The organism is Geodermatophilus sp. SYSU D00663, from assembly GCF_054050655.1.
In genome coordinates this window covers 57,672-113,313 of the sequence record NZ_JBJGZT010000001.1, presented here as the reverse complement: position 1 = coordinate 113,313, position 55,642 = coordinate 57,672, and the positions used below count along the sequence as shown (strand labels likewise).

Sequence of the window (55,642 nt, the reverse complement as noted above, 5' to 3'; positions counted from 1 at the left end):
CCCCGCGGCCCCAGAGCAGCGCCTCGACGACCGACCCGCGCACCGACACCCACTCGGCCTCGACGCCCTCGGGCACCCGGTCGTGGTCGAGCCCGGGCGCCACCTTCACCACCGCCCGCGGCACCCGGTCGAGCAGCGTGGCGACCGTCGACCACGGCGGGGACCAGCGGTCAGGGTCGAGCAGCCGTCGCCCGCCGCCCCGCCGGGCGGGGTCGAGGACGGCGGCGCCGCAGCCGGCCACCTCCCCACCGCGGGCGGCGTCCACCAGGTCGACGACGTCGCCGGCGACCACCCACACGTCGTCGTCCACCCCGAGTGCCGCGGCGTTGGCGGCGGTCAGCTCCCGGGCCACCGGGTCGCGGTCGACGGCGAGCACCCGCGCACCGGCCCGGGCCAGCGCGACCGTGTCGGTCCCGGCCGCGCAGCCGAGGTCGGCGGCGGAGTCGGTGCCGTCGGCGAGCAGCCGGGCGGCGCGGCGGGCGGCCAGCTCGGGACGGCCGGCCTGCTCAAGGGTGTCGGCGGTGAGGAACAGCCGGTCGGCGTCGGCGCCGAACACCGGGCGGGCCCGGGCGCGCAGCCGGGCCAGCTCCCAGGCCGGGCCGGCCAGCTCCGGGCCGACCTCGGCGCGCAGCCGGGCCACGCCCGCGAGCACGTCGGCCCCCTCCGCCAGCAGGGCCGCCGCCCGCGCGGTCGCCGCGGTCCCCTCCGGCGTGCGCAGGAGGGCGACCGGGCCGGCGTCGTCGGGCACGGCGTCCAGCCTCCCGCAGGGCGGCGTCGCCCGACCCGGCGACCCGGTTGAGGGGCTGGCACTCTCGTGGGTAGAGTGCCAACCGACACGGGCAGGCGCCTGATCCCCGCGACGGCAGGCCCGGCCCCCGTGCCACAGCATGAGAGACCACCCGCCGTTCGATCCCGAAGGGGGCGTCACCTCGTGACGACCGCTACCAAGGTCAACATCAAGCCGCTCGAGGACCGCGTCGTCGTCCAGGCCAACGAGGCCGAGACCACCACCGCCTCCGGCCTGGTCATCCCGGACACCGCCAAGGAGAAGCCGCAGGAGGGCACGGTCATCGCCGTGGGCCCCGGCCGCATCGACGACAACGGCAACCGCGTGCCGCTCGACGTCAACGTCGGCGACGTCGTCATCTACTCGAAGTACGGCGGCACCGAGGTCAAGTACGCCGGCGAGGAGTACCTGGTGCTCTCCGCTCGCGACCTGCTCGCCGTCGTGGAGAAGTGACGACACTTCCCCGCTCAGCCTGAAGCGACCGCCCCGGCGACCCGAATGACCGGGTCCCGGGGCGGTCGCCGTCTCACCCCGTAGCGATCTGATCGGAAGGGCCCCATGGCCAAGATCATCAAGTTCAACGAGGATGCCCGCCGCGCGCTCGAGCGCGGCGTGGACAAGCTCGCCGACGCCGTCAAGGTGACCCTCGGCCCGCGCGGGCGCAACGTCGTCCTCGACAAGAAGTTCGGCGCCCCGACCATCACCAACGACGGCGTCACCATCGCCCGCGAGGTCGAGCTCGAGGACCCGTACGAGAACCTCGGCGCCCAGCTGGCCAAGAACGTCGCCACCAAGACCAACGACGTCGCCGGTGACGGCACCACCACCGCGACCGTGCTGGCGCAGGCCCTGGTCAAGGAGGGCATGCGCAACGTCGCCGCCGGCGCCAACCCGATGGGCCTCGGCCGCGGCATGCGCGCCGCCGTCGACGCCGTGTGGGGCGCTCTCGACGAGGTGGCCACCCCGGTCGAGGAGCAGGACGCCATCGCCGGCGTCGCGACCATCTCGGCGCAGGACGCCGAGGTCGGCCGCCTGATCGGCGAGGCCATGGAGAAGGTCGGCAAGGACGGCGTCATCACCGTCGAGGAGAGCAACACCCTCTCCACCGACCTCGACGTCACCGAGGGCGTGCAGTTCGACAAGGGCTACCTCTCGCCCTACTTCGTCACCGACCAGGAGGCGATGGAGGCCGTCCTCGACGACGTCCTCGTGCTGCTGGTCCAGGGCAAGGTCAGCGCGCTGGCCGACCTGCTGCCGCTGCTGGAGAAGGTGCTCGGCAACGGGGCCCGCCCGCTGCTGATCGTCGCCGAGGACGTCGAGGGCGAGGCGCTGTCCACCCTCGTCGTCAACTCGATCCGCAAGACGATCAAGGTCGTCGCGGTCAAGTCGCCCTACTTCGGCGACCGTCGCAAGGCGTTCATGACCGACCTCGCCGTCGTCACCGGCGGCCAGGTGGTCAGCGAGGACGTCGGCCTCAAGCTCGACCAGGTCGGCCTCGAGGTGCTCGGCACCGCCCGCCGCGTCACCGTCACCAAGGACACGACGACGATCGTCGACGGCGGCGGCACGGCCGGCGCGATCTCCGACCGGGTCGCCCAGATCCGCCGCGAGATCGAGGCCACCGACTCCGACTGGGACCGCGAGAAGCTGCAGGAGCGGCTGGCCAAGCTGGCCGGCGGCATCGGCGTCATCCGGGTCGGCGCGGCCACCGAGGTCGAGCTCAAGGAGCGCAAGCACCGCATCGAGGACGCCATCGCCGCCACCAAGGCCGCGGTCGAGGAGGGCGTCGTCCCCGGTGGTGGCTCGGCGCTCGTGCACGCCGCCGCCGCGATCGACGCGCTGGACCTCACCGGTGACGAGCTGACCGGCGCCCGTGCCGTGAAGCGCGCCCTGGAGGCCCCGCTGGCCCGCATCGCCGACAACGCCGGCTTCGAGGGCCGCGTCGTCGTCAGCAAGGTCCGCGACCTCGGCGTGGGCCAGGGCTTCAACGCCGCCACCGGCGAGTACGGCGACCTGGCCGCCCAGGGCGTCATCGACCCGGTCAAGGTCACCAAGGCCGCGCTGGGCAACGCCGCGTCGATCGCCGCGATGGTGCTCACCACCGACTCCGCCGTCGTCGAGGCGCCGGAGGAGGAGGACGAGCACGCGGGGGCCGGGCACCACACCCACGGCCACTCGCACGGCCACGGCCACAGCCACTGAACGGTGCGGGCCCCGGGCGACGTCCCGGGGCCCGCACAGCACGAGAGGGCCGGTCCAGCGTCTGCTGGACCGGCCCTCTCGTTCGCGAGTGCCGGGTGCGGCCCCCTGCAGGGTCCCGCCGCGAGCCTGCGAGTGGTGGGGAGGGGGGTCCTCCCTCTAGACCCCCGCGGCGACGGCGGCGGGCTCCGCGGCGATCAGCCGGGCCCGCTCCTCCTCGCTCATGCCGCCCCAGACGCCGTAGGGCTCACGGACGCTCAGGGCGTGCTTGAGGCAGGCCTCGACGACGGGGCACTTCGCGCACACGGCCTTGGCCGCGGCCTGGCGACGGGCCCGGGCGGGACCGCGCTCGCCGTCGGGGTGGAAGAACAGCGCGGTGCTCTCGCCACGGCAGGCGCCGTGCAACTGCCAGTCCCACACCTCGGCAACGGGCGTCGGGAGACGGCGGATGTCGGCCATGTCGGTCCTCCTCGGCTCGGTGCGAGCCGGAGGGGGCGGTCCGGTCGCACGGGAGCCGGTGCCCGAGGGGTCCCGGGGTCAAACACAGGGGGATCGGACATTTTCCCGGTCCGCGTCTCCCCCCGCAGGGTGATCACGGGTGTCGTGTCCCGTTCCCGCCGGTCATGGTCGTTCCAGGCCGTAGCCGTTCCGGGTCGTGGGGACCCGGGTGCCCTCCACGGCCGGGGGAGACGAGGAGAACCACGTGATCGACGACAGGATGCGCGGTCCGGGCCACGGGGCCACGACCGTGTGGGTGTACGACGAGCGCCGTCGTGTCCGCGACGACGTCGCCGCGCGCCTGGTGGCCCTGCCGTTCGTGGGCCGGGTCGAGGTCGTCGGGGACGCCGCCGCCCTCGTCCAGCGCCTGGCCACCCGCCAGCCCGACGTGCTGCTGGTCGGCACGCAGCGCGCGGTGGACACCGGCCTGACCGTCGCCACGCAGGTCATCCGCACCCACCCCACCGTCCCGGTGCTCGTGCTCGGCGCGCCCGACGACGCCGAGACGGTGCGCGCCGCGGTCGCCGTCGGGGCCCGCGGGTACCTCCGCTGGGACGCCAGCGCCCTGGAGATGGGCCTCGGCCTGTCCCGCGTCGGCCTGCGCGCCGACGGCCGCCCGCCGCAGCCGGCGCCCGCCCCGGTGCCGCTGAACTCCGTCGGCGCCCCCGTGCCGGCCTGGGCGACGCCGCTCAACGGCGCCGGGCCGCGGGTGGTGAGCACCCCCGTCCGCGAGGCCGCGCCGGCGGTCACGCTGTCGATGCGCGAGATGCAGGTGCTCACCGGGATGAGCCAGGGCAAGAGCAACGCCCAGATCGGCCGGGAGCTCTACCTGTCCGAGGACACCATCAAGACCCACGCCCGCCGGCTGTTCCGCAAGCTCGGCGCGAAGGACCGCGCCGAGGCCGTGGCCACCGGCTTCCGCCGCGGCATGATGAGCTGATCCGCACGAGAACGCAGCGAGGGGCCCCTCCGGCATCCGGAGGGGCCCCTCGCTGCGTCCTCGCCTAGTCGTCCCTGGCGTGGCGGCCGGTACCGCCGGAGCCGGGCTCCTCGCGCTCGGCCATCGCGGCCACCCCGTCGGCGTAGCCGCTGGCGTAGTCCCAGCTGACGTAGTCGTCGGGGTCGGGGTCGAACGGCGGCTCGTGCCGGCCGGTCTGCCCCTCCTCGAGGAGCTGGCGCAGGTTGGCCTGCATCAGCGCCCAGTCGACGTGGTGCTCCTCGTCGCAGTCCGGGCAGTCGACGACGATGCCCTTGATCCCCGTCGGCTCGAGCAGGGTGCGGAACACCTCGAGCTCGGCCAGGTCGTCGAGGACGCCGGCCCGTTCCTCCATCGACAGCGGTGGCGGGTCCGACGGCGAGTCGAAGTCGGGCCCCGGGGCGTCGTCGAAGGGACTCACGGGTGCCTCCTCCCTCGTGCTGGCGGCGCGGGCGTCCCGGCCCGGACGCGCGGGCTCGCCCGTCCGGGGCACCACGGTAGCCGCCCGCGCCGACGGTTCCCACGCCCAGCGCCCGGCGGCGTCCCGGGCGCTGGAGCGCCCGGCCTACGATCGGGAGTGGTTCCCGCGCGCCCGGCCGGGGGCGAAGCCGACGGAGAGGGTGGCGGCACCATGCAGCCCGACGAACGGATCCCCGAGCTGCCGGCGAAGTTCGCCCCGCTCGGCCTGACCTACGACGACGTCCTGCTCATCCCCGGGGAGTCCGACGTCGTCCCCGCCGAGGTCGACACCAGCAGCCGCCTCACCCGGGGCGTCCGGCTGGCCGTGCCGCTGGTCTCCAGCGCGATGGACACCGTCACCGAGGCCCGCATGGCGATCGCCATGGCGCGCGTCGGCGGCGTGGGCGTGCTGCACCGCAACCTCGCCGCCGAGGAGCAGGCGGGCCAGGTCGACCTGGTCAAGCGCTCCGAGGCCGGCATGGTCACCAACCCGGTCACCTGCTCGCCGGACAACACCCTCGCCGAGGTCGACGCCCTGTCGGCCCGCTACCGCATCTCCGGCGCGCCCGTCGTCGACGACGAGGGCGTGCTGGTCGGCATCGTCACCAACCGCGACATGCGCTTCGAGACCGACCAGAACCGGCTCGTGCGCGACGTCATGACGAAGATGCCGCTGGTCACCGCCCCGGTCGGCGTCGACCCCGACACCGCGCTGCGGCTGCTGTCCCAGCACAAGATCGAGAAGCTGCCGATCGTCGACGAGTCCGGCCGGCTGCGCGGCCTGATCACCGTCAAGGACTTCGTCAAGCGCGACCAGTACCCGAACGCCACCAAGGACGCCGACGGCCGGCTCGTCGTCGCCGCGGCGGTCGGCGTGGGCGAGGACGCCTACAAGCGGGCCGGCCTGCTGGTCGACGCCGGGGTCGACGTGGTCGTCGTCGACACCGCGCACGGCCACCAGCGCGCCGTCCTCGACATGGTCGCCCGGGTCCGGCAGGACTTCGGCGGCGACGGCGGCGTCCAGGTGGTCGGCGGGAACGTCGCCACCCGCGCCGGCGCGCAGGCGCTGGTCGACGCCGGCGCGGACGCGGTCAAGGTCGGCGTCGGCCCCGGCTCGATCTGCACCACCCGCGTGGTCGCGGGCGTCGGCGTCCCGCAGATCACCGCCATCTACGAGGCGAGCCTCGCCTGCAGGCCGGCCGGCGTCCCGGTCATCGCCGACGGCGGCCTGCAGTACTCCGGGGACATCGCCAAGGCGCTGGTCGCCGGCGCCGACACCGTCATGATCGGCGGGCTGTTCGCCGGGGTCGAGGAGGCCCCGGGCGAGCTGGTGTTCATGAACGGCAAGCAGTTCAAGACCTACCGCGGCATGGGGTCCCTCGGCGCCATGCAGAAGCGCGGCAACCAGTCCTACAGCCGCGACCGCTACTTCGCCGACGACGTCCTCTCCGACGACAAGCTCGTCCCCGAGGGCATCGAGGGCCAGGTGCCCTACCGCGGGGCGCTGGCGACCGTGGCCCACCAGCTCGTCGGCGGCCTGCGCGCGTCGATGGGCTACGCCGGTGCCGGCACCGTCGCCGACCTGCAGGACCGCGGGCAGCTGACCCGGATCACCTCGGCCGGTCTCGTGGAGAGCCACCCCCACGACATCCAGATGACCGTCGAGGCGCCGAACTACCGGGGGCGGTGACCGTGCCCGCCCGCGACACCGTCGAGATCGGCCTCAACCGCTTCGCCCGCCGCGGCTACGACCTGGACGAGGTCTCGATCGTCCCGTCCCGCCGCACCCGCGACGTCGACGACGTCTCCACGGCCTGGCAGATCGACGCCTTCCGGTTCGACATCCCGCTGGTCACCAGCCCGAGCGACGCCGTCGTCAGCCCGGCGACGGCGATCGCCGTCGGCCGGGCCGGCGGCCTCGGCGTGCTCAACGCCGAGGGGCTGTGGACCCGCTACGACGACCCGCTGCCGGTCTACCGGCAGCTGCGCGAGGCGGGTGCGGAGGCGCCGCCGCCGGTGTCGCTGCTGCAGCAGGTCTACTGCGAGCCGGTCAAGCCGGACCTGATCACCGCCCGGATCAAGGAGATGCGCGACGCCGGCGTGACGACGGCGGTGCGCGTCTCGCCGCAGCACACCGAGCAGCTCGCGCCCGCGGTGCTCGCCGCCGGCGTCGACCTGCTGGTCATCCAGGGCACGATCGTCTCCGCCGAGCACGTGACCACCCAGGGCGCGGCGCTCAACCTCAAGTCGTTCATCGCCGACCTCGACGTCCCGGTGATCGTCGGCGGCGCGGCGAACTACCAGACGGCGCTGCACCTCATGCGCACCGGCGCGGCCGGGGTGGTCGTCGGCGTCGGCGCCGACAGCTTCTCCACCGGCGACGCCGTCATGGGCATCCGGGTGCCGCTGGCCAGCGCGATCGCCGACGCCGCGGCCGCCCGCCGCGACTACCTCGACGAGACCGGCGGCCGGTACGTGCACGTCATCGCCAACGGCCGGATCGAGACCAGCGGCGCGATCGCGCGGGCGCTGGCCTGCGGCGCGGACGCCGTGCAGGTCGGCGAGCCGCTGCGGGCGGCGAAGGAGGCCCCCGGCGGCGGCGTCTGGTGGGACTCGGTGGCCGCGCACCCGCGGCTGCCGCGCGGCGGCACCTCGGCGCCGATCCCGTCGGCCGGGTCGCTCGAGCAGGTGCTGCTCGGCCCCGCCGAGACGTCCGACGGCCGGACCAACCTGTTCGGCGCGCTGCGCCGCACGATGGCCAAGACCGGCTACCGCGACCTCAAGGAGTTCCAGCGGGTGGACCTGGTGATCGGCGGTCGACCCGACTGATGGACTTCCCCACCGTCCTGGTCGTCGACTTCGGCGCGCAGTACGCCCAGCTCATCGCCCGGCGCATCCGCGAGGCCGGCGTCTACTCCGAGATCGTCCCGTCCTCGGTGCCCGTCGAGGAGATCCTCGAGCGGGAGCCGGCGGCGATCGTGCTCTCCGGCGGGCCCTCCAGCGTCTACGCCGAGGGCGCGCCGCAGGTCGACCCGGCGCTGTTCGAGGGCGGGGTGCCCGCCTTCGGCATCTGCTACGGCTTCCAGGCCATGGCGCAGACGCTCGGCGGCACCGTCGCGCACACCGGCGACCGCGAGTACGGCGGCACCCCGCTGACGGTCACCACGCAAGGCCGGCTGTTCGGCGACCTGCCGGTGGAGCAGTCGGTGTGGATGAGCCACGGCGACGCCGTCAGCGCGCCGCCGCCCGGCTTCACCGTCACCGCCACCTCCACCGGCGCGCCGGTGGCGGCGTTCGAGGACGTCGACCGGCGGCTGGCCGGGGTGCAGTTCCACCCCGAGGTGCGGCACACCGCGCACGGCCAGACGGTGCTCGAGCACTTCCTGTTCGACATCGCCGGGCTCGAGCGCAGCTGGACGATGAGCAACGTCGTCGACGAGCAGGTGGCCGCCATCCGGGCGCAGATCGGTGACCGGCGGGCGCTGTGCGCGCTGTCGGGTGGCGTCGACTCCGCCGTGGCCGCCGCGCTCGTGCAGCGGGCCATCGGCGACCGGCTCACCTGCGTGTACGTCGACCACGGCCTCATGCGGCAGGGCGAGACCGAGCAGATCGAGCGCGACTTCGCCGAGGTCACCGGCGCCGACCTGCGGGTGGTCGACGCCAGCGGGCAGTTCCTCTCCGCGCTGGCCGGCGTCAGCGACCCGGAGGAGAAGCGGAAGATCATCGGCCGCGAGTTCATCCGGGTGTTCGAGCAGGCGGCCACCGACGTCGTCGCCGACGCGCAGGCGCACGGCGAGACCGTCGACTTCCTCGTGCAGGGCACGCTCTACCCCGACGTCGTGGAGTCCGGCGGCGGCACCGGCACGGCCAACATCAAGAGCCACCACAACGTCGGCGGGCTGCCCGAGGACCTGCAGTTCACCCTCGTCGAGCCGCTGCGGACGCTGTTCAAGGACGAGGTGCGCGAGGTGGGCCGGCAGCTCGGCCTGCCCGACCGGCTCGTGCAGCGCCAGCCGTTCCCCGGCCCGGGGCTGGGCATCCGCATCGTCGGCGAGGTGACCCGGGACCGGCTCGACGTGCTGCGGCGGGCCGACGCGATCGCCCGCGAGGAGCTCAGCGCGGCGAAGCTGGACTCCGAGATCTGGCAGTGCCCGGTGGTGCTGCTGGCCGACGTCCGCTCGGTCGGCGTCCAGGGCGACGGGCGCACGTACGGCCACCCGGTGGTGCTGCGCCCGGTGTCCAGCGAGGACGCCATGACCGCCGACTGGACCCGGCTGCCCTACGACGTGCTCGCCCGGATCTCCACCCGCATCACCAACGAGGTGTCCGAGGTCAACCGCGTCGTCCTCGACGTGACGAGCAAGCCGCCGGGCACCATCGAGTGGGAGTGACGGTCACCTGACGGAGTGCGCGTCGGGTGGGGGAGTGCCGTAGACGGCGGCGTCCCGCTCGGGGGCGGGTTCGGTGGTCAGGGCGGCGGCCTCGATGCGGTCCCAGCGGAACCAGCGCGGCGCGTCCCGCTCCCGGCACCAGCCCACGAGGTACCAGCGGTCGCCGGTGCGGGCCAGCAGGTGCGGCTCCACCCGCCGCCGGGACGCCGTCCCCGCCCGGTCCCGGTAGGTGATCGCGACGACGCGGCGCCGGGCCAGCGCCTCCTCCACCACCGGCGCCGGGTCCGGCCGCCGGGCCGACGGTGCCCGCACCCACACCCGGCCGCCGAGCCGCTCCACCTCCGCCCGGGCCTGCGGACCGAGGACGTCGAGCACCTTCTCCAGCGCCGCGCGGCCGTCCGCGGCGAACGGCGCGTCCGCCGCGCCGGCCAGGGCGACGGCGACCGCCACCGCCTGCGCCGGCGTCAGGTTCACCGGCGGGAGCGTGGCCGCGGCGTCGAGCACGTAGCCGCCGCCGGGACCCGAGGTCGCCCAGATCGGGACGCCGGCCTGCTGCAGCGCGCTCACGTCCCGCTTGACCGTGCGGGTGGACACCTCCAGCCACGCCGCCAGCCGCCGCGCCGTCCGCCCGCGCGGCCCGGCACGGCGCAGCTCCTCGGTGAGCGCGTGCAACCGGTCGGTGCGGTTCACGGCGCGGATCCTCGCAGGAGTCGGTGACAGGACGGTGTCACCGAGGACCCGCCACCGTGGGTCCGTGACGACCATCGCGCTCTTCCACTCCGTCCTCGGCGTCCGGCCCGGGATCACCGACGCCGCGGACCGGCTGCGGGCCGCCGGCCACGAGGTCCGCGTCGTCGACCAGTACGACGGGCGGGTCTTCGACGACTACGCCGAGGCCGGCGCGTACGTCGAGACGGTGGGCTTCCCGGCCCTCATGGCCCGCGCGGTCGACGCCGTCCGGGACCTGCCCGACGGGTTCGTGGCCGCCGGCTTCTCCAACGGCGCGGGGATGGCCGAGCACGTGGCCACACAGCGCCGGTGCGGCGGCGTCCTGCTGGTCTCCGGGGCACTGCCGATGGCGGTCCTCGGGGCGCCGGGCTGGCCGGCCGGGCTGCCCGCGCAGCTGCACCGGACCACGGACGACCCGAAGCGCTCCGCGGAGTGGGACGAGGCGTTCGCCGCGGACGTCGCCGCGGCCCGCGCGCCCCTCGAGGTCTTCCGCTACCCGGGGGAGGGGCACCTGTTCACCGACCCGTCGCTGCCGGCGGAGCACGACCCGGAGGCCACCGACCTGTTCTGGACCCGGGCGCTGGCCTTCGTCGACCGGGTCACCGGCTGACACGCGCGGACACGGCGAGGGCCCGGGGAGCTCCTCGCTCCCCGGGCCCCCGGAACGGCCGCCCCGTGTCGTCAGCCGCGCCTGCGGCGCGCCCTCCGCAGCTCGCTCACCATCAGCGCCACGCCCACGCCGACCAGCAGCAGCCACAGCAGCCCGCCGTCGGCGAGGAAGCCCAGCGGCACGGTCACCCCGGCGAGGAAGACCAGGGCCAGGACGACGAATGCGACGCCCGGGACCAGCGCGACCAGGTCCACCCGCCGCTTCGGGGCGGGGGCCTCGACCGGGAGGGCGCTGGTGTGCTGCCAGTCGGCGGCCAGCGCGCGCTCCTGCCAGCCGGTGGGGGTGGTGGGGAACTCGCTGTAGTCAGGCACGGGACACCTCCAGGTCGCCGACCCCGTGGTCGATGGTCAGGACGAACTCGGGCCGGCTGTCGCCGCCCGGTGCGCGGAAGTAGCCGTCCTCGTCCTCCTGGTCGAACAGCTCGGCGTCGCCGATGCCGTTCTCGACGTCGACCTGCACGTCGGCGTCGTCGGGGACGGTGACATCGAGGTCGCCGACGCCGTGCTCGATGCGCACCTCGACCGGCTCGTCGACGTCGTCGACGTCGATGCGGGAGAGGTCGACGTCCATGTCGCCGGCGCCCAGGCTGTAGACGGGGCGCACGTCCTCGACGGTCGCCGGGTGGTAGTCGCGGTCGCCCACGCCGCCGCCGGGCCCGACGCGGTCGTCGGAGTCCCACGCGGGGACGGACGAGGTGAACAGCAGCGCCAGGGTGAGCACGGAGCCCAGCGCGACCAGCCCGCCGCGCGGCGTGCGGCCGCGGGTCAGCGCCGAGACGACCAGTCCGAGGCCGACGACGAGCAGCGCGCCGGCGAGGAAGCCGCGGGGGCCGAGGTCGAGGTCGGTGTAGCGGGTCACCAGGACCATCAGGCCGACGACGATGAGCAGCCCCGCGACGGTCATCCCGGCGACGGGGGAGCGGGGCGCCGGCGGCTCGGCGGGCGCCCCGTCGACGCCGGCCCGGCGCGGGCCGCGCGGCATGAGCAGCCAGAGCAGCGCGTAGACGAGGACGCCGGTGCCGCCGGCGAGCGTCAGGGCGACGAAGCCGACGCGCCACAGCAGCGCGTCGACGCCGCTGTACTCGGCGAGGCCGCCCGCGACGCCGCCGAGCACCTTGTCGGTGCGGCTGCGCCGGAGCGTGGGGCGTGGTGCGGGCGGGGGATCGAAGGGTGGGGCGGGAGGAGGGGAGGCGGCGGTCATGGCACAGAGCGTGCCGAGCGGGCGCCCGCCGCGACATCGGGGAAGGCCCCCATCCGACCCTGGTCCTGCCCGTCCGGGGGCTTCCCGGTACCGGGGGAGGTGCGCGCGGTGCGACGATCGGTGCCGTGACGAGGACGGCGCCCAGCACGGGCGGGCCGCCGGTCGGCGCCCCGCCGGCCGGGCCCGTCGGCGTGCCCACGCAGACCCCGCTGACCACCGGGACCCCGCCGGCTCCCGCGGGCGCCACCGCCGTGGCGACCCGCCCGGCGGAGACCCGGCCGCCGCTCGTGCGCCCGCGGCAGGGCCGGATGCTCGCCGGCGTCGCGGCGGGGACGGCGGCGCACCTGCGCACCGATCCGCTGGTCGTCCGCGCGGCGTTCGTCGCGCTGGCGGTGACCGGCATCGGCGTCATCGCCTACGCGCTGCTGTGGTTCTTCGTGCCGCTGGGCGAGGTCGCCCCCGGCACGGCGCCGCGGCCCAGCCGCCGGCAGACCGTCGGCCTGGTCTTCTTCGGCCTCGGCGCGATGGTGCTGGTCACCAACCTGGCGACGTGGGGGAACAACGACCTCATCGCCCCGCTGCTGCTGGTCGGCGGCGGGCTCGCCGTCATCTGGCGGCAGCTGGACACCGACCGCACGCTGACCCGGCCCGGCGTCCGCTGGGTGCTCGCCGGCGGCGCGGCGCTCGCCGCCATCGGCCTGGTCCTGCTGCTCGCGACGACGGGTCAGCTGGCCGCGGCGCGCAACGGCTTCGTGGCCACCCTGGTCATCCTGGTCGGCGTCGTGCTGGCCACCGCGCCGTTCTGGCGGCGGCTGCTGGACTCCCGCGAGTCCGAGCGCACCGCCCGCATCCGCTCCGAGGAACGGGCCGCCGTCGCCGCGCACCTGCACGACTCGGTGCTGCAGACCCTCGCGCTCATCCAGCGGAACTCCGGTGACCAGCAGGCCGTCGCGCGGCTGGCCCGCAGCCAGGAGCGGGAGCTGCGCAGCTGGCTGTACGAGCCGGCGTCCTCGCCCGGCGGCGGCACCTGGTCCGCGCTGGTCTCGGAGATGGTCGCCGAGGTGGAGGGCGACCACGCGCTCACCGTGGACCCGGTCGTCGTCGGCGACGCCCCGGTCGACGACGCGCTCGCGGCGCTGGGCGCGGCCACCCGCGAGGCGCTGCTCAACGCCGCCAAGCACGCCGGCGTGACCTCCGCCGACCTCTACACCGAGGTGGGCGCGCAGTCGGTGTCGGTGTTCGTCCGCGACCGCGGCGCCGGCTTCGACCCGTCCGCCGTCCCGGCCGACCGACGCGGGCTGCGCGACTCGGTGTCCGGCCGGCTCACCCGCCTGGGCGGGACGGCGACGGTGCGCTCGGCGCCCGGCGAGGGCACCGAGGTCGAGCTCGTGCTGCCCCGCGAGGCCGCCGCGTGAGCGTCCCCCGCGTCTTCGTCGTCGACGACCACGCCATGGTCCGCGCCGGCGTGCGCGCCGAGCTCGGCGGCGCCGTCACCGTGGTCGGCGAGGCGTCCGACGTCGACTCCGCCGTCGCCGGCATCCGCGCCACCGTCCCCGACGTCGTGCTGCTCGACGTGCACATGCCCGGCGGTGGGGGCCGCACCGTGCTGGAGACGCTGCGCGCCGAGCTGCCCGACGTGCGCTGGCTGGCGCTGTCGGTGTCCGACGCCGCCGAGGACGTCATCGCGGTCATCCGCGCCGGCGCCCGCGGCTACGTCACCAAGACCATCTCCGGGCCGGACCTGGTGTCGGCGGTGCAGCGGGTGGCCGAGGGCGACGTCGTGTTCAGCCCCCGGCTGGCCGGCTTCGTGCTCGACGCCTTCGCCGCGAGCGCGCCGTCGGCCGCGCCCGCCGAGGACCCGGCGACCGACCCCGGCCTGGACCTGCTCAGCGCCCGCGAGCGCGAGGTCATGCAGCTGCTGGCGCGCGGCTACACCTACCGGGAGATCGGCTCGCGGCTGTTCATCTCGGTGAAGACGGTGGAGTCCCACGCGTCCAACGTGCTGCGCAAGCTGCAGCTGTCCAACCGCAACGAGCTCACCCGGTGGGCGGCGACCAACAGGTTGCTGTGACCCGCGAGGTCACGCCGTGTGGACGACGTGGAAGGCCTCGGCCAGGCGGCCGTCGGGCAGGCCGAAGCGGCGGGCGGTCTGCGCCATCCAGCCCGTGACGAAGGACTCGAGGTCGTGGATGTGGCTGACCTGCGTCACGTGGCTCTTGAGCGCGGCGAACTTGAGCTCGACGACGTCGGTCACGTCGACGGCGTGGTCGGCCCGCGGGCTGGCGCCCAGCCACACCTCCTCCACCGTCCACGCCTCCAGGCCCTCGTCGGCCAGGAGCTCCGGGAAGGCGAACGGGTTGCGGGCGTCGGGGTAGACCGCGCGCAGCGTCGACTCGCCCACGGTCATGTGGTCGGGGTGACTGGCGCCGACCCGCTCGTACCAGCGCTCCGGGGAGCTGGTGAGCACCCGCTGCGGGCGCACCTGCCGGATGACCCGGCTGATGTCCCGGCGCAGGTCGAGCGTCAGCTCCAGCCGGCCGTCCGGGTAGCCGAGGAAGCGCACGTCGGTGACGCCGACGGCGGCGGCCGCGGCGCGCTGCTCCTCCCGCCGCAGCGGGCCCATCCGGTCGCGCGGGGTCTCGTCGAAGCCGCCCGCGTCGCCGTCGGTGACGATGCAGTAGACGACCTCGGTGCCGGCCGCGGTCCAGGTCGCCACGGTGCCCGCGCTGCCGAAGTCGACGTCGTCGGGGTGGGCGAGCACGCACAGGACGCGCTCGACGTGCTCGGCGGGCTTCCGGGGCGGGACGGCGGTCACCGCCGGAGCCTAAGTGACGGGCCTCCTCGCCCCCCACGCCTCGCAGGCTCGGCGCCGGCCCCTGTGAGGAGGCCGTTCCCGCACCTCACCTCCGCAGGCCCGCCAGCTTGTCGGGGTTGAGCACCACGAGGACCTGCTGGACCAGGCCGTCGGTGACGACCAGCGAGACCGCGGCGAGGGGCTCCCCGCCGGTCCACGCCGCCACCCCGGGCCGGCCGTTGACCTCGGTCAGCACCATCCGCAGTCCCGGCACCGACACCCCTCCGGGGATGACGGCGGCGAGGAAGCGGGCCACCTTGTCCGCGCCGGTGATCGGCCGCAGCGCCGCCTTCGCCCGGCCGCCGGCGTCGGTCAGCAGGACCGCGTCCGGGGCGAGCGCGGCCAGCAGCGCGTCGACGTCGCCGCCCGCGCACGCGGCGAGGAACCGCTCGGTGACCTCGCGGTGGGTCGCCCGGTCGGCGTCGAACCGCGGGCGGCGGGCGGACACGTGCTCCCGCGCCCGGTGGCCGAGCTGCCGGACCGCCGCCTCGGAGCGGCCGAGGACGGCGGCCACCTCCGCGGCCGGCAGCCCGAACACCTCGCGCAGGACGAACACCGCCCGCTCGGCGGGGGACAGGCTCTCCAGGACGACGAGCAGCGCCAGCGACACCTCCTCGCCGAGCACCGCCTCGTCGGCCGGGTCCGCGGCCTCGTCGGTGAGCAGCGGCTCGGGCAGCCACGGGCCGACGTAGGCCTCCCGGCGCGCGCGGGCGGAGTCCAGCCGGTCCAGCGCCAGCCGGGTGGTGACCCGGACCAGGTAGGCGCGCGGGTCGGCCACGTCGTCGCGGTCGGCCGCCGACCAGCGCAGCCAGGCGTCCTGGACGACGTCCTCGGCGTCGGCCACGCTGCCGAGCATCTGGTAGGCGACGGTGAACAGCAGCCGCCGGTGCGCGTCGAACGCCGGCAGCGGGCCGGTCACGCGGGAGCCGGGAGCTCGCAGCGGTCCCGGAAGCCCTGGCTGGTCAGGCCCAGGGCGCTGTTGGCCCGCGCCCGGCTGTTCTCCACGGCGACCATCATCGTGAGCTCGACCAGGGCGGCGTCGTCCAGGTCGCGGCGCAGCGCGGCGACCATCTCGTCGGTGACGCCCATCGGCGTGGTGCTCATCGCCTCGGCGTACTCGACGACGCGCCGCTCGAGGTCGGTGAGCGCGTCGCTGTCCCGCCAGGCGGGGACGGCGCGCAGCTTGGCCGGGTCCACGCCCTCGTGCGCGGTCCCGACCCAGTAGCCGAAGTCGACGCACCACGAGCAGCCGACGGTCACCGCCGCCGACATGACCGCGAGTGACTTGAGCGTCGGGTCCAGCCGGTCCCACTTCGCGAGGGACTGCTCGTGGCGCAGGTAGGTGAGCAGCAGGCGGGGGTGGTGCCCGAACGCCGCGGCGGGGTCCAGCGTCGCGCCGAAGCGGCGGCGCGAGTACCGGTCGACGAGGCGGGTGAGCAGCGTGCGCGGCGGGTCGAGCGGGATGCGGGCGGTGCGGGTCTCGGTCACGGCCTCGTCCTCTCCGGTGGGGTGTCCATGGAGACGACGCAGTCGCCCGGAACGTGACAGGGCGGCCCTCGCAGGGCCCGCCGCGAGCGTGCGAGCGGTGGGGGGCGAGGGGGTCCGTCGTCTAGACGCGGCCGCGGCCCTGGCGCAGCAGCAGCATCCCGAGCGCGGCGCCGTCCGGGCCGAGGGCGGTGCGGAAGCGGTCGATCACCTGCTGCTCCCGGGACAGCGACAGCCGGGTGCCGCCGGTGGCGCGGCGCAGCTCACCGATCTCCTGCGAGACGGCGAGCCGCCGCTGCACCAGCGCGATCAGCTCGGCGTCGCAGGCGTCGATCTCGCCGCGCAGCTCGGCGATGCGGGTGTCGGCGTCGGTGGGCGGCAGGGTGGCGGTCATCGGGTTCCTCCGGGGCGGGGAGCGGCCGTCGGACCCCGGGGAACGAGAAACGCCCCGGGCTCCTCGGGCCCGGGGCGTTCGTTGCGGCGGCTGCTCAGCCGGCGGCGACGGACACCGGAACCCGGTGCCCGTAGTAAAAGCCGACGGTGGCGATCAGCACGTCGCCGAGTGTGCCACAGCACGCCCGGCGGTCACGAGGGCGTCCGTCGCGGGACGGGTCCGTCGTCGGTCCGAACTACAGTGGTGTGGCTATGAGCAGCGTGCAGCAGGCCCTCCCCGGAACCGCCGCGCTCCAGCGTTCCGCTCCCGGCTCGGCCGGCCGGGAACTGGACCGCATGCTGGCCGGACTCAACGGTCCCCAGCGTCAGGCCGTCGTCCACGAGGGCGGCCCGCTGCTCATCGTGGCCGGTGCCGGGTCGGGCAAGACCCGCGTGCTCACCCACCGCATCGCCTACCTGCTCGGGGCCCGCGGGGTGCAGCCGGGCGAGGTCCTCGCGATCACCTTCACCAACAAGGCCGCCGGCGAGATGAAGGAGCGCGTCGCGCACCTCGTCGGGCCGCGCGCCCGGGCGATGTGGGTGTCCACCTTCCACTCGATGTGCGTGCGGATCCTGCGCGCCGAGTCGGCGAAGCTCGGCCTGAAGTCGTCGTTCACGATCTACGACCAGGGCGACTCGGTCCGCCTGATGACGATGGTCGCCCGCGACCTCGACCTCGACGCCAAGCGCTACCCCGGGCGCAGCCTCGCCGCCCAGGTGTCGAACCTGAAGAACGAGCTGGTGGACGAGGAGTCCTTCAGCCCCGAGACGGCGCCGGAGAAGGTGCTCAAGGAGGCCTACACGCTCTACCAGCGGCGGCTGCGCGAGGCGCACGCGCTGGACTTCGACGACCTGATCATGACGACGGTCAACCTGCTGCAGGCCTTCCCCGACGTCGCCGAGCACTACCGCCGCCGGTTCCGGCACGTGCTGGTCGACGAGTACCAGGACACCAACCACGCGCAGTACGTGCTGGTCCGCGAGCTGGTCGGCACGGGCGAGGGGCCGGTCCCGCCGGCCGAGCTGTGCGTCGTCGGCGACGCCGACCAGTCGATCTACGCCTTCCGCGGCGCCACGATCCGCAACATCGACGAGTTCGAGCGCGACTACCCCGACGCGACGACGATCCTGCTCGAGCAGAACTACCGCTCCACCCAGCGGATCCTCAAGGCGGCCAACACCGTCATCGCCAAGAACACCGGCCGCCGTCCCAAGAACCTGTGGACCGACGCCGGCGACGGCGAGCTGATCGAGGGCTACGTCGCCGAGAACGAGCACGACGAGGCCGCCTGGGTCGCCGAGCAGATCGACGCGCTGGTCGACGCCGGCACGGTCCGGCCCGCGGACATCGCCGTCTTCTACCGGACCAACAACGCCTCCCGCGTGTTCGAGGAGGTGTTCATCCGCGTCGGCATGCCCTACAAGGTCGTCGGCGGGGTGCGCTTCTACGAGCGCAAGGAGGTCCGCGACGCGCTGGCCTACCTCCGGGTGGTCGCCAACCCGGCCGACGTCGTCAGCCTCCGCCGGGTGATCAACACGCCCAAGCGCGGCATCGGCGACAAGGCCGAGTCCTGCATCGAGCAGTTTGCCGACCGCGAGCGGATCGCGTTCCCGTCGGCGCTGCGCCGCTGCCCGGAGATCACCACGCTGGCGCCGCGGTCGCTCAAGGCGGTCCAGGAGTTCGTCGCGCTGCTCGAGGAGTTCGAGCAGCTGGTCGAGACCGGCTCGGGCCCGGCCGCGCTGCTGGAGAGCATCCTCGACCGCACCGGCTACCTCGCCGAGCTCGAGGCCAGCACCGACCCGCAGGACGAGGGCCGCGTCGACAACCTCAACGAGCTCATCTCGGTGGCCGCCGAGTTCGAGGCGGCCAACCCCGGCGGCACGGTCACCGACTTCCTCGAGCAGGTCTCGCTGGTGGCCGACGCCGACCAGATCCCCGTCTCCGGCGACGAGGCCGGGGTCGTCACGCTGATGACGCTGCACACCGCCAAGGGCCTGGAGTTCCCGGTCGTGTTCCTCACCGGCCTCGAGGACGGCGTGTTCCCGCACCTGCGCGCGCTCGGCGACCCGCGGGAGCTGGAGGAGGAGCGGCGGCTGGCCTACGTCGGCATCACCCGCGCGCGGCAGCGGCTGTTCCTCTCCCGCGCCACGGTGCGCACCAGCTGGGGACAGCCGGCCTACAACCCGCCGTCGCGGTTCCTCGACGAGCTGCCCTCGGACACCGTGCACTGGGCGCGCACCGACCCGACGCCGGCGCCGAGCACCGGCTCGTCGGCGCAGCAGCGGGTGGCCGCGACCGGCCTGTCGACGGGCGGCCTGCGCGGCGGCCGCGGCAACCGGCCGGTGATCTCCGTCGAGGTCGGCGACCGGGTCAGCCACGACGCGTTCGGTCTGGGCACGGTGGTCGAGGTCAACGGCGCCGGCGACAAGGCACAGGCCACGGTCGACTTCGGCTCCGGCGGCACCAAGCGCCTCGTCCTGCGCTACGCCCCGCTGGTCAAGCTCTAGGCCCGCGCTCCGCCGCGGGAGGGGCGCTCCTGGGGTCGTTCGCGGCCTCCGGGGGTGCTGCAGCACTCCCGGAGCGCGGGGAGAGCTCCAGGAGCGGAGCGACGCCGGGTCACAGGGTGACGCCGTGGTCGGCGAGCCACTCCTCGGGGTCGATCGGCCGGCCGGTCATGCCGCCGCGGTGGATCTCGTAGTGCAGGTGCGGGCCGGTGGACTGGCCCTCGTTGCCGATCTTCGCGATCTCGTCGCCGGCGTGCACGATCTGGCCGGCCTCGACGTCGTAGTAGCGCATGTGCCCGTAGATGTGCACGTTGCCGTCGGCGTCCTGGATGTAGACGGCGTTGCCGTACCCGGAGGCCCGGCCGGCGCGCAGCACGACCCCGTCGGTCACCGAGTGGATCGGCGTGCCGAGGGAGTTGGCCAGGTCGATGCCCCAGTGCATGGAGCCCCAGCGCTGGCAGAAGCAGGTGGTCATCCGGCCGGTGGTCGGCGCGACGGTCCGGGGTTCGCGGGCGGCGCGGGAGGCGGCCAGCTCCGACAGCCGGACGGCGGCCTCGGCCTGGGTGATGCCCTGCCGGACCCCGGCGTCCTCCATGTCCCCGGTCAGGCCGATGTCGGCGGCGCCGAGGCCGTAGTCGGCGGCGCTCACCGAGGCGGCCGGGGCCGGGGTGCCGCCGGTGAGGGCGGGGACGGCGGCGACGAGCGCACCGGCGACGAGCGCGCCCAGCCACAGCGGGCCGCGGCGCCCGGGCGGGCGGCGGACGGTGCGCCGCGCGGCGGGCTCGGTGTCGGGCTCGGTGCCGGCCGGCTCGGCGGCGGCCTCGGCAGCGTCCTCGACCTCGGCGTCCTCGACCTCGGCGTCCTCGACCTCGGCGTCCTCGGCCGGAGCGGTGACGGGGGCGACCACCCGGGCGGGGAGGACGGTGCTCGGCACCGCGGGCCGCGGGACCGGCGGCACGGCCGGGGTCCCCAGCGGGCCGGACGAGATGCGGCCGGTCGCGTCGGGCCCGGTCGCCCGGCGGCCGGTCGCCGCGGGCTCGAGGAGCGCGGTCACGGGACACCCTTCGTCCACGCTCCCGGGACCACTGCACGGGGCAGCCCGTCGGGGGAGCGACGGCGGTGGAGGCGCCTGGGAGGACGCCCGCCGGTGGGTACCGGCGCCGTGATCGGACCGTAACGTTCCGTCAGGGCCGACCGGGGGAAGCGACGCTGCGTGTCGCCATGTCTCCCCGGGGTGGGGTGCCGCTCAGGCGGCGTCGGCGAGCGGCGCGGGGGCGGCCGGCCGCAGCCCGGCCAGCGTCGCGGCCACCTCGTCGACGACGCCGCGGTGGAACGGCAGCGACATGTGCCCCACGCCCCTCACGAGGACGTTGCGCGCCTGCAGGTCCGGGTGGTCGCACCGGCCGGCCACGGTGGGGACGACGATCTGGTCGAGGTTGCTGTAGACGGCGGTCATCGGGGTCGACCAGTCCGGCGCCGGCTCGGCGAGCTCCCGGAGCACCGGCGACCCGGGCCGCAGCTGGCGCACCATCGGCGTCGGCAGCAGGTGGGCCAGCACCGAGCCGCCGTGCGGCGTGCCGAGGGTGACCAGCGACTCCACCCGCCGGCCCCCGCCCTGGCGCTGCACGTAGTGCCGGGCGATGAGGCCGCCGAGGCTGTGTCCCACCAGGTGCACCCGGTCGTGGCCGGTCCGGGCGCAGATCCGCTCGACGTGCTCCCCCAGGTCGCGCGCGCCCTCGGCGACGTCCCCCAGCAGCGGGCTGTAGTTCCAGGTGCAGACCTGGGTGAACCCGCGCCGCCGCAGTCGGCGGCGCATGACGGTGAAGATCGACCGGTTGTCGATGAGCCCGTGGACCAGCAGCACCGGGACGCGCGCGGCGAGCGGGTCGGCGGCGAACAGCGCGCGGACGGCGGCCGGCTGGACCCCCGGGCGGCAGCGCGGGTCGAGCAGCAGGGCCTCGGTCCGCGCGCCGAGCGGGTAGAGCAGGGCGTGCGCCCCGACCCAGGCCAGTTCGGTGAGCCCGCCGGCGACGGTGGTGGGGGAGACCAGTGCCCGGAGCGCGTCCCGTGGCGTACCCGGGGAGGGCTCTCCCGTGTGCCACTCTGGACGGCACCCGGGGTCGCCGGTCGCGCGCATGGACGTCCTCCCGTTCGGCGGCCGCCGGCGGTGTCCCGGGACCCGGGTCCGTCGACGGCGGAGCACCGCTGTGGTGCTCGGTTCACACGACGGTAATGCCCTGGTGTGGCGACGGTCACACGGACGATGCGGGGATCTCGACGAGATCGAGACCGGAACGCGACACATCTCGACGAAGGGGGACCCGTGGCCGGCCGTGAGAGTGCTGCCCGCGACGACCGGACCCGGGACGGCGCCCGGCGGACCGGGGCCACGGGTGCCGCCCGCCGCACGGGGGCCGCGGCCGCCGGGGCGCGGCGCACCGGCGCCCGCCCGGCCGCGGACCGGCGCCCGGCCCGCACCCCGGCCGCCCCTCCCGCCCCGGACGACGGGCTCGTCGTCGGGCACCTCCCCGGCGGCGCCCGCACCGCGGGGGTGCTGCTCGTGCTCGCCGGCCTGGCCGGGGTCGCCGCGCTGTCCCCGACCTACCTCGTCGTCGGCGGCCGGGAGCTGTCGCTGGCCGGCGGGCTCGGCGGCGCGCTGGTCGGCCTGGTCGTCCCGCTGACCGCCGTCGCGGTGGGGGCCGGCCTCGCCGCCGGCCGGGTGCCGCGCTTCGGGCTGGCCTACGCCGGCGTCGGCGGGGTGCTGGCGCTGGGCTCCCTGCTCATCGAGGTCTACCGCGGCAGCGCCTCCACCGTCCGTCCCGGCGTCGAGGTGCTGGCCGGGGAGCGGGTGCTCACCAGCTCGGTGGAGACCGGGGCCGGCTGGTGGCTCGAGGTCGCCGGGCTCGCGCTGACCGTCCTGGCCGCGGTCTGCGCCGCGGCGGCGTGGAGCCGCACGGTCATGGAGGACCGGGGGGCGCTCGACCCCGCCCGCGGCGCGCTGGCCGGCGCGGCGGTGCTGCTCGGCGTCCTCACCGTGCTGTGCCTGGCGCTGCCGGCCGCCGACGTCCCCGACCGGCTGGTCGACGACCCGTCCACCGGCCTGGAGGTCGTGGTCGAGCAGCAGGGCCCGCAGGCGCTCCTGGAGCGGCCCGGGCTGGCGCTGCTCGGCGGGCTGCTGCTGGCCGGCGCCGTCCTGCTCGCCTCGGTGCTGGCGCCCTCGCTGCGGCCGCGGCTGGCCGCCGTCGGCGGCTTCCTCGCCGTCGCGGTGACCGTGCTCGCCGCCGGCCTCGGCGGGCTGCGCGACGCCCTCGCCTCCGACGAGCTGGAGTGGACCGTCCCCGGCGCCGGGCTGCTCGCCGCCGGGCTGGGCTACGCGCTGCTCACCGTGCTCGCCTGGCGGCTGCGCCGCACGACCGCCCGGTGACGGCGGGCGAGCGGCTGCGCGTCGTCGTCGCCGGGCCCGAGGGCCGGGACGACCCGCGCGCGGTCGCCCTCGCCCGCGCGCTGCGCGACTCCGGCGCCGAGGTGGTGCTGACCGGCGAGGTCGCCTCGGCCGGGCGGCTGGCCGCGACGGTCGTGCAGGAGGACGCCGACGCCCTCGGCGTGGCCGGGGCGCGGCCGGGGCTGCTCGGCGAGGTGCTCGCCCGGCTGTCCGCCGCCGGCGTCGACGACGTCACCGCCTTCGTCCTCGGGGACGGCGACGACGGCGGAGGCGACCTGCCGGCCGACGTGCGCCGCTTCCCCGACGGCACCACCCCCGACGACGTCGTGGCCGCGCTGCGGCGGCTGTCCGGGGGCCTGTGACCCGGGGCACGGGGCCCGGTGCCGGTGCGGCGGCCGGGACGCGCGAGGTTTACGGTGCCTGTTCGTGGATCTCTTCGAGTACCAGGCGCGTGACCTGCTGGCCTCGCACGGCGTGCCCGTGCTGCCCGGCGGCGTGGCCGAGACACCCGACCAGGCCGAGGCGATCGCCCGCGAGATCGGGCAGACCGTCGTCGTCAAGGCGCAGGTCAAGACCGGCGGCCGCGGCAAGGCCGGCGGCGTCAAGCTGGCCGACGACGCCGACGAGGCGAGGGCCCGCGCCCAGGACATCCTCGGGCTGGACATCAAGGGCCACATCACCCACCGCGTGATGGTGGCGCAGGCCAGCGACATCGCCGAGGAGTACTACTTCTCCTACCTGCTCGACCGCGCCAACCGCACCTTCCTGGCCATGGCCAGCGTCGAGGGCGGCATGGAGATCGAGCAGCTCGCCGTCGAGCGGCCCGAGGCCCTCGCCCGCATCCCCGTCGACGCCACGACCGGCGTCGACGCGCAGAAGGCCGCCGAGATCGTCGACGCCGCCGGGTTCGCCCCCGAGGTGCGCGACCAGGTGATCGCCATCGCCGTCCAGCTGTGGGAGACCTTCGCCCAGGAGGACGCCACCCTCGTCGAGGTCAACCCGCTGGCCAAGGCGCCCGACGGCACCGTCCTCGCGCTCGACGCGAAGGTCACCCTCGACGAGAACGCCTCCTTCCGGCACCCCCAGCACGCCGAGCTCGCGGACTCCGCCTCGGCCGACCCGCTCGAGGCGCGCGCCAAGGAGAAGGACCTCAACTACGTCAAGCTCGACGGCGAGGTCGGGATCATCGGCAACGGCGCCGGCCTGGTCATGAGCACCCTCGACGTCGTCGCCTACGCGGGCGAGGAGTTCGGCGGGGTCAAGCCGGCCAACTTCCTCGACATCGGCGGCGGCGCCTCGGCCGAGGTCATGGCCAACGGCCTGGAGATCATCCTCTCCGACCCGGCCGTGAAGAGCGTGTTCGTCAACGTCTTCGGCGGCATCACCGCCTGCGACGCCGTCGCCAACGGCATCGTCAGCGCCCTGGGCATCCTCGGCGACGAGGCGACCAAGCCGCTGGTCGTCCGGCTCGACGGCAACAACGTCGAGGAGGGCCGGCGCATCCTCGCCGAGGCGAACCACCCGCTGGTGACCCTGGTGGACACGATGGACGGCGCCGCGCGCCGGGCCGCCGAGCTCGCCGCCTGAGGAAGGACCCTTCCCTCCCCACCCCTCGCAGGCTCGGGGCGGGCCCCTGGAAAGGGGCCGTTCCCTCACCTCCAGACAGGACCTGAAGAGATGTCGATCTTCCTCAACGAGAACAGCAAGGTCATCGTCCAGGGCATGACCGGCTCGGAGGGGCGCAAGCACACCCAGCGCATGCTCGCCTCCGGCACCGCGATCGTCGGTGGCGTGAACCCGAAGAAGGCCGGCGAGCGCGTCGACTTCGAGGGCGCCAGCGTGCCGGTGTTCGGCAGCGTGTCCGAGGCCATGAAGGAGACCGGCGCCGACGTCAGCGTCATCTTCGTGCCACCGGCCGGCGCCAAGGGCGCGGTCATCGAGGCCGTCGACGCCCAGATCGGGCTCGCCGTCGTCATCACCGAGGGCATCCCGGTGCACGACTCGACCTACTTCTGGGCCCACGCCCAGGGCGGCGCCACCCGGATCATCGGCCCGAACTGCCCCGGCCTGATCAGCCCCGGGCGCTCCAACGCCGGCATCATCCCGGCCAACATCACCAAGCAGGGCAAGATCGGCCTGGTCAGCAAGTCCGGCACGCTGACCTACCAGATGATGTACGAGCTCCGGGACATCGGCTTCTCCACCTGTGTCGGCATCGGCGGCGACCCGGTTATCGGCACCACGCACATCGACTGCCTGCAGGCCTTCCAGGACGACCCGGAGACCGAGGCCATCGTCATGATCGGTGAGATCGGTGGCGACGCCGAGGAGCGCGCGGCCGACTTCATCAAGGCCAACGTGACCAAGCCGGTCGTCGGCTACGTCGCCGGGTTCACCGCGCCCGAGGGCAAGACGATGGGCCACGCCGGCGCCATCGTGTCCGGCTCGGCCGGCACCGCGCAGGCCAAGAAGGAGGCCCTCGAGGCCGCCGGGGTCAAGGTCGGCAAGACGCCGTCGGAGACCGCCCGCCTCATGCGGGAGCTCGTCGGCGCCTGATCGCCCCCCCGTGGACTGCCCCGGCCCCTCCCCAGGAGCCGGGGCAGTTCCGCTTCCCGGGGACGGGTTGCGGGGCGGTCACGATCTCGCCCCTCGTGGTGAGGGGCGAGCGTGGCGAGGTTGCAGCCCGTCGACGACGGGGGAGAGCATCCGCGACGCCGTACCGATGTGACGAGGGAGAGTCGAACGATGACGTCCAGTCAGCCGCCTCAGCAGCCCGGGATGCCCGGGCAGCCGGGACCGGGCGGCCAGCCGGGGTACGGCCAGCCGGGGTACGGGCCGCCGGGGTACGGGCAGCAGCCGCCGTCCTACGGTGCTCCTCAGGGACAGCCGTCCTACGGCCAGCAGGCCCCCTACGGGCAGCAGCCGCCCCACGGCCAGCAGCCCCACGGCGCGCCGCAGCCCTACGGGCAGCCGTACGGCCAGCAGCCGCCGCCCGGCGCCCCGTCGCCGTACGGCCAGGCCCCGCGCCCGGCCGGTGCGGGCTTCGACCTCGGGCGCCTGAGGACGGCCGACTACGTCGTCGCCGCCGGCGCGCTGGTCTACCTGGTCCTCGCGCTGCTGCCGTGGGCGACCTTCTCCAGCAGTGACGACTTCGGCTTCGACGTCCCCGGCTTCGACGTCCCGGAGATCAGCTACAGCTTCTCCGGCTTCGAGGTCAGCGGCCTGGTGACCTTCAGCTTCGTGCTGCTGCTCCTGGCCGGCGTGTGGGCGCTGCTGCCGGCGTTCGTGCAGCTGGACCTGGGCTTCCCGCGCAGCTGGATCACCGTGGGCCTGGCCGGGCTGGCCGCGCTGCTCACCCTGATCGCCTGGATCCAGACCTTCGACGCCGGCTTCTCGGTGTTCGCGCTGCTCGGCTTCCTGGTCACCGTCGCGGTGGCGGTGTTCGCGTTCCTGCGGCTGCTGCCGGAGATGCGGAACAGGCCGGCGCTGCCCGGCGCCCTCGCCGGCGCCGCGCAGTGGGCCAACCAGCAGGCGCCGGACTTCGGCATCGGCCAGGGCGGCGCCCCGGGCCCGCCGGCGGCTCCCGGCCAGTACGGCGCCCCGGGCCCGTACGGCCGGCCCGCCCCCTACGGCGGCCAGCCGGCGCAGCCGTGGGGCCAGCCGGGGCAGCCCGGGCAGCCCGGGCAGCCCGGGCAGCCGGGCCACGGTCAGCCGTACACCCCCTCGCCGGTCACGGACCCCGGTCAGCACTCCTCCGGCCAGCACGGCGGTTCCTCCGCCTCGGGTCACGGCCAGCCCTGATCCGACCGCGCTCCGTCACGGGCGCACCCGTCCCGACGAGGGCCTGCGGCACTGCCGCAGGCCCTCGGCGCCGTTCCGGCGCCCCTCCCGGCGCGTGCGGCGGACAGACGGCGGGGACGCTTGCGAGAGTGGGGACGTGGTCTCCCTGCTGGCGCGCCTGCCCGTGCCGGGACAGCGCGGCCCCGGTGCCGGGCGGCCCTGGTACCCGGCCGCGCTGACCGCCGCCGCCACGGCCGCGGTCACGCTGCTCGGGCTGCTCGGGCTCGGGCTCGCGGTCGTGGTGGTCGAGACGCTCGATCCCGCAGGCGGGTTCTCGGTCCCGAGCGCGGCCCGCGTCGGCGGCCGGCTGTGGCTGCTGGCCAACGGCGGCGGGCTCGACCTGCCGTCGGGGCCGCTGGTCCTCGCGCCGCTGCTGCTCACCCTCGCCGTCGCCTGGGGGCTCGACCGGGCCGGGCGGGGCGTGCTGCGCGTCGCCGAGCCCGCCGGCGCCCGCGCCGCCGCCGGGGTCGTGGCGACCGCGGTCGCGGTGCACGCGCTGCTGGCGGTCCTCCTCGGGCTCGTCGTCGACGGGCCCGGGGCCCGCACCGACCTGCTGCGCTGCGGCCTCGGCGCCGCCGTCCTCGCCGCGGTCGCCGTCGGCTGGGGCGTGCTCCGGGAGGGCGACCTGCTCGACGGCGTCCTGGACCGCCTGCCCGGGCCGGTGCGGCCCCTGCTGCCCGCCGTCCTCGCCGGGCTGCTCGCCGCGGGCGCACTGGGTCTCGCCGTCGTCGCCGTCGCGCTGGCCGCGGACGCCTCCGGCTACGCCGCGGTCGCGGGCGCCCTCGGCGGCTCCGGGGCCGGTGCGGTGGGCACGCTGGCGCTCGGGGCGCTGCTGCTGCCCAACGCCGCCGCGGCCGCGCTCGGGGTGGCGGCCGGGCCCGGGTTCGCCGTCGGCGCCGGCACCGTCGTCTCGGTGCACGGGATCAGCCTCGGTCCGGTGCCGGCGTTCCCGCTGCTGGCCGCGCTGCCCGACACCCAGGCGGTGCCGCTGCTGGCGTTCGTCTCGCAGGCGGTCCCGGCGCTGGCCGGGCTGGTCGCCGGGGTGGCGCTGGGCCGCCGCATGACCGACGACGACGGCGGCTCGGTGGTCGCCGGCCTGTGGGGCGTGCCGGCCGGCGTCGTCCTGGGGCTGGGCGTGGGCGTCCTCGCCGCGGTGGCCGGCGGCTCGCTGGGCGACGGCGCGCTCGCCGACGTCGGCGCGCCGCCCGTGGCCACCGCGCTCTCCTTCGCGCTGCAGGCCGGCGTCGCCGCGGCGGTCGGGGCGGCCACCGCGCGCTGGCGGTCCCTCGGCTGAGGCCCCCGGCGCCGTCGATAGGGTCGCGGACGTGCCCGGCCCCGAGTCCTCCCCGCGGGCGCGGGTCGTCGTGCTGATCTCGGGCACCGGCTCGCTGTGCGCGGCGCTGCTCGAGGCCGCCGACGACCCCGGCTACCCGGCGCAGGTGGTCGCCGTCGGCGCCGACCGCGACGCCGCCGGGCTCGCGCACGCCCGCCGCCGCGGCCTGCCGACGTTCACCGTCGCGCTGCGCGACTTCCCCGACCGGGCCGCCTGGGACCGCGCGCTGACCGAGGCGATCGCCGCGCACGAGCCCGACCTGGTGGTGTCCGCCGGGTTCATGAAGATCGTCGGTCCCGCCGTCCTGGCCCGCTACGAGGGCCGACTGGTCAACACCCACCCCGCGCTGCTGCCGGCGTTCCCGGGCGCGCACGCCGTCCGCGACGCGCTGGCCGCCGGCGTGGACGTCACCGGCAGCACGGTGCACCTGGTCGACGCCGGCGTCGACACCGGCCCGGTGCTCGCCCGGCGCGAGGTGCCGGTGCTGCCGGGCGACGACGAGGACCGCCTGCACGAACGCATCAAGGCCGTGGAGCGGACGCTCCTGGTGGAGACGGTGGCGCGACTCGTCACCGGGACGACGGAGGAGAGCCCGCGATGACCGAGAGCCGGACCCCCATCCGCAGAGCCCTGCTGGGCGTCTACGACAAGACCGGGATCGAGGAGCTCGCCCGCGGCCTGGCCGATGCCGGCGTGGAGCTGGTCAGCACCGGGGCCACCGCGCGGCGGATCGCCGACGCCGGGATCGCGGTCACCCCGGTCGAGCAGGTCACCGGCTTCCCCGAGTGCCTCGACGGGCGGGTCAAGACGCTGCACCCCGCCGTGCACGCCGGCATCCTCGCCGACCGGCGCAAGCCCGAGCACGTCGCGCAGCTCGAGGAGCTCGGCGTCGCCGCCTTCGACCTCGTCGTCGTGAACCTCTACCCCTTCACCGCGACCGTGGCCTCGGGCGCGACCCCGGACGAGTGCGTCGAGCAGATCGACATCGGCGGCCCGGCGATGGTGCGCGCGGCCGCGAAGAACCACCCGTCGGTCGCCGTCGTCGTCGACCCCGCCCGGTACGGCGACGTCCTCGCCGCCGTGGCCGCCGGCGGCTTCACCCTCCCCGAGCGGCAGCGGCTGGCCGTGGCCGCCTTCCGGCACACCGCCACCTACGACATCGCCGTCGCCTCGTGGATGGGCAAGGTGCTCGCCCCCGACGACGAGTCCGGCTTCCCGTCCTGGGTCGGCGCGTCCTGGGAGCGCGCCGACGTGCTGCGCTACGGCGAGAACCCGCACCAGCGGGCGGCGCTGTACCGCAGCGGCGAGCCGGGCGCCGGGACAGGGGGGATCGCGCACGCCGAGCAGCTGCACGGCAAGCAGATGTCCTACAACAACTACGTCGACACCGACGCCGCGTGGCGGGCCGCGCACGACCACGACGACCCCTGCGTGGCGATCGTCAAGCACGCCAACCCGTGCGGGATCGCCGTCGGTCCGGACGTCGCCGCCGCCCACCGCAAGGCGCACGCCTGTGACCCGGTCTCGGCGTTCGGCGGCGTCATCGCGGCCAACCGGGAGGTCGACCTGGCGATGGCCGAGCAGGTGGCCGGCGTGTTCACCGAGGTCGTCGTCGCGCCGTCGTTCACCGCCGACGCCGTCGAGGTGCTGACGGCGAAGAAGAACATCCGGCTGCTGCGGCTGCCCGAGGCCGGCCGGCCCCCGGTCGAGCTGCGGCCGGTCGGCGGCGGGCTGCTGCTGCAGAGCGCCGACCGCATCGACGCCGCCGGCGACGACCCGACCACCTGGACGCTGGCGTGCGGCGAGCCGCTGGACGCCGCCGGCCTCGACGACCTCGTGTTCGCGTGGCGCTCGGTCCGCGCGGTGAAGAGCAACGCGATCCTCCTCGCCCACGACAGGGCGACCGTCGGCGTCGGCATGGGCCAGGTGAACCGGGTGGACTCCGCGCGGCTGGCGGTCGCGCGGGCGGGGGATCGGGCCGCGGGGTCGGTGGCCGCCTCGGACGCGTTCTTCCCCTTCGCCGACGGCCTGCAGGTGCTGCTCGACGCCGGGGTGCGCGCGGTGGTGCAGCCAGGGGGGTCGGTGCGGGACGAGGAGGTCGTCGCGGCGGCGCGGGCGGCCGGCGTCCCGCTCTACCTGACCGGCACCCGCCACTTCGCGCATTGAGGTCGGGCGCACCGGGGGGCCGGCCCCACGTCCGTCCGCCGGAGCCGGGGGAGGAGCTCGAGGACGCCGACCTCGCGCGCGTCGACTGGTGGGGCGCCGAGCTCGACGGCGTCACCTTCACCCGCTGCCGCTTCGACGACGCCGACCTCACCGAGCTGGTCACCCGCCGCTGCGTGTTCGACTCCTGCGTCCTCACCGGCGTGCGGATGAGCGGGTCGCGGCACCGCGGCAGCGCGTTCCTGTCCTGCCGGTTCGACCGCGCCCGGCTGATCGACGCCGTCTGGGAGGGCTGCAAGCTCACCGGCTCGCAGTTCCCCGGCGCCGTCCTGCGGCCGCTGACCAGCACCGACTCCGACTGGAGCTGGACGTCACTGCGCGGCGTCGACCTGTCCGGCAGCGACCTGTCCGGTCAGCGGTTCCGCGAGGCCGACCTCACCGACGCCGACCTGCGCGAGTGCGACCTCACCGGCGCCGACCTCGACCGCGCCCGCCTGCAGGGCGCGAAGCTGCGCGGCACCGACCTGCGCGGCGCGGCCACCGAGGCCTGGCCCTGGCGGGGCCTGGAGCTCACCGGCGTCCGGATCGACCTCGTGCAGGCGGTGCAGGTCGCCCGCGCCCACGGCGCCCTCGTCGAGGGCTGAGCCGGGCACTCCGGGGGCGGCGGGAGGAGCGGGGGCCGGAGGCTCCCGCGACCGAGCGCCGGGAGCGGCCCGACACGGGCCGGGGACGGCTCCTGGCCGCGGTGCCGTCCGGTGGGACGGCAGTGTCACGGGACCGTCAGCGGTAGCGGGGGCCGGTGAGCATGGCCTTGAGCGCGCCGAGCAGGCCGAGGACGCCGACGGCGCAGGCGGACCAGAAGCCGACGCCGAACGCCGCCGGGTCCCAGTCCTCCGCGGCGAACGGCACGAGCACCGCGGCGATCGCCAGCGCGCTGACGAACAGCGCGAGGACGCCGAGGAGGCGGTGCGTCCGGGCGGGCAGCCACAGCAGGACGCCGAGCAGGAACAGCACGCCCCCGCCCAGCACGACGGCGAGCGGCTGCCAGAAGCCGGAGTCCACCAGGGCGCCGAAGCCGGCGTCCGCCTCGTCGAAGCCGCGGCCGACGAGACCCCAACCGGTGTCGCCGGCCCGCGCCAGCCAGCGCAGCGGCAGGCTCACCGCGGCGGCGATGCCGGCGAGGATGAGCAGCAGCCCGCCGAGCGAGTCCGGCCCGCGCACCGGCACCGGCCGGTCGGAGTAGCTGGGCGTCGTGTACGGGTTCGGGCCCGCCTGGCCGTACGCGCCGGGGCCCCCCGCGGACGCGCCGGCCACGGGCGCCAGACCCGGCGTGGTCTGCTCCCGCCAGTCGGCCCCGAGCTGCCGGGTGGACGGGTCGCGCTCGGTCATCAGCTCTCCTCGAGGGATCCGGCCGTGCGGGGGCTCACCTTGAAGCGTAGGGCCGCGGCGGTCGGCGGGGAGGCGCCTCCGGCACACTGTCGGGGTGCCCGCGACGATCCTCGACGGCAAGGCGACCGCAGCCACCATCCGGCAGGAGCTCACCGCGCGGGTCGCGGCCCTGACGGCGGCCGGGCACCGGCCCGGCCTGGGCACGCTGCTGGTCGGCGACGACCCGGGCAGCCGCTGGTACGTCAACGCCAAGCACTCCGACTGCGCGCAGGTCGGCATCGCCAGCATCCAGCGCGAGCTGCCGGCCACCGCCACGCTCGCCGACGTCCTCGCCGTCGTCGAGGAGCTCAACGCCGATCCCGCGTGCACCGGCTACATCGTCCAGCTGCCGCTGCCCCGCCAGGTCGACGAGTACGCCGTCCTCGAGGCGATGGACCCGGCCAAGGACGCCGACGGCCTGCACCCGGTCAACCTCGGCCGGCTGGTGCTCGGCGTCGACGGGCCGCTGCCGTGCACGCCGGTCGGCATCGTCGAGCTGCTGCGCCGGTACGACGTCCCGGTGGCCGGCGCGGAGGTGGTCGTCGTCGGGCGCGGCATCACCGTCGGCCGCCCGCTCGGGCTGCTGCTCACCCGGCGCACCGAGAACGCCACGGTGACCCTCTGCCACACCGGCACCCGGGACCTGGCCGCCCACCTGCGCACCGCCGACGTCGTGGTCGCCGCCGCGGGCGTGCCGGGCCTGGTCACGGCCGACGTCGTCAAGCCCGGCGCCGCGGTCCTCGACGTCGGCGTCAGCCGGGTCGACGGGAAAATCGCCGGTGACGTCGCGAAGGACGTCGTCGAGGTGGCCGGGCACGTGGCGCCCAACCCCGGCGGGGTCGGGCCGATGACCCGGGCGATGCTCCTGCAGAACGTGGTGCTGGCCGCCGAGCGCGCCGCCGCGGACGAGGTGCTCAGCGCCTGATGACGCGCCCGCCGCTGTACCTGCGCCGGCCGTTCCTGGCCGGGCTGCTGCGCCAGCTGCCGCTGTTCGCGGTGCTGGTCGTGGTCGCGGTGGGGCTCGGGATGGTGGCGCTGGAGCACTGGCGGCGCGGCCTGCTGGTGGTCGGGCTGGCGCTCGTCGGCGCGGGCGTGCTGCGGCTGGTGCTCCCCGTCCGCCGGGTCGGATTCCTCGCCGTCCGCAGCCGGCCGGTCGACGTCGTCCTCATGGCCGGGACGGGGGTCGCGCTGTCGGCGCTGGCCCTCGCGGTCCCGGGCAGTTGAGCGTCGGCCCGCGGGCGCGGCGACCGGGGTCCCGGGTCTAGGTTGACGCCCATGGCAGAGCAGCCCAGGAACGGCAAGGTCACCGTCGTCGGTGCCGGCTTCTACGGCTCCACCACCGCCCTCCGGCTCGCGGAGTACGACGTCTTCGAGACCGTCGTCCTCACCGACATCGTCGAGGGCAAGCCCGAGGGCCTGGCCCTCGACATCAACCAGTCACGGCCGATCGAGGGCTTCGAGACGAGGGTCGTCGGCGTCGGCGGCGGCTCGTACGAGGGCACCGAGGGGTCCGACGTCGTCGTCGTCACCGCCGGCCTGCCGCGCAAGCCCGGCATGAGTCGGATGGACCTCATCGAGACCAACGCGAAGATCGTCCGGGACGTCTCCGAGAACGTCGCGCGGACCTCGCCGGACGCCGTCGTCATCGTCGTGTCCAACCCGCTGGACGAGATGACCGCCCTGGCGCAGCTGGCCACCGGCTTCCCGAAGGAGCGGGTGATGGGCCAGGCCGGGATGCTCGACACCGCCCGGTTCACCAACAACGTCGCCGAGGAGCTCGGCGTCCCGGTGTCCTCGGTGCGCACCCTGACCCTCGGCTCGCACGGCGACACGATGGTGCCCGTGCCCTCGCGCTGCACCGTCGACGGCAAGCCGCTGGCCGACGTCCTGGCCCCCGACCGCGTCGAGCACCTCGTGCAGCGCACCCGCAACGGCGGCGCGGAGGTCGTCGCGCTGCTCAAGACCGGGTCGGCGTACTACGCGCCGTCCGCGGCCGCGGCCCGGATGGCCCGCGCCGTCATGGAGGACTCCGGCGCCGTCATGCCCGTGTGCGCCTGGGTCGACGGCGAGTACGGCATCTCCGGTGTCTACCTCGGCGTCGAGGCCGAGATCGGGCGCGCGGGTGTGCGCCGGGTGGTCGAGGGGGACCTCACCGAGAGCGAGCTGGCCGGACTGCGCGAGGCGGCCGAGGCCGTGCGCGCCAAGCAGGCCGACGTCGCGGAGCTGTAGAGCGACTGCACCGCGACCTGACCGACTCCCGGCCCGACGGGCCGGGGCTGCAGAGAGGGAATGTCTGACGTGAGCAAGATCAAGGTCGAGGGCACCGTCGTCGAACTCGACGGCGACGAGATGACCCGGATCATCTGGCAGTTCATCAAGGACCAGCTGATCCTGCCGTACCTCGACGTCAACCTGGAGTACTACGACCTGGGCATCGAGCACCGCGACGCCACCGACGACCAGGTCACCGTCGACTCCGCCAACGCGATCAAGAAGCACGGCGTGGGCGTCAAGTGCGCCACCATCACCCCGGACGAGGCGCGGGTCGAGGAGTTCGGCCTCAAGAAGATGTGGCGCTCCCCGAACGGGACGATCCGCAACATCCTCGGCGGCGTCATCTTCCGCGAGCCGATCATCATGCAGAACGTGCCGCGGCTGGTGCCGGGCTGGACCAAGCCGATCATCGTCGGCCGTCACGCCTTCGGTGACCAGTACCGCGCCACCGACTTCCGCTTCCCCGGCGAGGGCACCCTGACGGTGACCTTCACGCCGAAGGACGGCTCCGCGCCGATCGAGCACGAGGTCTTCCAGGCGCCCGGGGCCGGCGTCGCGCTGGCGATGTACAACCTCGACGAGTCCATCCGCGACTTCGCCCGGGCCTCGATGAACTACGGCCTGCAGCGCGGTTACCCGGTGTACCTGTCGACGAAGAACACGATCCTCAAGGCCTACGACGGCCGGTTCAAGGACATCTTCGCCGAGATCTTCGAGACCGAGTTCAAGGACCAGTTCGAGCAGGCCGGCATCACCTACGAGCACCGGCTCATCGACGACATGGTCGCCGCGTCCCTCAAGTGGGAGGGCGGCTACGTCTGGGCGTGCAAGAACTACGACGGCGACGTCCAGTCCGACACCGTCGCGCAGGGCTTCGGCTCGCTGGGCCTGATGACCTCGGTGCTCATGACGCCCGACGGCCGCACCGTCGAGGCCGAGGCCGCCCACGGCACGGTGACCCGGCACTACCGCCAGCACCAGCAGGGCAAGGAGACCTCGACCAACCCGATCGCGTCGATCTTCGCGTGGACGCGGGGCCTGGCCCACCGCGGCAAGCTGGACGGCACCCCCGAGGTCACCCGGTTCGCCGAGACCCTCGAGAAGGTCTGCATCGACACCGTCGAGGGCGGTCAGATGACCAAGGACCTGGCGCTGCTGATCAGCAAGGAGCAGCCGTGGCTGACCACCCAGGACTTCCTGGCGGCCATCGACAGCAACCTGCAGAAGGCCATGGCCTGACGTAGTCGCTGACGCCGGCGGCCCCCTCACCCTGGGGTGAGGGGGCCGCTCGCGTTCGGGGCCGCGTGATCACCTCGGGTCCGGCGGGCACTCGCGGGCGTCGAGCGCCCTCCCGACCCGAGGTGGGCGAGGCTGTGGACAGCGGGCACGCCGAACGACCGGCGCCGGGCAGGCTCCACCGGTGCCCGTCGCGCCCCGCCGCCCACCACTGCTCCACGGACGGGTGTTCCGGGGTACGTGGGCGGTGGCGGCCGGTGTGCTGACGAAGGACGAGCTGCGGAGCGGGGCCTGGCGCCGGTTGCGCCAGGACGTCTACGCCGATGCCGGGCTGCCCGTCGACCACCGGCTGATGGCCCGCGGGGTCAGCCTGGTGATGCCCCGGTCCGCCGCGCTGGGTGGGCGGACCGCGGCGGTGCTCTGGGGCGCCGCTGACCTCGCGGGAGCCGAGGACCCGGTGGAGGTCGTCGTGCCGCCAGGGCGACGCTGGAGCCCGGGACCCGGAGTCGCGGTGCGGAGCGCTCCGCTGCGCGGGGACGTCGTCCACGACGGATCCTGGCTGCGCTGGACCGCGCGTGTGCGGACGGCGGTGGACCTCGTCCGGCGGGACGGGACGGACGAGGCCGTCGTCCTGCTCGACGGACTGGTCCGCGCCCGCGTCGCGGACCTCGCTGCCGTGCGGGCCGCGGTCGCGGCGCTGCCCCGGTGCCGTGGCAGCGCGTACGCCCGCCGGGCGGTGGCACTCGCCGACGGGCTCGCCGAGTCGCCCCAGGAGACGCGCCTGCGACTCCTCCTGCACCGGTCCGGCCTGCCCCTCCCCGTGGCGCAGTACGAGGTCCGGTGCGCAGGGCGCTTCGTCGCCCGCGTCGACTTCGCCTGGCCCGAGCACCGGCTCGCGCTCGAGTACGACGGCGCCTGGCACGGGGCGCCCGACCAGCTGCCGCGGGACCGGCGCCGTCTCAACGGGCTGACGTCCGCCGGCTGGCGCGTCCACTTCGTGACGAAGGGCGACCTCCGGGGGCCCGACGACCTGCTCCGCGACCTGGCGCGCGCCCTCGACCGGTGATCACCCCGGACCCAGCAGTGCCAGCGGAACGCTGACAGCCCTCCTGACCCGGCGTGATCACCCGGCGCCGGCGGTCAGGCGCCGAAGAGCTGGGTCCACCAGGGGCCGCCGGAGCCCTCGGCCACGCCCACGCCGAGCTCGGTCAGCGAGCAGTTCAGGATGTTCGCCCGGTGGCCGGGGCTGTTCATCCACGCCGCCATCACCGCGGCCGGGTCGGGCTGGCCCTGGGCGATGTTCTCCGCCCGCGCGTTGCCGACGCCCGCGGCCCGGGCCCGGTCGAACGGGTCGAGCCCCTCGGGGGTGTCGTGCGAGAAGTAGCCGCGGTCGCGCATGTCCGCGCTGTGCGCCCGGGCGACGGCGGCCAGCGCCGCGTCCGCGACCACCGGCGCACACCCGGCGGCGGCGCGCTCCTGGTTGACCAGGGTCAGCACCGCGGCCTCCGCGGAGGGGTCGGCCGGGGCGGCGGCGGTCCGGGCCACCGGCGCCGGTGCGGGCTCCGACGACGGAGGCGGCGTCTGCGTCCCCGACCCCGCCGCCGACGCGGAGGACCCGGCCGACGACGAGGACCCGGCCGACGACGAGGACCCGGCCGACGACGAGGACCCGGCCGACGAGGAGGACCCGCCCGGCGCCGGGGCCGGGGACCCGGGCAGCACGGAGGACGAGGACGAGGACGAGGACGACGAGGACGAGGACGACGAGGACGCGGACGACGAGGTCCCGGCCGAGGACGACGAGGGCGCCGACGACGACCCGCCTGACGCGGTGGAGCGGCCCGCCGACGAGGAGGTCCCCGGCGCGGGGGTGTCCGGCGCGGACGAGCCCGGCGCGGGGGAGTCCGCCGCCGACGAGCCCGGCGCGCCGGGTGCCGTCCCCGGAGCGGTGGTCGGGGCGCCGTCCACGCCCATCGTCACCACGCCGGTGCGCTCGGCGCCGACCTCCACGCCGTCCTCCGCGCCGTCCTCCACCGCGTCCGCCGCGGAGGTCACCGCGGACTCCGCCGTCGACAGCCCGCCCCGGCCGGCGGCCATGAGCGGCACGAGCAACGCGATGCCGCCCACGACGAGGACGACCAGCAGGACCGGCAGCAGGCGGCGGGCGCGGCCCCGGCGCCGCGGCGGGCGCCGGGGTGCCACCCGAGCGGCGTGGCGGGCGGACGGCGGGGAAGACCGGTGGCGCACGGAGTGATTACCTCACGAAGTCGACAAGTCGCTTTCTGTGACTTCGTGCAGAGTAGCCGTAGCCGGAGGTCACCCGGGAGGGTGGCGTGACCGAGGTCACACGGAGGTCGCGCCGGGGGTCGTGGGGGACGTCTCCCGGGCGCGCGGTGGGTTTTCGGGTCCCCGTCCGGGCAGCATGGACGGACCACCACCCCGAGACACGAGGAGCGCGCCGCCGGTGAGCGACGTCTGGCTCGACATCGTCATGGTCGTCGTCTTCGTGCTGATCGGTGGCGTGTTCGCCGGTGCGGAGATCGCGCTCGTGTCCCTGCGCGAGGCCCAGGTCCGGGTGCTGTCGGAGCGGGGCCGCCGCGGCCGCGCGCTGGCCCGGCTGCTCGGCGACCCCAACCGCTTCCTCGCCGCGGTCCAGGTCGGCGTCACCCTCGCCGGCTTCCTGTCCGCCGCCTTCGGTGCCAGCACCCTGGCCGAGCCGTTCAGCGACTGGCTGGTGCGCCGCGGCCTCCGCGAGGGCGTCGCCGACCCGCTGGCCCTGGTGCTGGTCACCGTCGCGATCAGCTACGTGTCCCTGGTCGTGGGGGAGCTGACCCCCAAGCGGCTCGCGCTGCAGCGCGCCGAGGGCTTCTCGCTGCTCGTCGCCCGGCCGCTGAACACCATCGCCCGGCTGTCCCGCCCGGTCATCTGGCTGCTGTCGGCGTCGACGAACGTGCTGGTCCGGTTGCTCGGCGGGGACCCGAAGGCCAGCGGTGAGGCGATCAGCCAGGAGGAGCTGCGCGACCTCGTCGCCGCGCACGAGTCGCTGTCCAGCGACGAGCGGAGGCTCATCGACGAGGTCTTCCGCGCCGGCGACCGCGAGGTGCGCGAGGTCATGACCCCGCGCACCGAGGTCGAGTTCCTCGACGCCTCGACGACGGTCAGCCGCGCCGCGCGGCAGGTCGCGGAGTCCGGCTGGTCGCGCTACCCGGTCGCCGGCCGCGACCAGGACGACGTCGTCGGGTTCGTGCACGTGCGCGACCTGCTGTTCCCCACGCACCCGGCCGGGCGCGCGGCGACCGTGGGCGACCTCGCCCGCGAGGTGAAGCGGCTGCCCGGCACCGCGGGCGTGCTGACGGCGCTGTCGGAGATGCGCCGGGAGAACCAGCACCTGGCGATCGTCGTCGACGAGTACGGCGGCACCGACGGGATCGTCACGCTCGAGGACCTCATCGAGGAGGTCATCGGGGAGATCTACGACGAGTACGACGAGGAGGTCGCCCCCGAGGACGGCGAGGAGCCCGGCGGTCCGCACGACGTCGACGGGCTGCTCAACCTGGACGACTTCGCGCAGGTCACCGGCCTGCGGCTGCCCGAGGGCCCGTACGAGACGGTCGCCGGCTACGTCCTCGCCGAGCTCGGCCGGCTGCCGGACGTCGGCGACGCCGTCGAGGTCGAGGGCCGCACGCTCACCGTCCTCGAGCTCGACGGACGGCGGATCGCCCGCCTGTCGGTCACCCGGGCGCCCGACGTCGAGCCGGCCGGGGAGGACACCCCGGCCGGCTGAGGCCGGTCAGCCCCGCTTCTGCGCGACCTCCCACGCGTCGCGCACGATGCCGGCCAGGTCGGGGTGCCGCGGCGTCCAGCCCAGGTCCGCCCGGATGCGGTCGCTGGAGGCCACCAGCTGCGCCGGGTCACCGGCCCGCCGGTCACCCACCTCCACCGGCACCGGGTGCCCGGTGACCTCGCGGACGGCGTCCACCACCTGCTGCACGGAGAACCCGGTGCCGTTGCCCAGGTTGTAGATCCGGTGCTCGCCCGGCTCCGGGGCGGTCAGCGCGAGCAGGTGCGCGTCGGCGAGGTCGGAGACGTGGATGTAGTCGCGGATGCAGGTGCCGTCCGGCGTCGGGTAGTCCTCGCCGTAGATCGTCATCGCCTCGCGCTTCCCGGCCGCCACCTGCAGCGCGATCGGGATGAGGTGGGTCTCGGTGGTGTGCCGCTCGCCCAGGCCGTACGCGGCGCCGGCCACGTTGAAGTACCGCAGGCTCACCGCGGCGAAGTCGTGGGCGGTCGCGTACGAGGTCAGCATCGCGTCGACGGCGAGCTTCGTGGCGCCGTAGGTGTTGGTCGGCCGCGTCTGCGCGTCCTCGCGGATCGGCACCTGCTCGGGCTCGCCGTAGGTGGCGGCGGTGGAGGAGAAGACGATCCGCCGGCAGTCGACCGCCCGCATCGCCTCGAGCAGCGCCAGCGACCCGCCGACGTTGTGCTCCCAGTAGATCTCCGGCCTGACCTGCGACTCGCCGACCAGGCTCTTCGCCGCGAAGTGCAGCACCGCCTCCGGCCGCACCTCGGCCAGCACCGGCGCCGAGTCCTGCAGCGTTGCCCGCACGAACCGGGCGCCCTCGGGCACCGCGTCGGCGTGCCCGGTCGACAGGTCGTCGAGCACGGTGACCTCGTGGCCGCCCTCGAGGAGGGCGGCGGTGACTACGCTGCCGATGTAGCCGGCCCCACCGGCGACGAGAACGCGCATGGGGCCACCCTAGGAGCCGTCGCCCGGGAGGACCTGTCCGTGGTGAGCGCACGTCCGGCGGTGCAGGCGCTGCCGGCCTACAAGCCCGGCCGCAACCCGGCCGACCTGGCGCGCGAGCTCGGCGTCGACCGCGCCGTGAAGCTGGCCAGCAACGAGGTGCCCTTCCCGCCGCTGCCGGCGGTCGTGCGGGCACTGGCGGAGACGGCGGGGGAGACCCACCGGTACCCCGACAACGGGGCCGCCGTCCTCACCGCCGCGCTGGCGGAGCACTACGGCGTCGACCCGGCGCAGGTGGTCCCCGGCTGCGGTGCGGTCATGCTCTGCCAGCAGCTCGCCCAGGCCTTCAACGACCCCGGGACGGCGATCGCCTTCGCCTGGCGCTCGTTCGAGATGTACCCGCTGCTGGCACAGGTCGCCGGCGCGCGCGGCGTCCAGGTGCCGCTGGTGCCCTCGGTCCCCGGCGGTGCCCCCGACACCCACGACCTCGACGCGCTGGCCGCCGCGGTGGACGACGACACCCGACTGCTGTTCGTGTGCAACCCCAACAACCCGACCGGCACCGCGGTCCGGCGGGCGGAGCTCGAGCGGTTCCTCGACCGGGTGCCCGGCACGGTGCTGGTCGTGCTCGACGAGGCCTACCGCGAGTTCGTCACCGACCCCGACGTGCCCGACGGCCTGGAGCTGATGCGCGGGCGCCCGAACGTCGCGGTGCTGCGCACGTTCTCCAAGGCCTGGGGCCTGGCCGGCCTGCGGGTCGGCTACCTGGTCGCGGAGGACCCCGCCGTCGCCGACGCCGTCCGCCGCACGCACGTGCCGTTCAGCGTCTCGGTGCTCGCCCAGGCCGCCGCCGTCGCCGCGCTCGGCAGCCAGGACGAGGTCCGCCGCCGCGTGGCCGCCGTCGTCGCCGAGCGCGACCGGCTCACCGCGGCCCTGCGCGGGCGCGGCCTGGCGGTGCCCGACAGCCAGGCCAACTTCGTGTGGCTGCCGCTGGGAGAGCCGTCCGCCGCGACCGCCGCGGCGCTGGAGGCCCGCGGCGTCATCACCCGGCCGTTCGCCGGCGAGGGGATCCGGGTGACCGTCGGCACGCCCGAGGAGGACGCCCTGTTCCTCGCCGCGCTCGACGACGTGCTCGCCGTCACGACCCCCGACACGGTGCGCCCCGGCGCGCCGGTCGCCTAGCGCCCGGCTGGTTTGATGGCCGTCGTGCCTCTTCCCCGTGTCCTGTCCGGCATCCAGCCGACGGCGGGCTCCTTCCACCTCGGCAACCACCTCGGTGCGCTCCGCCAGTGGGTCGCGCTGCAGGAGACGACCGAGGCCTTCTACTGCGTCGTCGACCTGCACGCGATCACGCTGCCGCAGGACCCCGAGGAGCTGCGCCGGAACACCCTGGTCTCGGCCGCCCAGCTGCTGGCCCTCGGCGTCGACCCGCAGCGCAGCACGCTGTTCGTGCAGAGCCACGTGCCCCAGCACCTGCAGCTGTCGTGGGTGCTCGAGTGCCTCACCGGCTTCGGCGAGGCCGGCCGGATGACGCAGTTCAAGGACAAGAGCCAGCGCGAGGGCACCGCCTCGGCCTCGGTCGGGCTGTTCACCTACCCGGTCCTCCAGGCCGCCGACATCCTCGTCTACCAGGCCGACCAGGTGCCGGTGGGTGAGGACCAGCGCCAGCACCTGGAGCTGACCCGGGACCTCGCCACCCGCTTCAACAGCCGCTTCGGCGAGACCTTCACCCTGCCGGAGACCCTCGTCCCGGCCGGCGGCGCGCGGATCATGGACCTGCAGTCGCCGGACAAGAAGATGAGCAAGAGCCTGCCGCCGGCCGGCTGCGTGTTCCTGCTCGACGACCCGAAGGTGACGGCGAAGAAGATCCGCTCGGCGGTCACCGACACCGGCCGGGAGATCGTGGCCGACCCGGTCAACAAGCCCGGGGTCACCAACCTGCTGGCCATCCACAGCGCGCTGTCGGGCACGCCGGTCGCGGAGCTCGAGGAGCGCTTCGCCGGGCGCGGCTACGGCGACCTGAAGAAGGAGCTCGCCGAGGTCGTCGCCGAGTTCGTGACGCCGGTCCGCGAGCGCACCAACGAGCTGCTCGACGACCGCGCCGAGCTCGAGCGGCTGCTGGCCGCCGGTGCCGCCCGGGCGCGCGAGGTGGCCGCGGGGACCGTCCGCGCGGTCTACGAGCGGGTCGGCTTCCTGGCACCGGTGGCGGAGTCGTGAACGACGACACCTTCGTCCCGCGCAGCCGTGTGGCGCCGCCGGAGACCGCCGTCGTCGGGGTCCTGGTGCCGATCCCCGAGCCGTGGGCGCAGCTGCTGACCGACTGGCGCGCCAAGGTGGGCGACCCGCAGGCGGGCTTCGTGCCGCCGCACGTCACGCTGCTGCCGCCCACCGAGGTGCCCTGCGTCGAGCGGGCGGCCATCACCGAGCACCTGGGGCGCGTCGCCGCGGCGCACCCGCCCTTCGACATGCACCTGTCGGGCACCGGCACGTTCACGCCGGTCTCGGACGTCGTGTTCGTCGCCGTCGCGCGCGGCATCGGCAACTGCGAGCTGCTGGCCACCGACGTCCGGTCCGGCCCGCTGGCCCGCTCGCTGACCTACCCGTACCACCCGCACGTGACCGTGGCCCACGACGTGCCGGGCGACATGCTCGAGCTGGCCTACACCGGCCTCGGCGACCTCTCCGCGGAGTTCCGCGTCACCTCGTTCACCGAGTTCGAGCAGACCCCGGAGGGCACCTGGGCGGTCGCCCGCGAGTACCCGCTCACCGGCCCGCCGCACTAGGCCCCCGCGCGGCACCCCCTGCCAGGGACCAGACTCGGACCGGTGGGTGGACCCCGGGACGGACGGCCGCGCGCCGCCGACGTCGTCCGCGCGCCCTGGTCCCGCATCGCCGGCCTCGGCTCCCGGATCACCGCCGTCGTCGACGCCCAGCGCCGCCGCCGGCCCTGGTTCGACCACCTGGCCCGCGCCGGCGGGCGCTACACCCGGACCCAGGGCGACCTCATGGCCGCCGGCGTCACCTACTTCGTGTTCCTCGGGCTGTTCCCGGTGCTGCTGCTGGTCGCGTCGGTCATCGCGCTGGTGCTCTCCGGGGACGCGCTGCTGCAGAAGGAGCTCTACGGCGCCATCCGCGACGCGTTCCCCGACGAGACCGGGGAGCAGATCGTCCGGGAGCTGCGCTCGGCCGTCAGCGCGGCCGGCCTCACCGGCCTGATCGGCGTCGCGGGCTTCCTCTACGCCGGGCTGCGTGCGATGGACAAGCTGCGGATCGGCATGGAGCGCATCTGGAAGGGGACGGTCGACGAGCCGGAGTTCTGGCGGGACAACCTCGCCGACCTCGTCGCGCTGGTCGCCCTCGGCGCGGCCGGGCTGGCCAGCATCGGCCTGACCGGGTTCGCCACCCAGGCCGCCGACGGCGTCCTGACGGTCTTCGGCGTCGAGGACGCGCCCGGCTGGGGCGCCGTCAGCAGCGTGCTCGGCATCGTGCTCGCCTTCACCGGCGACGTCCTGGTGTTCCTGTGGCTGCTGCGGGTGGTGCCCTCGACGTCGCACCCGCTGCGGCTGCTGCTGCCCGGTGCGCTCTTCGGCGCGGCCGGCTTCGAGCTGATGAAGCTGGCCGGCAGCCTCTACCTGTCCCTGATCTCCGGCAGCGTCACCTCGTCGGCGTTCGGCGGCGCGGTCGGCATCCTCGTCTGGATCAACCTCGTGGCCCGCTTCGCGTTCTTCACCGCGGCGTGGACGGCGACCCTCCCGGCCCTGGAGCGGACGGTCCCGACCGCCCCGGAGGTCCCCGCCGGTCCCGAGCGCCCCGCCGGGCCTGTGGACCCGCCGGTCCCCGCGGAGCCCGGCGCACCGCCCGCCGCCGGCCGATGAGCGTCGCGGCCACCACCGCGACCGCCGCCGCGCCGAGCGCCACCGCGCCCAGGGCCGGCGGGCCGTCGTCGGCCGGGGGAGCCGGGTCCGCCGGGCCGGCGGCGACCTCCGCCGGCCCGGCGGGGGAGGGGGCGGCGGTCGTCGTCGGCTCGGGAGGGACGACGTCGGCGGCGGAGTCGACCAGGGTGCCGACGCCGCCCAGCGACGGCGGCACCGTGAAGCCCCAGTCGAGCAGCAGCGCGGCCTGGTCGGAGGCCCGGCGCGGCACGTTCTCGGTGCCCATGACGCTGACCACCAGCCGCCGCCCGTCGCGCTCGGCGGCGGTGACGAAGGTGTGCCGGGCGGCGTCGGTGAAGCCGGTCTTGCCGCCCAGGGTCCCCGGGTAGCCGGCCAGCGGGTTCTCGTTCTGGATCTGGAAGCCGGGCGAGCGGCCCTCGACGCCGGGCATCTGCGCCGTCGGCGTCAGCAGGATCCCGGCGGTGAACGGGTCGGCGACCAGCGCCCGGAAGAACAGCGCGAGGTCGTAGGGCGAGGAGGACTGGCCGGCGACGTCGAGGCCCGACGGCGAGCCCGCGACCGTGTCGAAGGCGCCCATCTCCAGGGCGGTGGCGTTCATCGCGTCCACGGTGGCCGCCGTCCCGCCGAACGCCCGGGCCAGCGCGTTGGCCGCGTCGTTGCCCGACTGCATCACCAGCGCCTGGAACAGCAGCCCGACCGGGTAGTGGCCGCCGACGACGATCCCGACCTTGCTGCCCTCCATCGCCTCGTCCTCGACGGTGCCGGCGACCACCGCCGCCGGGTCCAGCCGGTGGGCCAGGGTGAGCAGCGTCAGCGTCTTGAGCGTGCTCGCCGGGTAGTAGCGGCCGTGCGGGTCGCGGGCGGCCAGGACGTCGCCGGTGCCGGCGTCGGCCACGAGCCACCCGGCCGCGACGACGTCGGCCGGCAGCGGTGGCGCGCCGTCGACGACGACCGTGCCGCGGGTGTCCAGGCCCTCCCCGCCCACGGTGACCCCACCGGGGCCCTCGCCCTGCGGCGGGCCGCCGGGCAGCGGCGCGGTCGGGGTCGGGGCGGCGGGGTCGGCGGTGGGCCGCGCGGGGTCCGGGGCGGCCACCGCCGGGCCGCCCCCGAGGAGGACGGCCAGCACGGCCAGGACGGCCGCGAGCGCACCCCGTCGTCGCCGCACGAGGGGACGCTAGCCCCGGCGGGGGCACCTGCGGGGACCGGGCGCAGTGGCGGGGGCCACGGATCCGGGCCGCTTCACAACGATCCCGTCTCGGTCCGCCGCAGGCATGGCGGCCTGCCCGGAGACCGCGGTTAGCGTGCCGGGGTCGTCCACGTCCGGGCGGCCGCCCGCGGGCGGCCGCGACCAGGACCCACGGGAGCGCCCTCCGCGTCCTGCGCGGGCAGCTCCCTCCAGAGAGGAGATCGTCTTGCGCCGAGCGCGGAAGATGAAGGCCGCAGCGCTGCTGCTGGCCGGCAGCATGGCCCTGGCGGCCTGTGCCAGCGACGAGCCCGCCGCCGGTGGCGGCGGCGAGGGTGGCGGCACCGCCACCGAGGAGCTGCGCGTCGGCCTCGCCTACGACACCGGCGGCCGCGGTGACCGGTCGTTCAACGACTCCGCCTACGCCGGTGCGTCGGCGGCCGTCGAGGCCCTCGGCGGCGAGCTGCAGGAGCTCAGCCCCAACGACGACGCCTCCAACCGCGCCGAGCTGCTCACCCAGCTGGCCGAGCAGGGCTTCAACCCGGTCATCGCCGTCGGCTTCAACTACGACGACGTCATCGCCGAGGTCGCGCCGCAGTTCCCCGACACCACGTTCGCGCAGGTCGACGGGTCCAACGAGGACGGCGCCAAGGGCGACAACGTCACCGGGCTGGTCTTCGCCGAGGAGCAGGGGTCGTTCCTGGCCGGCGTCGCCGCCGCGCTGAAGAGCGAGAGCGCCCACATCGGCTTCGTCGGCGGCGTGGAGAGCCCGCTGATCGAGAAGTTCGAGGCCGGCTACGTGGCCGGTGCCCAGGCGGTCAACCCGCAGATCGTCATCGACCGGCAGTACATCTCGCCGGCCGGTGACTTCAGCGGCTTCAACGACCCGGCCCGCGGCCAGATCGTCGCCCAGGGCATGTACGACGCCGGGGCCGACATCGTCTACCACGCGGCCGGTGGCTCGGGTGTCGGCGTCTTCCAGGCCGCCGCGAGCGCCGGCAAGCGCGCCATCGGCGTCGACTCCGACCAGTACCAGACGGTCGACGACCCGGCGCTGCAGGCCGTGATCATGACCTCGATGCTCAAGCGGGTCGACAACGCGGTGGAGGCGTTCATCAACGAGTTCTCCGAGGGCACCGTGGAGGGCGCTGCCGACGTCCGCTACGACCTGGAGGGCGAGGGCGTGGGCCTGTCCACGTCGGGCGGCTACATCGACGACATCCAGCAGGACATCGACGGGTACGCGCAGCAGATCATCGACGGCACCATCACGGTCCCGACGACGATCGAGTGACCCTCGTGCGGGTCTGCCCGCACGACTGATCCACCCTGCGACGCGGGCCCGGGCGGGAACGCCCGGGCCCGCGGTGCGCCGGGGCCGCCCCGGGCTCGGACGGAGCCCGGTGGGTAGGGCACCATACGCACGGCCCCAGGGCCCCGAAGCCCGGCGCAGCGGCTGATCCCGCGCGCCGGAGCCGTCCGAAGTGACCTCCCGCCCACCGGCGGGCCACAGCGAGGAGATGCCGGCATGGCACCAGCGGACTCGCCAGCAGACAGTCCGGCGGCGGGTGACGTCCCCCTCGCCGTCGAGCTGCGCGGGATCACCAAGCGCTTCCCCGGCGTGGTGGCGAACCGGGACATCGAGCTGCGGGTCCGTCGCGGCGAGGTGCACGCCATCGTGGGCGAGAACGGCGCCGGCAAGTCGACGCTGATGAAGACCCTCTACGGCGAGCACCGCCCCGACGAGGGGCAGGTCCTCGTCGACGGCCGCGAGGTGACCTTCCGCAGCCCGGCCGACGCCATCGCGGCGGGCATCGGCATGGTCCACCAGCACTTCATGCTGGCCGACAACTTCACCGTCCTGGAGAACGTCGTCCTCGGCAGCGAGCCCACCCGGCGCGGCCGGCTGGACCTCGCCGAGGCGCGCCGCCGGATCACCGACATCTCCGACCGCTACTCCCTCGGACTGCGGCCCGACGCGCTGGTCGAGGACCTCGGCGTCGGCGACCGGCAGCGGGTCGAGATCGCCAAGGTCCTCTACCGCAACGCGCGGACCCTGATCCTCGACGAGCCGACCGCCGTGCTCGTGCCGCAGGAGGTCGACGAGCTGTTCGCCAACCTCGCCGAGCTCAAGCGCGAGGGCCTGACGGTCATCTTCATCTCGCACAAGCTCGACGAGGTGCGCCGCGTCGCCGACTCGATCACGGTCATCCGGCGCGGCACCACGGTCGGCACGGCCGACCCGAGGACGACGACGGCCAGGCAGCTGGCCGAGCTGATGGTCGGCGCCGAGCTGCCCACCCCGGAGACCCGCGAGTCCACCGTCCGCGAGACCCCCGTGCTGCAGCTGACCGGCGTCACCGTCACCGACGTGGGGCACCGCCCCGTGGTGGACGACGTCACGCTCACCGTGCGGGAGGGCGAGGTCGTCGGCATCGCCGGGGTCGAGGGCAACGGCCAGGCCGAGCTCGTCGACGCGATCATGGGGCTGCGCCCGCTGGCTGCCGGGTCGGTCGTCCTCGGGACGGAGGACGTCACCGGCTGGAGCACCCGCGCCCGCCGGGAGGCCGGCGTCGGCTTCATCCCCGAGGACCGGCACCGCCAGGGCATGCTGCTGGACGCGCCGCTCTGGGAGAACCGCATCCTCGGCCACCAGACCCGCCCGCCGGCCGTGAAGGGGCCCTTCATCGACCGGCGCGGCGCCCGCGCCGACACCGCGCGGATCATGCGGGAGTACGACGTGCGCGCGCCCGGTCCGGACACGCTGGCCGTCGCCCTCTCCGGCGGCAACCAGCAGAAGCTGATCGTCGGGCGCGAGATGAGCGCCGCGCCGCGGCTGCTGATCGCCGCCCACCCGACCCGCGGCGTCGACGTCGGCGCCCAGTCGGTGATCTGGGAGCTGCTCAAGGACGCCCGCGCAGAGGGACTCGGGATCGTGCTCGTCTCCGCCGACCTCGACGAGCTCATCGGCCTGTCGGACACGCTGCACGTGATGCTCCGCGGCCGGCTGGTGGCCACCCTCGACCCGCGGCGGGTGACCCCCGAGGAGCTCGGCGGGCACATGACCGGCGCGCGGACGACGGCGGGTGCGGCGTGAACGGCGTCCTCCGCCGGGTGGGGCTCTCCCTGCTGGGCCCGGTGCTCGCGGTCCTGGTCGCCCTGGTCATCTCCGCGGTGGTCATCGCCCTCATCGGCCAGAACCCGTTCGAGGCGTTCGGGGTGATGGTCGACCTCGGCACCACCCCCTCGCAGCAGGTGCAGTCGATCGTCGTGATCCTCAACCGGGCGGTGCCGCTGTTCCTCGCCGGGCTGGCCGTCGCGGTCGCGTTCCGGATGGGCCTGTTCAACATCGGCGTCGAGGGTCAGTACCGGCTGGCCACCATCCTGGCCGCCGCGGTCGGCGCGGCCGTCGTGCTGCCGGGCCCGCTGCACGTGCTGCTCGTCGTGGTCGTCGCGATGGTGGTCGGGGCGCTGTGGGCCGGCATCGTCGGCGTGCTCAAGGTGACCCGCGGCGTCAGCGAGGTCATCAGCTCGATCATGCTCAACTTCATCGCGCTGGGCCTGGCGTCGTTCCTGCTGACCGGCCCGCTGCGGGGCAGCCCGCCGGGCGCCTCGATCATCACGACCGCGGAGATCCCCGAGTCCGGCCGCTTCCCGAGCCTCAACGGGCTGCTCACCGGGCTGGGCCTGGCCGCGCCGCGCAGCGGTCTCTACGGCTTCCTGCTGGTCGCGATCGTGGTGGGGGTCGTCGTCGCGGTGCTGATCAAGCGCACCCGCTTCGGGTTCGACCTGCGCGCCACCGGCCTGTCGCCCTCCGCGGCCACCGCCAGCGGCGTCGACGCCCGGCGCATGGTCGTGAAGACCATGCTCATCTCCGGCGCGATCGCCGGCCTGATCGGCCTGCCCGACCTGCTCGGCTCGCAGTACGACTACGGCACCGAGTTCACCGCCGGCCTCGGCTTCCTCGGCATCGCCGTCGCCCTGCTGGGCCGCAGCACCCCGGTGGGCATCGCGCTGGCCGCGCTGCTGTTCGCCTTCCTCGACCGGGCGGCACTGCCCCTGCAGTTCGCCGACATCCCGTCCTCGGTCGTCACGATCATCCAGGGCACGATCGTGCTCGCCGTCGTGATCGCCAACGAGATCGCCCGGCGGCTGGCGCTGCGCTCGGCCGAGCGGGCCGGCGCCTCGGCCGGTCCGGGACCGGACGGCGGCGGGGACGGAGCGGTGCCGCCGCCTCCCGCCCCGGACGGCGGGCAGCAGGTCCGCGCCGGTGCGCCCGGGGACCAGCAGGGAGCACGAGCATGAGCACGACGGCGACGACCCGTACCGGTCAGCCCGGCCGCGGCCCGCTGACCGACCTGCTGACCGGCGGCGGCCCGGCGCGGCGGGTGCTGTGGGTGCTCGTCGGGCTGTGGCTGCTGTTCTCGCTGGTCCGCGTCGTCTCGGGCGAGCAGGAGCTCACCTCGTCCTCGACGCTCCGGGCCGCGCTGCTGCTCGCCGTCCCCATCGGCCTGGCGGCGCTCGGCGGGCTGTGGTCCGAGCGCGCGGGCGTGGTGAACATCGGCCTCGAGGGGATGATGGTCCTCGGCACCTGGGGCGCGGGCTGGGCCGGCTACCAGTGGGGCTGGGCCGGCGCGGTCATCGGCGGCGTGGTCTTCGGCGCGGCCGGCGGTCTGCTGCACGCGGTCGCCACGGTGACGTTCGGCGTCGACCACGTGGTCTCCGGCGTCGCGATCAACATCCTCGCCGAGGGCGTCGTCCGCTTCCTGTCCGAGCTGCTGTTCAACGAGGAGACCGGCGGCGGCCCGACGCAGTCGCCGTCCCTGGCCAGCGACCCGCCGTCGTTCTCGCTGCCGGTGCTGTCCTCGGGACCGGACCTGCTCGGCGACCTGGAACGGCAGCACTGGTTCCTGGTCAGCGACCTGGCCGGCCTGCTGCGCGGGCTGACCAGCGGCGTGGGACTGCTGACCCTGCTCGCCGTGCTCCTGGTCCCGGTGTCCTACCTGCTGCTGTGGCGGACGGCCTTCGGCCTGCGGCTGCGCTCGTGCGGCGAGAACCCGGCCGCCGCGGACTCCCTGGGCGTGCCGGTCTACCGGCTGAAGTACCTCGCCGTGGTCGTCTCCGGCGCGCTGGCCGGCCTCGGCGGCGTCTTCCTCGTGTTCGTCGCGGGCATCTACCGCGAGGGTCAGACGGGTGGCCGAGGCTTCATCGGCCTGGCCGCCCTGATCTTCGGCAACTGGCGTCCCGGCGGGCTGGCGGCCGGGGCGGGCCTGTTCGGGTTCGCCGACGCGCTGCAACTGCGCAGCCAGACCGCGGTGGTGGCCCTGCTGCTGCTCATCGCCGTCCTCCTCGCCGTCCTGGCGGTCGTGCAGGCGCGGCGCGGGAGGTGGCTGGTCGCCGGGATCGCCGGGGTCTTCGCCGCCGCCTCGCTGGTCGGGTTCCTCACCATCGACCGGCTGCCGGAGGGGATCGTCTTCTTCACCCCGCACCTGACCACGCTGCTGGTGCTGTCGCTGGCGTCCCAACGGCTGCGGATGCCCAAGGCCGACGGGCTGGTCTACCGAAGAGGAGAGCACTAGATGGCGGACGTCGACTGGGACGCGCTGCGCGGCGCGGCCCGGGAGGCCATGACGCACGCCTACGCGCCGTACTCGCGGTTCCCCGTGGGCGTGGCCGGGCTGGTCGACGACGGCCGGGTGGTCACCGGCTGCAACGTCGAGAACGCCAGCTACGGCCTGGGCCTGTGCGCCGAGTGCGGGATGGTCAGCGACCTCGCCCGCACCGGCGGCGGCCGGCTGGTCGCGGTGGCCTGCGTCGGCGGGGACGGGCAGCCGCTCATGCCGTGCGGCCGGTGCCGGCAGCTGCTGTGGGAGCACGGCGGCGCCGACATGCTCATCGAGACGGTGTCGCTGGGCATCGTGCCGATGCGCGAGGTGCTGCCCGACGCCTTCGGCCCCGACGACCTGGTCGCCGCGGCGGAGCGGGGGCAGGGCTGATGGCCGCGTTCGACGCCATCGACGTGCTGCGCGCCAAGCGCGACGGCGACCGGCTCACCGACGAGCAGATCCGCTGGGTGATCGGCGCCTACACCGACGGCACGATCCCCGACGAGCAGATGAGCGCGCTGCTCATGGCGGTGTTCTTCCGGGGCATGTCCGCCGGCGAGCTCTCGGTGTGGACGCAGGCGATGATCGACTCCGGCGAGCGCAAGGACCTGTCCCCGCTGGGCCGGCCGACCGCCGACAAGCACTCCACCGGCGGCGTCGGCGACAAGACCACCCTGCCGCTCGCGCCGCTGGTCGCCGCCTGCGGCGTCGCGGTGCCGCAGCTGTCGGGCCGGGGCCTGGGCCACACCGGCGGCACGCTGGACAAGCTCGAGTCGATCCCCGGCTGGCGGGCCGACGTGCACGAGGAGGCCTACCTGCGGCAGCTCGCCGAGGTGGGCGCGGTGATCTGCGCCGCCGGGCACGACCTCGCGCCGGCGGACAAGAAGCTCTACGCGCTGCGCGACGTGACCGCGACGGTCGAGTCGATCCCGCTGATCGCCAGCTCGATCATGAGCAAGAAGATCGCCGAGGGCGCGGACGCGCTGGTGCTCGACGTCAAGACCGGCTCGGGGGCGTTCATGAAGGACCCCGAGTCCTCCCGCGAGCTGGCCCGCACCATGGTCGGCCTCGGCGAGGCGGCCGGGGTGAGCACCGTGGCGCTGGTGACCGCGATGGACCGGCCGCTGGGCCGCGCCGCCGGCAACGCCGTCGAGGTCGCCGAGTCGGTGGAGGTCCTCGCCGGCGGCGGCCCCGCCGACGTCGTCGAGCTGACCCTGGCCCTGGCGCGGGAGATGCTCACCGGCGCCGGGCGCCCCGACGTCGACCCCGCCGACGCGCTGCGCGACGGCCGGGCGATGGACGTGTGGCGGCGGATGGTCGCCGCGCAGGGCGGCGACCCCGACGCGCCGCTGCCGCAGCCGGCGGAGAAGCACGTGGTGACCGCCCCGGCCACCGGCACGCTCACCCGCCTGGACGCCTACGCCCTGGGCGTCGCCGCCTGGCGGCTGGGCGCCGGCCGCGCACGCAAGGAGGACCCGGTCTCCGCAGCCGCCGGCGTCACCTGGACGGCGACGGTGGGGGAGCGGGTGACCGAGGGCCAGCCGCTGCTCGAGCTGCACACCGACGACGCCGCGCGCATCCCGCGGGCGCTGGAGGCGCTGGAGGGTGCGCTCGGCGTCGACACCGGCGACGAGCCGCTGCCCCTGCTGATCGACCGCATCTCCGCCTGAGGGGCCCTCCTGCCCCCACCCCGGAAGGACCCCGACCTCCTCACCCCTCGCAGGCTCGGGGTGAGCCTCGGGAGGGGGCCGGCGGCGGGCCCCCGCAGGAGGGCCGGACCAGGGCGGTCGGCGCGGGGCCGCGATCGGAGAGGACACTGGGTCCTCGTGACCAGCACGTCCGCGGTACCGACCTCCACCGCCGCCCCGCGCGCCGGGGAGCCCCTCGATCCGGACGCGGCGATCTCCGTCCGCGGGCTGGTGAAGCGCTACGGCACCGCGACCGCCGTCGACGGCCTGGACCTCGACATCCGGCGCGGCGAGATCTTCGCGCTGCTCGGCCCCAACGGCGCCGGCAAGACGACGACGGTCGAGATCTGCGAGGGCTTCCGCGACCGCGACGGCGGCGAGGTGCGGGTGCTCGGCACCGACCCGGCCTCGGGCGGGCGCCGGTGGAAGGCGCAGCTGGGCATCGTGCTGCAGTCCGGCGCCGGGGACAGCCAGCTGACCTGCCGCGAGCTGCTGCGCGCGCAGGCGTCCTACTACCCCGACCCGCGCGACCCCGACGAGGTGCTCGAGCTGGTCGGGCTGACCGGGAAGGCCCGCGCCCGCGGCCGCTCGCTGTCGGGCGGCCAGCGCCGCCGGCTCGACGTCGCGCTCGGCATCGTCGGCCGCCCCTCGCTGCTGTTCCTCGACGAGCCGACCACCGGCTTCGACCCCGAGGCGCGGCGGCAGTTCTGGTCGCTGATCCGCTCGCTGCGCGACCTCGGCACCACGATGCTGCTCACCACCCACTACCTGGACGAGGCCGAGGCGCTGGCCGACCGGGTCGGCGTCATCGCGCACGGGCGGCTGGCCGAGGTCGCCGTCCCCTCGGAGCTGGGCGGCCGCGGGCGTGCGCCGGCGGTGGTCAGCTGGACCGAGGACGGCGTCCGGCACAGCGAGGCCACCGCGACCCCGACGGCGTTCGTCTCCGCGCTGTCCGCCCGCTTCCCCGGCGAGGTGCCCGACCTGGCGGTGGCCCGCCCGACCCTCGAGGACGTGTACCTGCAGATGATCGGGGAGGCCCGCGCGTGAGCGCCGGAACCGTCACCCGGGGGCGGACGGCGCTGCCGTCGCTGCCCGCCGTCTACCGCTCCCGCGCCGGGGTGGAGCTCAAGGAGTTCTTCCGGCAGCGCGAGTCGGTGGTGTTCACCCTCGTCTTCCCCGTGCTGCTGCTCGTGGTGTTCGGCGCGGTGCTCGACTACGACCTCGGCAGCGGGGTCAGCTTCGTCCAGTACTTCCTGGCCGGTGTGATCGCCGCCGGCATCCTCGGGGCCAGCCTGCAGAACATGGCGATCTCGATCGCCACCGAACGCGCCGACGGCACGCTCAAGGGCCTCTACGGCACCCCGATGCCGCGCAGCGCCTACTTCGTCGGCAAGGTCGTGCAGGTCCTCGCCGTCACGGTGCTGATCATCGTGGTCCTGCTGGCGGTCGGGGCGGTCTTCTACGACGTCGACCTGCCCTCGGGCCGCGACTGGCTGACCTTCGCCTGGGTGACCGCGCTCGGCGCCGCGGCGTGCACGCTGCTCGGCATCGCCGTGTCCAGCCTCGCGCGCAACGGCCGGTCGGCGTCGGCCACGGTCACGCCGATCGCCCTGGTGCTGCAGTTCATCTCCGGCGTCTTCTTCCAGTTCAGCCAGGTGCCGGGCTGGATGCAGACGGTCGCGTCGCTGTTCCCGCTCAAGTGGATGGCGCAGGGCCTGCGCTCGGTCTTCCTCCCCGACGCGCTCGCCGCGCAGGAGCCGGCCGGGTCCTGGGAGCTCGGGCGGGTGGCGCTGGTGCTGGCCGTGTGGTGCGCCGCCGGTCTGGTGCTCTGCGTCCTGACCTTCCGCTGGCAGGAGCGCGGCACGAGATAGCGTCGGGTGGTGCCCGCACCACTCGACGCCGACTCGGTCCGCCGCGCGCCCAAGGTCCTCCTGCACGACCACCTCGACGGCGGGCTGCGTCCGCAGACGGTGCTCGAGCTCGCCGACGAGGCGGGCTACCGCGCCCTCCCCGCCCACGACGCGGAGGCGCTGGGGACCTGGTTCCGCGAGGCCGCCGACTCCGGCTCGCTGGTGCGGTACCTGGAGACGTTCGCGCACACCGTCGGGGTGATGCAGCGGCCCGAGGCGGTGCGGCGGGTGGCCCGCGAGTGCGCCCTCGACCTCGCCGCCGACGGCGTCGTGTACGCCGAGGTCCGCATGGCGCCGGAGCTGGTGACGGCGGGCGGCACCCCGATCGAGGAGGCCGTGGAGGCGATCCTCGACGGGTTCGCCGCGGGCAGCACCGAGGCGGCCGCGGCGGGGACGCCGATCACGGTCGGCACGCTGCTGTGCGCGATGCGGCAGGAGGACCGCTGGGAGGAGGTCGCCGGCCTCGTCGTCCGGTACCGGGACGCCGGCGTCGTCGGCTTCGACCTGGCCGGGCCGGAGATCGGCTTCCCGCCGGACCGGATCCCCGGGGCGATCGCGCTGCTCGACCGCGCCGGCGCGCACCGCACCGTCCACGCCGGCGAGGCGGCCGGCGTCGACAGCATCCGGGCCGCGCTGGACGGCGCCCGCGCCGAGCGGCTCGGCCACGGCGTGCGGATCGCCGACGAGGTGCCGATGGAGGGCCCGCTCGGCCCGCTGGCGCGGCGGGTCCTCGACGAGCAGGTGCCGCTGGAGGTCGCGCCGTCGTCGAACGTGCAGACCGGCGCCTACCCCTCGATCGCGCGGCACCCGGTGGGCCGGCTGCACCGGCTGGGCTTCGCCGTCACGGTGAACACCGACAACCGGCTCATGAGCGGCGTCTCGGTGACCAGCGAGCTGACCGACGTCGCCGCCGCCCACGGCTGGGGCTGGGACGACCTCCAGACGGTCACCGAGCGGGCGCTGGCCGCGGCGTTCACCGACGACGCCGAGCGGGCCCGGCTGCTCGACGACGTCGTCCGCCCGGGGTACGCCGCCCTCCGCGGGTGATCACGGCCACCGCCCGCTGCGGAAGGGCGGACCGGCCGCCGCTGTTACCGTGGGTGTGCCGGCACTCGCCGGACATCCTCCCGGACGGTCCGTCCGGGCATGAGCGCATCCGTGCAGATCCGCCGCGTCCCACGACGCCCGCGATCGCCAGTGAGGACGCCGACTGACGGCGCCCGCGCACCACCACGGGACGCGCCCGAGCTGTATCGGAGTCCCCACCCCCGCATGACCACGTCCGACACCGTCGACGTCCAGAGCACCCTCGACACCCCCGCCCCGGCGGGCCCCACGTTCGCCCAGCTGGGCCTGCCCCAGCAGCTGGTGACCGCCCTCGAGCGGCGCGGCATCCGCGCGCCCTTCGCCATCCAGGCCTCCGTCCTGCCCGACGCCCTCACCGGGCGCGACGTGCTGGGCAAGGCGGCGACCGGGTCCGGCAAGACCCTGGCCTTCGGCCTGCCGATGCTCGCCCGCATGGGCCTCACCGCCCGCCGCGGCCCCCGCGCCCCGCGCGCGCTGGTGCTCGTGCCCACGCGCGAGCTCGCCCAGCAGGTCTCCGACAACCTGGCCCCGCTCGGCCAGGCCGTCGGTGCCCAGTTCGCCACCGTCTACGGCGGCGCCTCGATGGGGCGCCAGATCTCCCAGCTGCGCCGCGGCGTCGACGTCGTCGTCG

55 protein-coding genes and 1 pseudogene (2 of these 56 only partly in view) are annotated in these 55,642 nt (G+C 75.2%); 40 read left to right on the top strand and 16 right to left on the bottom strand.

The window, feature by feature from the left end; all coding sequences use genetic code 11:
* Positions 1 to 748, bottom strand: the 5' portion of a protein-coding gene (locus ACI79Z_RS00510; protein WP_456901379.1) for a THUMP-like domain-containing protein. It extends 467 nt beyond the left edge of the window; only the first 748 of its 1,215 coding nucleotides appear in the window; it begins with the start codon at positions 746 to 748; its stop codon lies beyond the left edge, outside the window.
* 183 nt (positions 749 to 931) lie between these two features.
* Here ACI79Z_RS00510 and groES point away from each other — a divergent pair, with 183 nt between their 5' ends.
* Positions 932 to 1,240: a co-chaperone GroES gene (gene groES, locus ACI79Z_RS00505; protein ID WP_110005357.1), complete on the top strand. Its 309-nt coding sequence runs from the start codon at positions 932 to 934 to the stop codon at positions 1,238 to 1,240.
* A gap of 105 nt (positions 1,241 to 1,345) precedes the next feature.
* Positions 1,346 to 2,989, top strand: a complete 1,644-nt coding sequence (gene groL, locus ACI79Z_RS00500; protein WP_387987656.1) for a chaperonin GroEL — start codon at positions 1,346 to 1,348, stop codon at positions 2,987 to 2,989.
* A gap of 156 nt (positions 2,990 to 3,145) precedes the next feature.
* Here groL and ACI79Z_RS00495 read toward each other — a convergent pair whose 3' ends face one another.
* Positions 3,146 to 3,445 (bottom strand): WhiB family transcriptional regulator, encoded by a 300-nt coding sequence (locus ACI79Z_RS00495; RefSeq protein WP_387987654.1) that lies wholly within the window; start codon positions 3,443 to 3,445, stop codon positions 3,146 to 3,148.
* 244 nt (positions 3,446 to 3,689) lie between these two features.
* Between ACI79Z_RS00495 and ACI79Z_RS00490 the strand changes: the two genes are divergently transcribed.
* A complete protein-coding gene (locus tag ACI79Z_RS00490) occupies positions 3,690 to 4,424 on the top strand; it encodes a response regulator transcription factor (protein WP_456901378.1) in 735 nt (244 codons plus the stop codon).
* Between the two features lie 64 nt (positions 4,425 to 4,488).
* Here the strand turns inward: ACI79Z_RS00490 and ACI79Z_RS00485 are convergent, their stop codons facing one another.
* Positions 4,489 to 4,881: a DUF5319 family protein gene (locus ACI79Z_RS00485; protein ID WP_387987652.1), complete on the bottom strand. Its 393-nt coding sequence runs from the start codon at positions 4,879 to 4,881 to the stop codon at positions 4,489 to 4,491.
* Between the two features lie 210 nt (positions 4,882 to 5,091).
* Here ACI79Z_RS00485 and guaB point away from each other — a divergent pair, with 210 nt between their 5' ends.
* The 3 genes from guaB to guaA are packed head-to-tail and all read left to right on the top strand — an operon-like array spanning position 5,092 to position 9,310.
* Positions 5,092 to 6,609: an IMP dehydrogenase gene (gene guaB, locus ACI79Z_RS00480; RefSeq protein ID WP_387987650.1), complete on the top strand. Its 1,518-nt coding sequence runs from the start codon at positions 5,092 to 5,094 to the stop codon at positions 6,607 to 6,609.
* On the top strand, positions 6,606 to 7,748 hold the full coding sequence (locus ACI79Z_RS00475; protein WP_387987647.1) for a GuaB3 family IMP dehydrogenase-related protein: 1,143 nt from the start codon (positions 6,606 to 6,608) through the stop codon (positions 7,746 to 7,748). Before guaB ends, ACI79Z_RS00475 begins: the two co-directional genes overlap by 4 nt.
* Positions 7,748 to 9,310, top strand: coding sequence for a glutamine-hydrolyzing GMP synthase (guaA, locus tag ACI79Z_RS00470; RefSeq protein ID WP_456901377.1), 1,563 nt, complete (start codon positions 7,748 to 7,750; stop codon positions 9,308 to 9,310). Before ACI79Z_RS00475 ends, guaA begins: the two co-directional genes overlap by 1 nt.
* Before the next feature lie 3 nt (positions 9,311 to 9,313).
* Here the strand turns inward: guaA and ACI79Z_RS00465 are convergent, their stop codons facing one another.
* Positions 9,314 to 10,000, bottom strand: a complete 687-nt coding sequence (locus ACI79Z_RS00465) for a helix-turn-helix transcriptional regulator (RefSeq protein ID WP_387987643.1) — start codon at positions 9,998 to 10,000, stop codon at positions 9,314 to 9,316.
* A gap of 64 nt (positions 10,001 to 10,064) precedes the next feature.
* Between ACI79Z_RS00465 and ACI79Z_RS00460 the strand changes: the two genes are divergently transcribed.
* Entirely contained in the window at positions 10,065 to 10,649 is a 585-nt protein-coding gene (locus tag ACI79Z_RS00460; RefSeq protein ID WP_456901376.1) for a dienelactone hydrolase family protein, read from the top strand.
* A 71-nt stretch (positions 10,650 to 10,720) separates the two neighbouring features.
* Here ACI79Z_RS00460 and ACI79Z_RS00455 read toward each other — a convergent pair whose 3' ends face one another.
* Entirely contained in the window at positions 10,721 to 11,020 is a 300-nt protein-coding gene (locus ACI79Z_RS00455) for a hypothetical protein (RefSeq protein ID WP_387987640.1), read from the bottom strand.
* A complete protein-coding gene (locus ACI79Z_RS00450; RefSeq protein WP_456901375.1) occupies positions 11,013 to 11,909 on the bottom strand; it encodes a PspC domain-containing protein in 897 nt (298 codons plus the stop codon). The genes ACI79Z_RS00455 and ACI79Z_RS00450 overlap by 8 nt, the downstream gene beginning before the upstream one ends.
* Positions 11,910 to 12,034: 125 nt before the next feature.
* Here ACI79Z_RS00450 and ACI79Z_RS00445 point away from each other — a divergent pair, with 125 nt between their 5' ends.
* Together ACI79Z_RS00445 and ACI79Z_RS00440 are read left to right on the top strand one after the other, a co-directional pair.
* Positions 12,035 to 13,324, top strand: a complete 1,290-nt coding sequence (locus ACI79Z_RS00445) for an ATP-binding protein (protein WP_456901374.1) — start codon at positions 12,035 to 12,037, stop codon at positions 13,322 to 13,324.
* On the top strand, positions 13,321 to 13,980 hold the full coding sequence (locus ACI79Z_RS00440; RefSeq protein ID WP_387987634.1) for a response regulator: 660 nt from the start codon (positions 13,321 to 13,323) through the stop codon (positions 13,978 to 13,980). The genes ACI79Z_RS00445 and ACI79Z_RS00440 overlap by 4 nt, the downstream gene beginning before the upstream one ends.
* Positions 13,981 to 13,989: 9 nt before the next feature.
* Here the strand turns inward: ACI79Z_RS00440 and ACI79Z_RS00435 are convergent, their stop codons facing one another.
* The 4 genes from ACI79Z_RS00435 to ACI79Z_RS00420 all read right to left on the bottom strand — a co-directional run bounded on the left by ACI79Z_RS00435 (position 13,990) and on the right by ACI79Z_RS00420 (position 16,642).
* Positions 13,990 to 14,724 (bottom strand): PIG-L deacetylase family protein, encoded by a 735-nt coding sequence (locus ACI79Z_RS00435; RefSeq protein ID WP_387987633.1) that lies wholly within the window; start codon positions 14,722 to 14,724, stop codon positions 13,990 to 13,992.
* An 85-nt stretch (positions 14,725 to 14,809) separates the two neighbouring features.
* The gene (locus tag ACI79Z_RS00430) at positions 14,810 to 15,682 is read right to left on the bottom strand and encodes an RNA polymerase sigma-70 factor (RefSeq protein ID WP_387987631.1); all 873 of its coding nucleotides are present in this window, start codon (positions 15,680 to 15,682) and stop codon (positions 14,810 to 14,812) included.
* The gene (locus tag ACI79Z_RS00425) at positions 15,679 to 16,251 is read right to left on the bottom strand and encodes a carboxymuconolactone decarboxylase family protein (protein WP_387987629.1); all 573 of its coding nucleotides are present in this window, start codon (positions 16,249 to 16,251) and stop codon (positions 15,679 to 15,681) included. The genes ACI79Z_RS00430 and ACI79Z_RS00425 overlap by 4 nt, the downstream gene beginning before the upstream one ends.
* 121 nt (positions 16,252 to 16,372) lie before the next feature.
* Positions 16,373 to 16,642 carry a chorismate mutase gene (locus ACI79Z_RS00420; protein ID WP_456901373.1) on the bottom strand — a complete coding sequence of 90 codons (270 nt, stop codon included), beginning with the start codon at positions 16,640 to 16,642 and terminating at the stop codon, positions 16,373 to 16,375.
* A 251-nt stretch (positions 16,643 to 16,893) separates the two neighbouring features.
* Here ACI79Z_RS00420 and pcrA point away from each other — a divergent pair, with 251 nt between their 5' ends.
* Positions 16,894 to 19,188 carry a DNA helicase PcrA gene (gene pcrA, locus ACI79Z_RS00415; protein ID WP_387987626.1) on the top strand — a complete coding sequence of 765 codons (2,295 nt, stop codon included), beginning with the start codon at positions 16,894 to 16,896 and terminating at the stop codon, positions 19,186 to 19,188.
* Between the two features lie 109 nt (positions 19,189 to 19,297).
* Here pcrA and ACI79Z_RS00410 read toward each other — a convergent pair whose 3' ends face one another.
* The gene (locus tag ACI79Z_RS00410; RefSeq protein ID WP_387987624.1) at positions 19,298 to 20,239 is read right to left on the bottom strand and encodes a M23 family metallopeptidase; all 942 of its coding nucleotides are present in this window, start codon (positions 20,237 to 20,239) and stop codon (positions 19,298 to 19,300) included.
* A gap of 192 nt (positions 20,240 to 20,431) precedes the next feature.
* Complete coding sequence (locus ACI79Z_RS00405) at positions 20,432 to 21,322, bottom strand: lipase family alpha/beta hydrolase (RefSeq protein WP_387987623.1); 891 nt, start codon at positions 21,320 to 21,322, stop codon at positions 20,432 to 20,434.
* 186 nt (positions 21,323 to 21,508) lie between these two features.
* Between ACI79Z_RS00405 and ACI79Z_RS00400 the strand changes: the two genes are divergently transcribed.
* From ACI79Z_RS00400 to ACI79Z_RS00360, 9 genes are all read left to right on the top strand, one after another.
* Positions 21,509 to 22,609, top strand: a complete 1,101-nt coding sequence (locus ACI79Z_RS00400; protein WP_456901372.1) for a hypothetical protein — start codon at positions 21,509 to 21,511, stop codon at positions 22,607 to 22,609.
* Positions 22,606 to 22,989 carry a methylmalonyl-CoA mutase gene (locus tag ACI79Z_RS00395; protein WP_387987620.1) on the top strand — a complete coding sequence of 128 codons (384 nt, stop codon included), beginning with the start codon at positions 22,606 to 22,608 and terminating at the stop codon, positions 22,987 to 22,989. The genes ACI79Z_RS00400 and ACI79Z_RS00395 overlap by 4 nt, the downstream gene beginning before the upstream one ends.
* 64 nt (positions 22,990 to 23,053) lie before the next feature.
* A complete protein-coding gene (gene sucC, locus ACI79Z_RS00390; protein WP_456901371.1) occupies positions 23,054 to 24,214 on the top strand; it encodes an ADP-forming succinate--CoA ligase subunit beta in 1,161 nt (386 codons plus the stop codon).
* Positions 24,215 to 24,304: 90 nt separating this feature from the next.
* Positions 24,305 to 25,183 (top strand): succinate--CoA ligase subunit alpha, encoded by an 879-nt coding sequence (gene sucD, locus ACI79Z_RS00385; RefSeq protein ID WP_456901370.1) that lies wholly within the window; start codon positions 24,305 to 24,307, stop codon positions 25,181 to 25,183.
* A gap of 189 nt (positions 25,184 to 25,372) precedes the next feature.
* Complete coding sequence (locus ACI79Z_RS00380; RefSeq protein ID WP_456901369.1) at positions 25,373 to 26,428, top strand: hypothetical protein; 1,056 nt, start codon at positions 25,373 to 25,375, stop codon at positions 26,426 to 26,428.
* A gap of 136 nt (positions 26,429 to 26,564) precedes the next feature.
* Positions 26,565 to 27,761 carry a cell division protein PerM gene (locus tag ACI79Z_RS00375; protein ID WP_387987613.1) on the top strand — a complete coding sequence of 399 codons (1,197 nt, stop codon included), beginning with the start codon at positions 26,565 to 26,567 and terminating at the stop codon, positions 27,759 to 27,761.
* Between the two features lie 31 nt (positions 27,762 to 27,792).
* The gene (gene purN, locus ACI79Z_RS00370; protein ID WP_387987612.1) at positions 27,793 to 28,401 is read left to right on the top strand and encodes a phosphoribosylglycinamide formyltransferase; all 609 of its coding nucleotides are present in this window, start codon (positions 27,793 to 27,795) and stop codon (positions 28,399 to 28,401) included.
* Positions 28,398 to 29,966 carry a bifunctional phosphoribosylaminoimidazolecarboxamide formyltransferase/IMP cyclohydrolase gene (gene purH / locus ACI79Z_RS00365; protein WP_456901368.1) on the top strand — a complete coding sequence of 523 codons (1,569 nt, stop codon included), beginning with the start codon at positions 28,398 to 28,400 and terminating at the stop codon, positions 29,964 to 29,966. The genes purN and purH overlap by 4 nt, the downstream gene beginning before the upstream one ends.
* The gene (locus tag ACI79Z_RS00360) at positions 29,963 to 30,607 is read left to right on the top strand and encodes a pentapeptide repeat-containing protein (RefSeq protein ID WP_387987606.1); all 645 of its coding nucleotides are present in this window, start codon (positions 29,963 to 29,965) and stop codon (positions 30,605 to 30,607) included. Before purH ends, ACI79Z_RS00360 begins: the two co-directional genes overlap by 4 nt.
* Positions 30,608 to 30,743: 136 nt before the next feature.
* On the opposite strand, the gene ACI79Z_RS00355 is transcribed toward ACI79Z_RS00360, so the two are convergent.
* Positions 30,744 to 31,352 carry a hypothetical protein gene (locus ACI79Z_RS00355; protein ID WP_456901367.1) on the bottom strand — a complete coding sequence of 203 codons (609 nt, stop codon included), beginning with the start codon at positions 31,350 to 31,352 and terminating at the stop codon, positions 30,744 to 30,746.
* Between the two features lie 94 nt (positions 31,353 to 31,446).
* On the opposite strand from ACI79Z_RS00355, the gene ACI79Z_RS00350 reads away from it, so the two are divergent.
* The 5 genes from ACI79Z_RS00350 to ACI79Z_RS00330 all read left to right on the top strand — a co-directional run bounded on the left by ACI79Z_RS00350 (position 31,447) and on the right by ACI79Z_RS00330 (position 35,967).
* Complete coding sequence (locus ACI79Z_RS00350; RefSeq protein WP_456901366.1) at positions 31,447 to 32,316, top strand: bifunctional methylenetetrahydrofolate dehydrogenase/methenyltetrahydrofolate cyclohydrolase; 870 nt, start codon at positions 31,447 to 31,449, stop codon at positions 32,314 to 32,316.
* Entirely contained in the window at positions 32,316 to 32,615 is a 300-nt protein-coding gene (locus ACI79Z_RS00345; RefSeq protein ID WP_387987600.1) for a DUF3017 domain-containing protein, read from the top strand. Before ACI79Z_RS00350 ends, ACI79Z_RS00345 begins: the two co-directional genes overlap by 1 nt.
* Before the next feature lie 51 nt (positions 32,616 to 32,666).
* Complete coding sequence (mdh, locus tag ACI79Z_RS00340; protein ID WP_387987598.1) at positions 32,667 to 33,620, top strand: malate dehydrogenase; 954 nt, start codon at positions 32,667 to 32,669, stop codon at positions 33,618 to 33,620.
* Between the two features lie 69 nt (positions 33,621 to 33,689).
* On the top strand, positions 33,690 to 34,904 hold the full coding sequence (locus ACI79Z_RS00335) for an NADP-dependent isocitrate dehydrogenase (RefSeq protein ID WP_456901365.1): 1,215 nt from the start codon (positions 33,690 to 33,692) through the stop codon (positions 34,902 to 34,904).
* Between the two features lie 181 nt (positions 34,905 to 35,085).
* A complete protein-coding gene (locus tag ACI79Z_RS00330) occupies positions 35,086 to 35,967 on the top strand; it encodes an endonuclease domain-containing protein (RefSeq protein ID WP_456901364.1) in 882 nt (293 codons plus the stop codon).
* 74 nt (positions 35,968 to 36,041) lie between these two features.
* Here ACI79Z_RS00330 and ACI79Z_RS00325 read toward each other — a convergent pair whose 3' ends face one another.
* Positions 36,042 to 36,398: a CAP domain-containing protein gene (locus tag ACI79Z_RS00325; protein ID WP_456901363.1), complete on the bottom strand. Its 357-nt coding sequence runs from the start codon at positions 36,396 to 36,398 to the stop codon at positions 36,042 to 36,044.
* On the opposite strand from ACI79Z_RS00325, the gene ACI79Z_RS00320 reads away from it, so the two are divergent.
* Positions 36,382 to 37,155 carry a hypothetical protein gene (locus tag ACI79Z_RS00320; RefSeq protein WP_456901362.1) on the top strand — a complete coding sequence of 258 codons (774 nt, stop codon included), beginning with the start codon at positions 36,382 to 36,384 and terminating at the stop codon, positions 37,153 to 37,155. The genes ACI79Z_RS00325 and ACI79Z_RS00320 overlap by 17 nt on opposite strands.
* A gap of 210 nt (positions 37,156 to 37,365) precedes the next feature.
* Positions 37,366 to 38,685 (top strand): hemolysin family protein, encoded by a 1,320-nt coding sequence (locus tag ACI79Z_RS00315; protein ID WP_387987590.1) that lies wholly within the window; start codon positions 37,366 to 37,368, stop codon positions 38,683 to 38,685.
* A 6-nt stretch (positions 38,686 to 38,691) separates the two neighbouring features.
* On the opposite strand, the gene galE is transcribed toward ACI79Z_RS00315, so the two are convergent.
* Positions 38,692 to 39,648 carry a UDP-glucose 4-epimerase GalE gene (gene galE / locus ACI79Z_RS00310; protein WP_456901361.1) on the bottom strand — a complete coding sequence of 319 codons (957 nt, stop codon included), beginning with the start codon at positions 39,646 to 39,648 and terminating at the stop codon, positions 38,692 to 38,694.
* 42 nt (positions 39,649 to 39,690) lie between these two features.
* On the opposite strand from galE, the gene hisC reads away from it, so the two are divergent.
* The 4 genes and pseudogenes from hisC to ACI79Z_RS00290 all read left to right on the top strand — a co-directional run.
* Positions 39,691 to 40,827: a histidinol-phosphate transaminase gene (gene hisC, locus ACI79Z_RS00305; RefSeq protein ID WP_387987586.1), complete on the top strand. Its 1,137-nt coding sequence runs from the start codon at positions 39,691 to 39,693 to the stop codon at positions 40,825 to 40,827.
* 15 nt (positions 40,828 to 40,842) lie between these two features.
* On the top strand, positions 40,843 to 41,862 hold the full coding sequence (gene trpS, locus ACI79Z_RS00300) for a tryptophan--tRNA ligase (protein ID WP_456901360.1): 1,020 nt from the start codon (positions 40,843 to 40,845) through the stop codon (positions 41,860 to 41,862).
* On the top strand, positions 41,859 to 42,428 hold the full coding sequence (locus tag ACI79Z_RS00295; protein ID WP_387987582.1) for a 2'-5' RNA ligase family protein: 570 nt from the start codon (positions 41,859 to 41,861) through the stop codon (positions 42,426 to 42,428). The genes trpS and ACI79Z_RS00295 overlap by 4 nt, the downstream gene beginning before the upstream one ends.
* A 222-nt stretch (positions 42,429 to 42,650) precedes the next feature.
* Positions 42,651 to 43,340, top strand: a pseudogene (locus ACI79Z_RS00290) (YihY/virulence factor BrkB family protein); the annotation flags it as partial.
* Between the two features lie 31 nt (positions 43,341 to 43,371).
* On the opposite strand, the gene ACI79Z_RS00285 reads toward ACI79Z_RS00290, so the two are convergent.
* On the bottom strand, positions 43,372 to 44,703 hold the full coding sequence (locus tag ACI79Z_RS00285; RefSeq protein WP_456901359.1) for a D-alanyl-D-alanine carboxypeptidase family protein: 1,332 nt from the start codon (positions 44,701 to 44,703) through the stop codon (positions 43,372 to 43,374).
* Between the two features lie 247 nt (positions 44,704 to 44,950).
* On the opposite strand from ACI79Z_RS00285, the gene ACI79Z_RS00280 reads away from it, so the two are divergent.
* From ACI79Z_RS00280 to ACI79Z_RS00235, 10 genes are all read left to right on the top strand, one after another.
* Positions 44,951 to 46,015: a BMP family lipoprotein gene (locus tag ACI79Z_RS00280; protein ID WP_387987578.1), complete on the top strand. Its 1,065-nt coding sequence runs from the start codon at positions 44,951 to 44,953 to the stop codon at positions 46,013 to 46,015.
* Positions 46,016 to 46,249: 234 nt separating this feature from the next.
* The gene (locus ACI79Z_RS00275; protein ID WP_387987576.1) at positions 46,250 to 47,818 is read left to right on the top strand and encodes an ABC transporter ATP-binding protein; all 1,569 of its coding nucleotides are present in this window, start codon (positions 46,250 to 46,252) and stop codon (positions 47,816 to 47,818) included.
* Positions 47,815 to 49,026, top strand: coding sequence for an ABC transporter permease (locus ACI79Z_RS00270; RefSeq protein WP_387987574.1), 1,212 nt, complete (start codon positions 47,815 to 47,817; stop codon positions 49,024 to 49,026). The genes ACI79Z_RS00275 and ACI79Z_RS00270 overlap by 4 nt, the downstream gene beginning before the upstream one ends.
* On the top strand, positions 49,023 to 50,300 hold the full coding sequence (locus ACI79Z_RS00265; RefSeq protein WP_456901358.1) for an ABC transporter permease: 1,278 nt from the start codon (positions 49,023 to 49,025) through the stop codon (positions 50,298 to 50,300). The genes ACI79Z_RS00270 and ACI79Z_RS00265 overlap by 4 nt, the downstream gene beginning before the upstream one ends.
* Positions 50,301 to 50,717 carry a cytidine deaminase gene (locus ACI79Z_RS00260; RefSeq protein WP_387987570.1) on the top strand — a complete coding sequence of 139 codons (417 nt, stop codon included), beginning with the start codon at positions 50,301 to 50,303 and terminating at the stop codon, positions 50,715 to 50,717.
* The gene (locus ACI79Z_RS00255; RefSeq protein WP_456901357.1) at positions 50,717 to 51,997 is read left to right on the top strand and encodes a thymidine phosphorylase; all 1,281 of its coding nucleotides are present in this window, start codon (positions 50,717 to 50,719) and stop codon (positions 51,995 to 51,997) included. The genes ACI79Z_RS00260 and ACI79Z_RS00255 overlap by 1 nt, the downstream gene beginning before the upstream one ends.
* Before the next feature lie 156 nt (positions 51,998 to 52,153).
* The gene (locus ACI79Z_RS00250; protein ID WP_387987566.1) at positions 52,154 to 53,062 is read left to right on the top strand and encodes an ABC transporter ATP-binding protein; all 909 of its coding nucleotides are present in this window, start codon (positions 52,154 to 52,156) and stop codon (positions 53,060 to 53,062) included.
* Entirely contained in the window at positions 53,059 to 53,886 is an 828-nt protein-coding gene (locus ACI79Z_RS00245; RefSeq protein ID WP_387987564.1) for an ABC transporter permease, read from the top strand. The genes ACI79Z_RS00250 and ACI79Z_RS00245 overlap by 4 nt, the downstream gene beginning before the upstream one ends.
* 9 nt (positions 53,887 to 53,895) lie before the next feature.
* Positions 53,896 to 54,972 carry an adenosine deaminase gene (locus tag ACI79Z_RS00240; RefSeq protein WP_387987562.1) on the top strand — a complete coding sequence of 359 codons (1,077 nt, stop codon included), beginning with the start codon at positions 53,896 to 53,898 and terminating at the stop codon, positions 54,970 to 54,972.
* A gap of 225 nt (positions 54,973 to 55,197) precedes the next feature.
* Positions 55,198 to 55,642, top strand: partial view of a DEAD/DEAH box helicase gene (locus tag ACI79Z_RS00235; RefSeq protein ID WP_456901356.1) — the beginning only. It continues 1,001 nt past the right edge of the window; only the first 445 of its 1,446 coding nucleotides appear in the window; the start codon lies at positions 55,198 to 55,200; the stop codon falls past the right edge of the window.

Excerpts from the sequence above, each read along its gene's own strand:
- groL (WP_387987656.1), top strand. The coding sequence starts at position 1,346 with ATGGCCAAGATCATCAAGTTCAACGAGGATGCCCGCCGCGCGCTCGAG.
- ACI79Z_RS00495 (WP_387987654.1), bottom strand. The coding sequence starts at position 3,445 with ATGGCCGACATCCGCCGTCTCCCGACGCCCGTTGCCGAGGTGTGGGAC.
- guaB (WP_387987650.1), top strand. The coding sequence starts at position 5,092 with ATGCAGCCCGACGAACGGATCCCCGAGCTGCCGGCGAAGTTCGCCCCG.
- guaA (WP_456901377.1), top strand. The coding sequence starts at position 7,748 with ATGGACTTCCCCACCGTCCTGGTCGTCGACTTCGGCGCGCAGTACGCC.
- ACI79Z_RS00450 (WP_456901375.1), bottom strand. The coding sequence starts at position 11,909 with ATGACCGCCGCCTCCCCTCCTCCCGCCCCACCCTTCGATCCCCCGCCC.
- ACI79Z_RS00420 (WP_456901373.1), bottom strand. The coding sequence starts at position 16,642 with ATGACCGCCACCCTGCCGCCCACCGACGCCGACACCCGCATCGCCGAG.
- pcrA (WP_387987626.1), top strand. The coding sequence starts at position 16,894 with ATGAGCAGCGTGCAGCAGGCCCTCCCCGGAACCGCCGCGCTCCAGCGT.
- ACI79Z_RS00405 (WP_387987623.1), bottom strand. The coding sequence starts at position 21,322 with ATGCGCGCGACCGGCGACCCCGGGTGCCGTCCAGAGTGGCACACGGGA.
- sucD (WP_456901370.1), top strand. The coding sequence starts at position 24,305 with ATGTCGATCTTCCTCAACGAGAACAGCAAGGTCATCGTCCAGGGCATG.
- ACI79Z_RS00380 (WP_456901369.1), top strand. The coding sequence starts at position 25,373 with ATGACGTCCAGTCAGCCGCCTCAGCAGCCCGGGATGCCCGGGCAGCCG.
- purH (WP_456901368.1), top strand. The coding sequence starts at position 28,398 with ATGACCGAGAGCCGGACCCCCATCCGCAGAGCCCTGCTGGGCGTCTAC.
- ACI79Z_RS00355 (WP_456901367.1), bottom strand. The coding sequence starts at position 31,352 with ATGACCGAGCGCGACCCGTCCACCCGGCAGCTCGGGGCCGACTGGCGG.
- ACI79Z_RS00345 (WP_387987600.1), top strand. The coding sequence starts at position 32,316 with ATGACGCGCCCGCCGCTGTACCTGCGCCGGCCGTTCCTGGCCGGGCTG.
- mdh (WP_387987598.1), top strand. The coding sequence starts at position 32,667 with ATGGCAGAGCAGCCCAGGAACGGCAAGGTCACCGTCGTCGGTGCCGGC.
- galE (WP_456901361.1), bottom strand. The coding sequence starts at position 39,648 with ATGCGCGTTCTCGTCGCCGGTGGGGCCGGCTACATCGGCAGCGTAGTC.
- trpS (WP_456901360.1), top strand. The coding sequence starts at position 40,843 with ATGGCCGTCGTGCCTCTTCCCCGTGTCCTGTCCGGCATCCAGCCGACG.
- ACI79Z_RS00275 (WP_387987576.1), top strand. The coding sequence starts at position 46,250 with ATGGCACCAGCGGACTCGCCAGCAGACAGTCCGGCGGCGGGTGACGTC.
- ACI79Z_RS00265 (WP_456901358.1), top strand. The coding sequence starts at position 49,023 with ATGAGCACGACGGCGACGACCCGTACCGGTCAGCCCGGCCGCGGCCCG.
- ACI79Z_RS00260 (WP_387987570.1), top strand. The coding sequence starts at position 50,301 with ATGGCGGACGTCGACTGGGACGCGCTGCGCGGCGCGGCCCGGGAGGCC.
- ACI79Z_RS00255 (WP_456901357.1), top strand. The coding sequence starts at position 50,717 with ATGGCCGCGTTCGACGCCATCGACGTGCTGCGCGCCAAGCGCGACGGC.